Source organism: Vibrio sp. (genome assembly GCF_047973365.1).
Classification (GTDB): domain Bacteria; phylum Pseudomonadota; class Gammaproteobacteria; order Enterobacterales; family Vibrionaceae; genus Vibrio.
Genome location: NZ_JBKEBW010000004.1, coordinates 1 through 57671 on the forward strand (window position 1 = coordinate 1; position 57671 = coordinate 57671).

General features: G+C 42.1%; 58 protein-coding genes and 2 pseudogenes (1 of these 60 running past the window's edge). 25 read left to right on the plus strand and 35 right to left on the minus strand.

The genetic code is table 11. The features are described from left to right. Positions 1-444 (plus strand): annotated as a pseudogene (locus ACK5MF_RS00335) (IS3 family transposase); the annotation flags it as partial. On the opposite strand, the gene ACK5MF_RS00340 reads toward ACK5MF_RS00335, so the two are convergent. The 10 genes from ACK5MF_RS00340 to ACK5MF_RS00385 all read right to left on the minus strand — a co-directional run bounded on the left by ACK5MF_RS00340 (position 438) and on the right by ACK5MF_RS00385 (position 6218). Next, positions 438-860, minus strand: a complete 423-nt coding sequence (locus tag ACK5MF_RS00340; RefSeq protein WP_416918256.1) for a hypothetical protein — start codon at positions 858-860, stop codon at positions 438-440. The pseudogene ACK5MF_RS00335 and the gene ACK5MF_RS00340 overlap by 7 nt on opposite strands. Positions 861-1061: 201 nt before the next feature. Beyond that, on the minus strand, positions 1062-1808 hold the full coding sequence (locus tag ACK5MF_RS00345) for a hypothetical protein (protein WP_416918258.1): 747 nt from the start codon (positions 1806-1808) through the stop codon (positions 1062-1064). Positions 1809-1947: 139 nt separating this feature from the next. Then, positions 1948-2361, minus strand: a complete 414-nt coding sequence (locus tag ACK5MF_RS00350) for a UPF0158 family protein (RefSeq protein ID WP_416918260.1) — start codon at positions 2359-2361, stop codon at positions 1948-1950. Positions 2362-2562: 201 nt separating this feature from the next. Next, positions 2563-3060, minus strand: a complete 498-nt coding sequence (locus ACK5MF_RS00355) for a hypothetical protein (protein ID WP_416918262.1) — start codon at positions 3058-3060, stop codon at positions 2563-2565. Beyond that, positions 3047-3448 (minus strand): recombination protein NinG, encoded by a 402-nt coding sequence (locus tag ACK5MF_RS00360; RefSeq protein ID WP_416918264.1) that lies wholly within the window; start codon positions 3446-3448, stop codon positions 3047-3049. The genes ACK5MF_RS00355 and ACK5MF_RS00360 overlap by 14 nt, the downstream gene beginning before the upstream one ends. Next, positions 3445-4086, minus strand: a complete 642-nt coding sequence (locus ACK5MF_RS00365; RefSeq protein WP_416918266.1) for a DUF1367 family protein — start codon at positions 4084-4086, stop codon at positions 3445-3447. Before ACK5MF_RS00365 ends, ACK5MF_RS00360 begins: the two co-directional genes overlap by 4 nt. Before the next feature lie 4 nt (positions 4087-4090). Beyond that, positions 4091-4444: a hypothetical protein gene (locus tag ACK5MF_RS00370; protein WP_416918268.1), complete on the minus strand. Its 354-nt coding sequence runs from the start codon at positions 4442-4444 to the stop codon at positions 4091-4093. Beyond that, a complete protein-coding gene (locus ACK5MF_RS00375; RefSeq protein ID WP_416918270.1) occupies positions 4445-5446 on the minus strand; it encodes a helix-turn-helix domain-containing protein in 1002 nt (333 codons plus the stop codon). Positions 5447-5482: 36 nt separating this feature from the next. Beyond that, a complete protein-coding gene (locus ACK5MF_RS00380; RefSeq protein WP_416918272.1) occupies positions 5483-5944 on the minus strand; it encodes a YmfL family putative regulatory protein in 462 nt (153 codons plus the stop codon). 19 nt (positions 5945-5963) lie between these two features. After that, the gene (locus ACK5MF_RS00385) at positions 5964-6218 is read right to left on the minus strand and encodes a hypothetical protein (RefSeq protein ID WP_416918274.1); all 255 of its coding nucleotides are present in this window, start codon (positions 6216-6218) and stop codon (positions 5964-5966) included. Positions 6219-6316: 98 nt separating this feature from the next. Between ACK5MF_RS00385 and ACK5MF_RS00390 the strand changes: the two genes are divergently transcribed. Next, positions 6317-6997 carry a LexA family transcriptional regulator gene (locus ACK5MF_RS00390; RefSeq protein WP_416918276.1) on the plus strand — a complete coding sequence of 227 codons (681 nt, stop codon included), beginning with the start codon at positions 6317-6319 and terminating at the stop codon, positions 6995-6997. Positions 6998-7496: 499 nt separating this feature from the next. Here ACK5MF_RS00390 and ACK5MF_RS00395 read toward each other — a convergent pair whose 3' ends face one another. After that, positions 7497-8192, minus strand: a complete 696-nt coding sequence (locus ACK5MF_RS00395) for a hypothetical protein (protein WP_416918278.1) — start codon at positions 8190-8192, stop codon at positions 7497-7499. Positions 8193-8308: 116 nt separating this feature from the next. Between ACK5MF_RS00395 and ACK5MF_RS00400 the strand changes: the two genes are divergently transcribed. Further along, entirely contained in the window at positions 8309-8716 is a 408-nt protein-coding gene (locus ACK5MF_RS00400; protein WP_416918280.1) for a hypothetical protein, read from the plus strand. Here ACK5MF_RS00400 and ACK5MF_RS00405 read toward each other — a convergent pair. Together ACK5MF_RS00405 and ACK5MF_RS00410 are read right to left on the minus strand one after the other, a co-directional pair. Then, positions 8703-8984, minus strand: a complete 282-nt coding sequence (locus ACK5MF_RS00405; protein ID WP_416918282.1) for a hypothetical protein — start codon at positions 8982-8984, stop codon at positions 8703-8705. The two genes, ACK5MF_RS00400 and ACK5MF_RS00405, sit on opposite strands and share 14 nt — an antisense overlap. 251 nt (positions 8985-9235) lie before the next feature. After that, positions 9236-9520, minus strand: coding sequence for a hypothetical protein (locus tag ACK5MF_RS00410; protein WP_416918284.1), 285 nt, complete (start codon positions 9518-9520; stop codon positions 9236-9238). A gap of 250 nt (positions 9521-9770) precedes the next feature. Between ACK5MF_RS00410 and ACK5MF_RS00415 the strand changes: the two genes are divergently transcribed. The 6 genes from ACK5MF_RS00415 (at position 9771) to ACK5MF_RS00440 (ending at position 15728) form a co-directional block, all read left to right on the plus strand. Beyond that, the gene (locus ACK5MF_RS00415; protein WP_416918286.1) at positions 9771-9953 is read left to right on the plus strand and encodes a hypothetical protein; all 183 of its coding nucleotides are present in this window, start codon (positions 9771-9773) and stop codon (positions 9951-9953) included. 11 nt (positions 9954-9964) lie between these two features. Further along, positions 9965-13510 (plus strand): hypothetical protein, encoded by a 3546-nt coding sequence (locus ACK5MF_RS00420; RefSeq protein ID WP_416918288.1) that lies wholly within the window; start codon positions 9965-9967, stop codon positions 13508-13510. Beyond that, positions 13503-14030: a siphovirus Gp157 family protein gene (locus ACK5MF_RS00425; protein WP_416918290.1), complete on the plus strand. Its 528-nt coding sequence runs from the start codon at positions 13503-13505 to the stop codon at positions 14028-14030. Before ACK5MF_RS00420 ends, ACK5MF_RS00425 begins: the two co-directional genes overlap by 8 nt. A 3-nt stretch (positions 14031-14033) precedes the next feature. Next, complete coding sequence (locus ACK5MF_RS00430) at positions 14034-14264, plus strand: hypothetical protein (RefSeq protein WP_416918292.1); 231 nt, start codon at positions 14034-14036, stop codon at positions 14262-14264. Between the two features lie 73 nt (positions 14265-14337). After that, a complete protein-coding gene (locus ACK5MF_RS00435; protein ID WP_416918294.1) occupies positions 14338-14523 on the plus strand; it encodes a hypothetical protein in 186 nt (61 codons plus the stop codon). Next, positions 14502-15728 carry a tyrosine-type recombinase/integrase gene (locus ACK5MF_RS00440; protein ID WP_416918296.1) on the plus strand — a complete coding sequence of 409 codons (1227 nt, stop codon included), beginning with the start codon at positions 14502-14504 and terminating at the stop codon, positions 15726-15728. Before ACK5MF_RS00435 ends, ACK5MF_RS00440 begins: the two co-directional genes overlap by 22 nt. Positions 15729-15749: 21 nt before the next feature. Here ACK5MF_RS00440 and ACK5MF_RS00445 read toward each other — a convergent pair whose 3' ends face one another. From ACK5MF_RS00445 to ACK5MF_RS00470, 6 genes are all read right to left on the minus strand, one after another. After that, the gene (locus ACK5MF_RS00445; RefSeq protein ID WP_416918298.1) at positions 15750-15959 is read right to left on the minus strand and encodes a hypothetical protein; all 210 of its coding nucleotides are present in this window, start codon (positions 15957-15959) and stop codon (positions 15750-15752) included. Between the two features lie 53 nt (positions 15960-16012). Continuing rightward, a complete protein-coding gene (locus ACK5MF_RS00450; RefSeq protein WP_416918300.1) occupies positions 16013-17422 on the minus strand; it encodes a hypothetical protein in 1410 nt (469 codons plus the stop codon). Continuing rightward, positions 17422-18462, minus strand: coding sequence for a hypothetical protein (locus ACK5MF_RS00455; RefSeq protein WP_416918302.1), 1041 nt, complete (start codon positions 18460-18462; stop codon positions 17422-17424). The genes ACK5MF_RS00450 and ACK5MF_RS00455 overlap by 1 nt, the downstream gene beginning before the upstream one ends. 564 nt (positions 18463-19026) lie before the next feature. Then, on the minus strand, positions 19027-20058 hold the full coding sequence (gene tdh, locus ACK5MF_RS00460) for an L-threonine 3-dehydrogenase (protein WP_416918304.1): 1032 nt from the start codon (positions 20056-20058) through the stop codon (positions 19027-19029). A 46-nt stretch (positions 20059-20104) separates the two neighbouring features. Then, positions 20105-21298 carry a glycine C-acetyltransferase gene (locus ACK5MF_RS00465; protein WP_416918306.1) on the minus strand — a complete coding sequence of 398 codons (1194 nt, stop codon included), beginning with the start codon at positions 21296-21298 and terminating at the stop codon, positions 20105-20107. A 343-nt stretch (positions 21299-21641) separates the two neighbouring features. After that, the gene (locus ACK5MF_RS00470) at positions 21642-22418 is read right to left on the minus strand and encodes a hypothetical protein (RefSeq protein WP_416918308.1); all 777 of its coding nucleotides are present in this window, start codon (positions 22416-22418) and stop codon (positions 21642-21644) included. Between ACK5MF_RS00470 and ACK5MF_RS00475 the strand changes: the two genes are divergently transcribed. After that, entirely contained in the window at positions 22417-22554 is a 138-nt protein-coding gene (locus ACK5MF_RS00475; protein WP_416918310.1) for a hypothetical protein, read from the plus strand. The two genes, ACK5MF_RS00470 and ACK5MF_RS00475, sit on opposite strands and share 2 nt — an antisense overlap. 91 nt (positions 22555-22645) lie before the next feature. Here ACK5MF_RS00475 and ACK5MF_RS00480 read toward each other — a convergent pair whose 3' ends face one another. Continuing rightward, positions 22646-24070, minus strand: coding sequence for an MATE family efflux transporter (locus ACK5MF_RS00480; RefSeq protein ID WP_416918312.1), 1425 nt, complete (start codon positions 24068-24070; stop codon positions 22646-22648). 194 nt (positions 24071-24264) lie between these two features. Between ACK5MF_RS00480 and ACK5MF_RS00485 the strand changes: the two genes are divergently transcribed. After that, positions 24265-25422: an iron-containing alcohol dehydrogenase gene (locus ACK5MF_RS00485; protein ID WP_416918314.1), complete on the plus strand. Its 1158-nt coding sequence runs from the start codon at positions 24265-24267 to the stop codon at positions 25420-25422. 121 nt (positions 25423-25543) lie between these two features. Here ACK5MF_RS00485 and murP read toward each other — a convergent pair whose 3' ends face one another. Beyond that, positions 25544-26989 carry a PTS N-acetylmuramic acid transporter subunit IIBC gene (gene murP / locus ACK5MF_RS00490; RefSeq protein WP_416918316.1) on the minus strand — a complete coding sequence of 482 codons (1446 nt, stop codon included), beginning with the start codon at positions 26987-26989 and terminating at the stop codon, positions 25544-25546. A 27-nt stretch (positions 26990-27016) separates the two neighbouring features. After that, positions 27017-27919: an N-acetylmuramic acid 6-phosphate etherase gene (gene murQ, locus ACK5MF_RS00495; protein WP_416918318.1), complete on the minus strand. Its 903-nt coding sequence runs from the start codon at positions 27917-27919 to the stop codon at positions 27017-27019. 238 nt (positions 27920-28157) lie between these two features. On the opposite strand from murQ, the gene ACK5MF_RS00500 reads away from it, so the two are divergent. After that, positions 28158-29021, plus strand: a complete 864-nt coding sequence (locus ACK5MF_RS00500; RefSeq protein WP_416918320.1) for a MurR/RpiR family transcriptional regulator — start codon at positions 28158-28160, stop codon at positions 29019-29021. Positions 29022-29093: 72 nt separating this feature from the next. On the opposite strand, the gene ACK5MF_RS00505 is transcribed toward ACK5MF_RS00500, so the two are convergent. Then, positions 29094-30002 carry an aldo/keto reductase gene (locus tag ACK5MF_RS00505; protein ID WP_416918322.1) on the minus strand — a complete coding sequence of 303 codons (909 nt, stop codon included), beginning with the start codon at positions 30000-30002 and terminating at the stop codon, positions 29094-29096. A 346-nt stretch (positions 30003-30348) separates the two neighbouring features. On the opposite strand from ACK5MF_RS00505, the gene ACK5MF_RS00510 reads away from it, so the two are divergent. Continuing rightward, positions 30349-32427, plus strand: coding sequence for an alpha-amylase (locus ACK5MF_RS00510; protein WP_416918324.1), 2079 nt, complete (start codon positions 30349-30351; stop codon positions 32425-32427). Positions 32428-32581: 154 nt separating this feature from the next. Beyond that, entirely contained in the window at positions 32582-33130 is a 549-nt protein-coding gene (locus ACK5MF_RS00515; RefSeq protein WP_416918326.1) for an Hsp20/alpha crystallin family protein, read from the plus strand. On the opposite strand, the gene ACK5MF_RS00520 is transcribed toward ACK5MF_RS00515, so the two are convergent. From ACK5MF_RS00520 to ACK5MF_RS00540, 5 genes are all read right to left on the minus strand, one after another. Next, positions 33131-34333: a tetratricopeptide repeat protein gene (locus ACK5MF_RS00520; protein WP_416918328.1), complete on the minus strand. Its 1203-nt coding sequence runs from the start codon at positions 34331-34333 to the stop codon at positions 33131-33133. A gap of 88 nt (positions 34334-34421) precedes the next feature. Beyond that, positions 34422-35003: a class I SAM-dependent DNA methyltransferase gene (locus ACK5MF_RS00525; RefSeq protein WP_416918330.1), complete on the minus strand. Its 582-nt coding sequence runs from the start codon at positions 35001-35003 to the stop codon at positions 34422-34424. Positions 35004-35292: 289 nt separating this feature from the next. Beyond that, positions 35293-36228, minus strand: coding sequence for an aromatic amino acid DMT transporter YddG (gene yddG, locus ACK5MF_RS00530; RefSeq protein WP_416918332.1), 936 nt, complete (start codon positions 36226-36228; stop codon positions 35293-35295). A gap of 113 nt (positions 36229-36341) precedes the next feature. After that, entirely contained in the window at positions 36342-36746 is a 405-nt protein-coding gene (locus tag ACK5MF_RS00535; RefSeq protein WP_416918334.1) for an OsmC family protein, read from the minus strand. Between the two features lie 36 nt (positions 36747-36782). Beyond that, entirely contained in the window at positions 36783-37361 is a 579-nt protein-coding gene (locus ACK5MF_RS00540) for an exopolysaccharide biosynthesis protein (protein WP_416918336.1), read from the minus strand. Positions 37362-37908: 547 nt separating this feature from the next. Between ACK5MF_RS00540 and ACK5MF_RS00545 the strand changes: the two genes are divergently transcribed. From ACK5MF_RS00545 to ACK5MF_RS00560, 4 genes are all read left to right on the plus strand, one after another. Continuing rightward, positions 37909-38376, plus strand: a complete 468-nt coding sequence (locus ACK5MF_RS00545; protein WP_416918338.1) for a dCMP deaminase family protein — start codon at positions 37909-37911, stop codon at positions 38374-38376. Positions 38377-38583: 207 nt separating this feature from the next. Further along, a complete protein-coding gene (locus ACK5MF_RS00550; protein ID WP_416918340.1) occupies positions 38584-40407 on the plus strand; it encodes a putative bifunctional diguanylate cyclase/phosphodiesterase in 1824 nt (607 codons plus the stop codon). 567 nt (positions 40408-40974) lie between these two features. Further along, the gene (locus ACK5MF_RS00555; protein ID WP_416918342.1) at positions 40975-42411 is read left to right on the plus strand and encodes a glyceraldehyde-3-phosphate dehydrogenase; all 1437 of its coding nucleotides are present in this window, start codon (positions 40975-40977) and stop codon (positions 42409-42411) included. A 236-nt stretch (positions 42412-42647) separates the two neighbouring features. Continuing rightward, a complete protein-coding gene (locus ACK5MF_RS00560) occupies positions 42648-42872 on the plus strand; it encodes a hypothetical protein (protein ID WP_416918344.1) in 225 nt (74 codons plus the stop codon). A gap of 57 nt (positions 42873-42929) precedes the next feature. Here the strand turns inward: ACK5MF_RS00560 and ACK5MF_RS00565 are convergent, their stop codons facing one another. Both ACK5MF_RS00565 and ACK5MF_RS00570 read right to left on the minus strand, forming a co-directional pair. After that, a complete protein-coding gene (locus ACK5MF_RS00565) occupies positions 42930-43544 on the minus strand; it encodes a LysE family translocator (RefSeq protein WP_416918346.1) in 615 nt (204 codons plus the stop codon). Positions 43545-43557: 13 nt separating this feature from the next. Further along, positions 43558-44025, minus strand: coding sequence for an Lrp/AsnC family transcriptional regulator (locus tag ACK5MF_RS00570; protein WP_416918348.1), 468 nt, complete (start codon positions 44023-44025; stop codon positions 43558-43560). A gap of 282 nt (positions 44026-44307) precedes the next feature. On the opposite strand from ACK5MF_RS00570, the gene yjeH reads away from it, so the two are divergent. After that, positions 44308-45561 (plus strand): L-methionine/branched-chain amino acid transporter, encoded by a 1254-nt coding sequence (yjeH, locus tag ACK5MF_RS00575; RefSeq protein ID WP_416918350.1) that lies wholly within the window; start codon positions 44308-44310, stop codon positions 45559-45561. Positions 45562-45669: 108 nt separating this feature from the next. Here the strand turns inward: yjeH and ACK5MF_RS00580 are convergent. Further along, a pseudogene (locus tag ACK5MF_RS00580) lies at positions 45670-47795 on the minus strand (methyl-accepting chemotaxis protein). Between the two features lie 269 nt (positions 47796-48064). Next, the gene (locus ACK5MF_RS00585) at positions 48065-48526 is read right to left on the minus strand and encodes a TetR family transcriptional regulator (RefSeq protein WP_416918352.1); all 462 of its coding nucleotides are present in this window, start codon (positions 48524-48526) and stop codon (positions 48065-48067) included. Between the two features lie 406 nt (positions 48527-48932). Between ACK5MF_RS00585 and ACK5MF_RS00590 the strand changes: the two genes are divergently transcribed. Next, positions 48933-49235 carry a YfcZ/YiiS family protein gene (locus tag ACK5MF_RS00590; RefSeq protein ID WP_416918354.1) on the plus strand — a complete coding sequence of 101 codons (303 nt, stop codon included), beginning with the start codon at positions 48933-48935 and terminating at the stop codon, positions 49233-49235. 172 nt (positions 49236-49407) lie between these two features. Then, positions 49408-49980: a hypothetical protein gene (locus ACK5MF_RS00595; protein WP_416918356.1), complete on the plus strand. Its 573-nt coding sequence runs from the start codon at positions 49408-49410 to the stop codon at positions 49978-49980. Positions 49981-50236: 256 nt separating this feature from the next. Here the strand turns inward: ACK5MF_RS00595 and ACK5MF_RS00600 are convergent, their stop codons facing one another. Then, positions 50237-51340 (minus strand): 1-acyl-sn-glycerol-3-phosphate acyltransferase, encoded by a 1104-nt coding sequence (locus ACK5MF_RS00600; RefSeq protein WP_416918358.1) that lies wholly within the window; start codon positions 51338-51340, stop codon positions 50237-50239. Positions 51341-51540: 200 nt separating this feature from the next. On the opposite strand from ACK5MF_RS00600, the gene ACK5MF_RS00605 reads away from it, so the two are divergent. After that, complete coding sequence (locus tag ACK5MF_RS00605) at positions 51541-52149, plus strand: AraC family transcriptional regulator (protein WP_416918360.1); 609 nt, start codon at positions 51541-51543, stop codon at positions 52147-52149. 64 nt (positions 52150-52213) lie between these two features. Here the strand turns inward: ACK5MF_RS00605 and ACK5MF_RS00610 are convergent, their stop codons facing one another. Then, positions 52214-54031 carry an MOSC N-terminal beta barrel domain-containing protein gene (locus tag ACK5MF_RS00610; protein WP_416918362.1) on the minus strand — a complete coding sequence of 606 codons (1818 nt, stop codon included), beginning with the start codon at positions 54029-54031 and terminating at the stop codon, positions 52214-52216. Positions 54032-54350: 319 nt separating this feature from the next. Between ACK5MF_RS00610 and pyrC the strand changes: the two genes are divergently transcribed. Then, a complete protein-coding gene (gene pyrC / locus ACK5MF_RS00615) occupies positions 54351-55379 on the plus strand; it encodes a dihydroorotase (protein WP_416918364.1) in 1029 nt (342 codons plus the stop codon). A gap of 93 nt (positions 55380-55472) precedes the next feature. Here the strand turns inward: pyrC and ACK5MF_RS00620 are convergent, their stop codons facing one another. Beyond that, positions 55473-56387, minus strand: a complete 915-nt coding sequence (locus ACK5MF_RS00620; RefSeq protein ID WP_416918366.1) for a L,D-transpeptidase family protein — start codon at positions 56385-56387, stop codon at positions 55473-55475. A 342-nt stretch (positions 56388-56729) separates the two neighbouring features. Between ACK5MF_RS00620 and deoD the strand changes: the two genes are divergently transcribed. Then, positions 56730-57440 (plus strand): purine-nucleoside phosphorylase, encoded by a 711-nt coding sequence (gene deoD, locus ACK5MF_RS00625; protein ID WP_416918368.1) that lies wholly within the window; start codon positions 56730-56732, stop codon positions 57438-57440. 67 nt (positions 57441-57507) lie between these two features. After that, a protein-coding gene (locus tag ACK5MF_RS00630) for a transposase (RefSeq protein WP_416918370.1) crosses the window boundary here: on the plus strand, positions 57508-57671 show its beginning. It continues 1306 nt past the right edge of the window; 164 of the gene's 1470 nt are visible here — the first part of the coding sequence; its start codon is at positions 57508-57510; its stop codon lies off the right edge, out of view.

The following is a 57671-nucleotide window of genomic DNA, read 5'->3' on the forward strand; positions in this document are numbered from 1 at the left end:
TGTGATAGACCTGTTTGCACGTAAGCCAATTGGTTGGGCGATGTCTTTATCACCAGACAGTAAGTTAACGGGCAAAGCATTAACGATGGCTTTTGAATCCAGAAGGTCTCCAAAAAATGTTATGTTCCACAGTGATCAAGGTAGTCATTACACAAGCAGATATTATCGTCAGATGCTGTGGCGTTACCAAATTAAGCAAAGCTTATCGAGACGCGGAAATTGCTGGGACAACGCACCGATGGAACGCTTTTCCGCAGCTTAAAGACCGAGTGGGTATCAACGGCAGGATATCGGAGCTTTTCAGAAGCTCAGCAACAAATCACGAGATATATAGTTGGTTATTACAGCCAACTTAGGCCCCATCAATATAATGGCGGGTTAACACCCAATGAATCAGAACGATTATATTGGGAGAACTCTAAAACTGTGGCCAATTTTTATTGACCACTACAATATTCATTGATTAACCCCCCTACACTACCTAAATTAGATTCAACCTCTGCTTTTCCTAGGTAGATTTGATTTTTTATATCTTTAAGAACCAAAAGCAATGTGTCGTCGTTTCTATAATGCTCACTTTTGTCGTTATTCCATCTATAAAATAGACTCCATTCTTGATGAAATGCGGTACTGAAATGATGCTTAACATCAGTAAGGTCTGCTCCATTCGCAGCTAATGTGATAATTTCCGATTGTAGTTCACTTTTCTTCTTGTAAAGAGAATCATCGCCAGCTATCCAGTTCCATATCGCATACCTAATAGCGATAAAAATAAGAATACCGAGGAAACCTGCAAGCGTGTCGCTTGAGTTTTCTTTATTGGCTGTTGTTTTTGTGGATGAGTCAAATTCTTCAGGCATAGTTTTGGAATATTATAGTTACTGAGTAGCATATGATTATCTTTTATAATGCTTTAAAGGTCCAGCATACTTAATAGAAACCTAACGCCCAATTAAGGGGTGAACAACGCTACCACCCACACCTAACGCATTGTGCCATAAACACTAAATTTGAAGTAGAAGCAAAAATGCCAAGCGTTGTGAATCCCTCTTAAATGCTTGTTATGTACGTTTTTTAAATGCCACATCAAAATCATGCCCATTGCGTTTAAAGCAAACATAATTAGAAAATATTGAAGTATATCCGTAATGCTCAAGCATTTTTTCAATTAGTTCGGGGGTAACTGTAGCTTGACCAAAGCTGTTCGGCGCAAGTCCCCACTCATGCCCAATAAAGCCCCTACTGTCGATATACGCCGTATGTTTTTTACCATCGAGAAAATACACCAAAATATAATTAACGTTCTCGTTGTATAAATGCCCATCAAAGAGCATTCTCGTTTTATGCGCCTGAGGTATTTTTTCAAGAAAGCTATCTTTGAACTTCCTGTCCTTACACTTAACGAATTTATTACCTACATTGATGTAGAAATCTACATTTCGAGTGAAAAAATGCGGTTCAAAATGATCACCACCAATAGAGAGAGATGTATACTTTTCTGGTGCAATTGAAATAGACTCTCCAGACTTCAAAACCACCGGCTCTGCTGGTTTGTAAACCTCTACTTTCACATCATTTTCCAAAACCGCATATATAGACCAAATTGGGACCGTTTTATCTTTGTGATTACTAACCACCAGTTTGGTTATTTGACTATCCGTATATGCATCGCTGCTAACTTCGTAGGTAATACTGAGTCTAAACCCTATTTTCGTATGATAAAAATAAAGAGCATATGCTGACGCAACAAAGTAGATAACTGTTCTACCCTCTTGTGACAAGAAATTAAAAAGCTCTGCAATATCCAATTGACCTCCAAAGTACATAACGCCAAGCTAAGTGGCTGCAAACACCACCAAAACTAAAATAACCGCCGTAAACACACAAAACCGATTTGAACTAAAACCGCCATGCGTTTGCAGTCCAGCTTAAGCGCCTTGTTATGTGCTAAGCCACATACTGAACTGAATTTTCGTCACACCAATCTTTCAAAGCTTGCTTTATCGCTAAGCTTTGATATTGATGCCATTTGTCTAGTGCACCAATTTCCTCTAACCGATTCTTAAACTTAGCAAAAGCACCTTTTCGGCTAAAGTAATCAGATACTAGGCTGTATTCATTTGGGAGCTCTCGGGAAACAAATTCAAGAACAGTTTTCCGACCTAAACCTAAGTCATGTTTACTTGGAATACAAAGGTAATTATCTGAGTCCTCGATATCCTCGGGCACGACCTCTTCAATATCATCGCCAATGTAATAAATTTGTCCAGATTGCATGTTCAAATATGCCTCAGCGCCAAAACTTAGATCCCCTGAAACAAACTCCATCGCCATTTCCAAGTCATCAAGATCTACCTGCATATAGACTCTCCATTATTCAATGAGCACATAACAGTTCTTATACGGAACATGACTCTCCAAACGATTCCATATAACCTAAGCTCACTTTAACGTAACCACATAAAATTAATGAGAAAATAATTCCACTTAATCAATTTTTCGTGACAAATGTAGAAACAATCTACATAACGCATCTACAGGACAACAGCATTTAAAACGATGCTATAAGCCTTCACAACTCGCAAACTTATCTACCACCTTATCACCTATCTGCTTCTCCCAACATCGAACAACTTGCACCACTGTATCAACCGCAGACTGGATCATATTGGATTTACGATAATAAGTATCACGAGAAATGTTCATGGCGGCACAGCGCAAAGTAACCGAACACCCTTTACGGTTTACCTCTCCAGGTGCATACATCAAGCACTCTCGTAAAGTAACTTTGACTAAACCAACTATCGATTTAGGAGGGAACTCTGGATACTTACGAGCAATTATTTTCGCTAAACGAGCCGTCACGAACGACAAAGACTTTTCATCTTCGGTATTTGAATATGCGTACATAGCCCATGCAGTCGCTTCCTTACTTAAACCAGTCAGCGCATGAGCAAAATCCATTTGCGTATATTCAGGAATACCACCGACACCAGTATCAAAGCGCACAGTCTTAAGCCCTGCTCTGCCGATTTTTTCCAGTGCGCTATGCTGATTCATAGTAGTACTCCCAATTAGTACTCATGACATCGGTTTTTGCTTTATATGCTCGTTCAATGTCATGCAAGTCGTATACGGTCCAGTTCTGGCGCTCATTGAAATTTTCCAACACTTCAACTCGAGTTAAGCCAATTTTTTCAATCAAGCTTTCTCGATACTCTTTGACATTCCCTGATTTATTGCCGTTGCACTCATAACACTGACCGTGAGCATTATCTTCATTAAATCGAAGTTCTGGAGCTGCACCAACAGAGCGATAATGACCGCATGAAAGCGGCAGGTAACGACCGCAACTGATACATGGTTTTCCAGAATCTCGGATAACAATAAAACGGTTGAACTGCTCTTGGGCTTTCTGTGCCCTATACCCATATTTTTTATTTCTCATGCGAACTCCATATGTTGATAAACGGCGTTCTGCATTTCCTGCTCATCGTTAAAAACTTGGAAAAGTGATTTATTCCAAATGACGTTAAAACAACCTTTGTAAATCTTTTCGAATTGCTCTTGATCCATATTGTCAAAAGCAATCGACCAAGGTCGCTTAACCGTTCCACCATTAGGTAAAAACTCTAAATCGAAGAATCCCGCTTCAATCATCACTTGATAGCGATAGTTTTCCTCACATTTGTAGGCTTCTGGATCACAGTGTTCTTCTCGTTTTTTCTTCACATCAGCGAGAACTAACTCGGCAATTTCAGTGCCGTGTGACTCATACATATCTAAGCGCCCTGCTAGCTGACAGAAACGTTTTGCAGTTTCATGTGCAATGTAGTGTTCGGGTTCACTAATTAAACTGACATCAGGCGACCAATACTGGAAACCGAGGTTGAGCAAAGCAAAAAACTTACGATGGTGTTCAAGAATTCGCGTCGCTGCTTTCGACTTCGGTTTTATAGCCACCACCCGTCCTTTCATTGCAGAGGCTTTCTCTCGCATCAAAGGAGTGGCGTATTGCAAGAATCCACCAGCAGTAATGACACCGATGATTTCCTCTTTGGGCTTTCTAGCCTTAACACTACGCATAACGTTACTCCCCTAACTTGATTCTCGGCTTAGCCAAGCGTTGAAGCATTTTCAGTTTCTCGATTTCTGATTCAATCCAATCTGCGTCATCGTTCGCTGCCTGAAGTTTTTGGAAGTCCTCCAATGTGATCCCGTATTCGTTCACAAATCTAACCAAAGCTCGATTAGCGTTATCTCTGGCTAAACTGTATTCGCCTCTATTGAAGTGAAATTTATAAATTTCCTCGTACATCCTAGTGGCAATTTTTTGGTTTTCAGGGTTCAAACGCTGCAACTTACGCTCGACAAATATTCGGTCTGATGGGATACGCCATTTCTTTGAACCGGAGTATAGGAATCTGGGGCTAAAATAGATCATCTAGCACCCCACTAGCGCTTGGCGTAACGCGAGTTGCTCTTTGATGAAACTCTGCAACCCAATTATTTCATCTTGGAAGCTTTGAATAGCACTTACTGCTACTGGACTCTGGTAACCCGCCCGTTTTTGAATATCGCTTTTCAAGCCGGAAATCTTGGATTCAGCAAGGCGAATACTGTTGTTTATCGCTTCAACATCACTGACTTTGGAAGCAACAGGAACGAGACTGGCATCACAACGCCCCCGATCTTGCTCTTTCGCGAGCCAAGAGTTTATAAACCTCGCCATTCCGTTTTTCGTTTTGCGTCGAGTCGGATTTGCTCTAAGCCATCCAAGCATATTTCGAAGTTCTTGCATCACGTCTACAGCTGGATACAACGCTCTCAAATCAAAAATATCATTGGTGTATATCGAGTACACTTCACCAATTCGATTTGTTGGTAGTTCAAAATCTGGTTTCGGTTTGTCGGTTTCGAGCAAATCATCATTGCTCGGAACAAGATCTCTTAATGGATCTCTTACTAATGGATCTTTAACTGATGGATCGTAGCCAGATTCTGGCTGTTCAAAATCAGTGATCTGGCTCCTCAAAACTCGCTGTTTTGAACGTTCATAATCTGGACGTTCATAATTTAGACCCTCTTTATCTTTCAATGAGTTAGTTGAGGAGCTAGGTTTTGAACATCCAGAATCTAGCCCCTCATAAGCACCCGAAACTATCTTTCCAATATTTAAGTAATACGCATTGGACGTTGCGACTCTCCGACCACTGTCACCTAGTTTGGATCGCTGCTTTTTTTGCAGAAAGCCATCTTCGACTAGCCGCTTTATCACGCCTTTAGTCGTGCTTTCGGCAATCCCTGATTTTCTAGCGATCGTCTCAATGGATGGGTAGCAATACCCTTCATCGTTAGCAAAGTCAGCCAAGCAAAGCATCACTAACTTGTTATTGCCTTTCAGCTCCATGTTGTCCCACACAAAGCTCATTATTTTTACCGACATAATTCTGGCATCTTTGTTAATAGTGAATGAAAACGCTTAACAGATGGAGCGGTAAACGCTGATCGTTGATAGCTTGCCATTAAGAATCTTAGATACCGCTTTCATCGTGACATCCTTAATTGCCTTTGCTTCCTTTTCATCAATCTCACCGTCTTTAAGAGCTTCGGCTATAGCAATATTCATCTCGCCAATTGCCGCCATTTCAGCAATTTGGATTTCAGAAAGTTCTGCAGAATCGAGCTCTGTTGGAACAGATTTGATTAAGATGCAATGAGCTTTGTTGGCGTAGTACTGTGCGATGTGAGAAGTGCCGGTTATAAACTGAATATCTTCTAGCTGTTGAGCATCAAACGGCTTGTTACCATTTTTTTCCTCTAGCCGGTTGCGGAATTGGTCATAGGTCATTCCCATACGACGAGCTAATTCTGCACGCCCACCAGCGAAGAACTTCTCACTTTTCAAGATGGCTTCTCGTAAGGTCTCAAATTGTTCAACCATTTGTAGTTCTCCGTGGTAGTTACTGATTTATCTCAAATTCGCTACGATTAAATTCATTCGGCCAAATAGCTAAACAATCCGTCATCGATAACAAATCTAACCGAGTAACTTTCTGAGCAGATTGAATTTCTATCTTCATACAAAGTGCGGCACCTAATTTTGATTTCTTACTGATGGCTGTTCTTAAACTTGCAATCGTCGTCCCACAATTGGTTGCAAATTGGCTTTGCTCTGTAGAACTTAAACTATTTAAAAATTCTCTTAGTTTGTTCATCGTCTCCTCCATTTGGATAAAAATATAACCCACAGGTAACCACAAAACAATACCTAAAGGGAATTTACCTACAGGTTAACGATTGCTAGAATTTAGACATGGATATATATGAAGTTAGACGTCAGCGTCTTTTGAAGCTGAAAGATGAGAAATGCGACGGCAAAGTAGTTACTTTGGCCGATAAAATCGATACAGCTCAATCTTATGTATCGAGGATGCTTTACGAGTCAGGAAAAAATGGGAAGAAAAATATTTCTGACGTTATGGTAAAAAAAATCAGCGATGCTTTTAATCTCCCAAACGGTTGGCTTGACGGAATAGATCCTGATGATGATTTTAGCAATATTGCAAAAGTGACAGTTCAACCTGAATACCAAGCTGTTTTTCCTGTTCTTGGCAAAGTATCAGCTGGAAAATTTAGAGATGCAATTCAAACATTCGACCTCGAATACCTATCCACAGCTATCAAATGTAGCTTGAATTCATTCTGGTTGATTGTTGATGGTCACTCAATGACAGCCCCCTTCGGTTCTGGGATTACATTTCCAGAAGGTATGTACATTCTTGTAGATCCTGAGAAAGAGTATATAAATAAAAACTTTGTCGTTGCTTACTGTGCAACCAAAAGCTTGGCTACGTTTAAAAAAATAAGTATCGAACCAGAAGGAACGTTCTTAGTTCCACTTAACCCAGATCCAACATATAAACGAATCAATATTGAAGAAGAATTTTGTGAGATAGCAGGAGTCGTTGTTGATGCTCGTTGGAAGCTGTTTTAAAAACAATTGAAATGACCAATTAGTTACTGATAACAATTTAATTTAACCGCCACTCTGGCGGTTTTTTTATACCCAAAAGAAAATATAACCTACAGGTATTGACAATAAATATAACCTAAGGGTAAGTTAAATATGTCAACTGACAAATGTTAGTTAGCTCTTTAACAATCCGAACCATGAACGACTAACCGCATCAAAATGCGCTAGGTCACTCCGAGTACCAGTGACGGAGGACAGAAATTCACTGAAATAGACCTTACTCATCAAATCGGCGACCGGGTGCTAGGACTTACAGATAATAGAAACAGCATGTACTGGAATGGTTTAACCGAGTGAATGACCCGACAAGATGAATAAGCCCCGCCTAGTTTCGGCGGTGAGGTAGAAACAATTGATAGCTTTCATATGAGAGCCATCTGAAATGCTTTTAATGATCGGACTGGGTAGTTAAGAAATGCCGACAAAGCCTGATGAACAGTATTGAAGGCATTTCAGATTATTAAGAGAAGATTTGCTTTATTGTTTGTAACAAAGATTTCTTGTAAGGCTTTCTTAATTGATTAAGTAGCTTGTGGTTGGCTTGGTTTGTTTCGTATTCAAATGAGCCACATTTACAACCATAAGCAACATTGAACCCATTGAAAACTGCATCTTTCAAAAGCATGCTTTGTCCATAAAGTAATGCATGAGCGGCTCTAGCCTCTTCATCTGTACAAGAAGGTCCCCATGTAATAGTCATGTTGGCATCATTTTTAATCAGCAGGTGAAGAAAAGCATGGGATACGTACGAAATGATAATGTTTCTTAAAAAAAGTTCTCCTCTAGGGTTTATCCGTTCTGCAAGTTCAAGCTCATTGGGCAACATCTCTTTGAGAACTACATAGCACTGCTCGCGAGTCATTTCAGAGCCTTGCAAAGCATCATCGATTTGTTCATATCGTTCAGAATTTGAATCATCAGAGATGAAATCCTCATAAACATCTGAATAGCAGATTTTTTGGCAAGCATCAGCTCCAGCATCTTCAAGCATTGAACTGATAGTTTTATCCGCTTCATGTAACAATTCATAAGACAACATAGGAAAAATTCGTTTAATCAACTCATGATCGAATGCTTCCCCATTGAACAATGTAGCAACGTTAATACAACTAGAATTCAAACGTAATTCAATTAACGTACGAATATCATTTTTCACCAAGAATACCCTTAATTTGTTTGTGGAAATCCGACCTTAAACCACGACTGGCCGTGGTGAAATATCCCAGAACCAATCCTCACCACAATTTTACAATTCAACAAATGGAGAAACCCGTGAAAAATCAAAGCAAAGCTTTTCATATTTGGAAAGCAATTGAAATGGCAGCTAAGGCACGAACCGAAGCTGTGCCGGATAACAAAGTATCAGATGCAGCTACTTTAGGTTATGTAAGCAAGCTGCTTGAAGACTTAGAAAACCACCTTAATGGTGATAATTTAATATTTCAGCTTTTACAACTGTTAGGCAACCAACGCGCCCAGCCCGGACTTCAAGCAGTAGAACTTGAGAAATGGAGAGACGCGGGCAGGAAAATTGCGATGGTTGTTCAATCGGGTCGTCATGAAATATTACCAACATTCGATGCTTCTTTAATGGGTCAGCTAAAATCAGAAGCTATCCAAAGTATGAGAACACTCTGCGAATATGTAGAGCGTTCTCAGTCACAATCTAAAACCTGTTAGTTAAAAACTGTTTAATAATGGCATTTTCATACACATTAACACCATCAAAGTTAGTAATAGTGATTTCTGATACTAACAACACATCATTAGAATCGACCAATCCTAGTACTTGCAATTCGGTTTTGATTACATTTGCAGACTTTAGTGATGGTAATAACCAATGTGTTTCCATTACTCGGACACCTCCTTGGCTAGATAAATAATCGGCTAAACCTCTGTGCTTTTGTCCGGGTGAATTTAAGTCGTAGCTTATTGAATAAACAGCCATTTGATTTTTACCTTTTAAGGTTGGTTGTGGGAACTTAACCTTAAACCACGGCGGGGCGTGGCTAAATCTCCCCGACCAACCTTTAAGCAATATCTGACAGCGTTACCTATTCTGAAATACTTCTAACGTAGAGGCATTTCAAAATGGAAACTGAGTTCGTTTGCTGTAGAACGCAACGACCATCAATTTGCAGAATGACCAAATTTCACTAACCCTGAAAAACTTTCAAACAGATTGGTCATTCTGCATCCTTAAAGCCAATTTCTTCGAGGGTTAGTCAGCCACGTAATGATTTCTGGCGAATATGCTTTACCTAGCCAATCACCATCATATAAGCGAGTAACAAAACAGAAAGGTTTATCGAGTTCGGCGATATAAGCCAAAGTATCGATTACCTCACTTTTAGAAAGCGAGGTCTCTAAAAACCAGCATCCTTCGCTGAGCCTAATCGCTTTAGAACCTTTAAATACCTTTTCAATAGTCGCTTTCGCTTCTGCTGTCGGTTGTATTCCATAACTAATTGAATATACGGACATAGTTGAGCCTACTTTTATATTTATCTCAAAATTGAACAATAGATCATCAACAGAAAAGAAAGAACATCCGCAAGCTCATTTAAGCGCTATCTGATAGCGCCGTAAGTTTCTTAGGTTGTTTGTGGAAATCCAACCTTAAACCACGGCGGGGCGTGGCTAAATACTCCCCGACTAATCCTTACACAATCATCACTTTCTAACTAACCCAACACGGGTATCACCACAATATCCATTCTGCCGGAGCTTCGTTATGGAAAAACTAACTGAAGAAAACTATAAGCAATTCATCAAACGCTTAAAGTCCCTACCACACGATAGAAAAGTCATTTCCAATTACTGTCGAAAACACGGCTTTCATAACGTCTCTCCAGCACTACTAACGCATTTCGAAATTTCATCTTCAATCAAAATCCAAGGCTCACTAGCCGTATGAGGAACCCTACCATGGCAATTAAACACTTTTTGGCGACATGCGAAAAGAAAGTCTCTAAACATCCCGTAAAAGATGGTAAAACGCTCACCGTGCCTACATTGGCCACAACGCAAGCTGATGCAAAAACCCAAGTACGAGTTATCGTAGAAAAACGGGATTTAGAATTAGCCAGTTCTGAGTTTACCTATAACGACTGGTATAAAACGCCCCAACTTGAACCGATTACCGAAGAAGAATACAACGCTGAACTACTGGCTTTTGAAGGCGAATCAACTACTGATTATCCGGTACTGAATGATGCTGGATACTATGATGATCACCACGAAGATGCGGAATTATCTCAATTCATTTTTACCAATAACGGTCAAGAATTTGAAGGAGCAAAAGTCTTCGTCTTGAAAGTAGCCGATAACCAGTGGTCATACGGTTTCAAGTTCGTAAGCTCTCATACTGAAAAATACGAACCGATGACTCAAGACAAACTTGAGGATTCGCGAGATGAAGCGATAGACAAAGGCATTGGTCGTTTAGAACGATTTCTTGATTACCATGATGAATATGGACCGGAAGAAGATAAACGTTTTATCTCAGCACTACTCGATCACGATTTCTACGCAGGGTTCTCAATTGAAGAAAAGACTGAAGAACAACTAGAAATAACGCTTAGCGAAGAAACGAAAGCCAGCAAAAAACGCATAGAAGAAGTTTTCAATAAATCCGCAGCTAATGATTCCGTGTTTAAGCCTATCGTCAAAAAAGCAGTAATGAATATTACCGATGATATCCATGCTGTTATATCAACAATAAACCTCAATGATGAAGGCTATGCCTACGGCTTTGAAGTTAATTCAAAAACCGAACGTTTAGCCGGTAACGTAGATAGTATTAGCGAAGAACGCTTTGCCACTGAACGGGAAGCTGTAAAACATGCTGGTCAGGCAATCTCCGATTGTTTAGCTACCTACGACACTTCACTCACTCTCTATAAAGCTTTCGCCCAAAGTAAGTACATTGACTATTTCGAAGAAAATTCAATGGTTATGGGTGAACAAGAAGATCCTATAAAAACAGCTATTCGCAAACGATTTGAGGCTAGACCAACAGCCCAAACCAACGAATCTGAAGTCTCTCACGCCTTCGAAATCATCTCTCACCTTATTACTGAACACACCGATATCGAAGCACTTATCAAAGCGATTGAAACTACGCAGAAGTGCAATGAAATGTACATGTCACCACAAGTTGACCAACTTGTTGCTCGATGTACGCCAACACCTTCAAAGCTCAATACAACTATCTACAAAGCAGTACAGCAACGATTAAAGAAAGCTGGCATTGCTGATGAAGAGAAGGTAATGACCGCTCACGATTACATAGCACCAAACATTACAGACAAAACGGATATCGACAAACTGTGCGATACCATTGCCAAATTGAAGAATCCCCACAACTTGCTAGTACCGGCTAATGCTTGCTTGTTGGCAATGCAGAGTGAAACTGAAAAACAGGATAAGTCACCAATCCCTTGGGATGGTGGTGATGAATTCCAGGTATTTATCTCAAACTGTCTCGTTACAAACGATGCGCATCTAGACTTTTCGCCTGAACAATATGAAGAAATGAGCGATAAGTTAAAAACTGTCATTGAAGAAAGTTATACCCACAGTGCTCAAAATAATGTGCGATTTGATGAAAAAGCCACGCTAAAAAATATAGAAAATAACGAATGGGTGTCCGGTAGCGAATGCGCTCTTGATTTTCTCAATATTCGTCGTTTAAGAGCTCTATTCCGTGAAAATTTGGAAACTACTCAGCAGAATGAAACGGAAAAAACTACTGCATTCGTGTATCACTCAGACACAATCGATCGACAACTGAACCAAGATTGCTCTAACGATGTGACAATTAGCAACGTGGAACTTGCTAAGGGCGCAATAGCCTCATTTACAATGACAGATAATGAACGTGTATTGCGAGTTAACGGCTTTCAAGATGACGGCTGGCAAGGCGCATTGTGGTTTGAGTTTTCACAACATGACGGTGACATTCCCAATGCTACGTACCAGCTAGCGATTGACTGTTTATGTGAACGGATGGGACTAGATATCACATTGAAAAGTAAGAATGCGATATTTAAAGATTTGTCAGGGCGTTTTCACTCACATAGAAAAATAAAAGAAGGGCAAAAAACACCAAATGTTGGCATGTATGAAGATGAGAAAAAAATCGCACATAAGCTTGTCAAGGAAACAGGATGTAAGCTAAGCCTTCTAGCTGCAATTGATCAGTTCATAAACGGCATTATGAGTGGCGAAATTAAAAAGTTGAGCGGCAACACATTGACTCCCGACGTCATCGGCTCATTGCTAGCATACGGAATTACTGAATCTGGCGATCTCGGTGAAAGTATCGATTTAAGTATCAAAAATAGAGAAAAGTCACTTACTGATTTTTATCTACCCATTTTAGATATGTATGTAAAAGGCGCGCTAACTGAAACAGCAGATCATGAAGGGAATATCTTGGGTGTCATGAAAAAACAGGCGGTAAATAATGAACCAGAACCGGAGAAAAGTTTACCAGAAGACGCTAAAGATTTACCAAATCAGACCAAAGATGACCAAAATCACTCCAAAAGTGAACCAAATGTTGAACGCAATAATGTTGAGCATATTACCACTGCTACTGATGACAATAGCAATTCTGATGTTCCTCAAGAAGTTATAAAACAAGACGCTGCAAATGAACCAATCAATGTGGTCACTATTGCAGACTTGCCGGACGGTTACCAAAACAATCCCAACCTAGCATTATGGATGAAAGGATTCAAAACCAACCTGCAACACGTTAAACCAGACCAGAACGGTCGTCTTTCAATAAAAACTCAATACCGCTTAATGAAAGCGACTGAAATTTGGGGACCTATCGGAGTCGGTTGGGGTTACAGAGTAATCAGAGAATGGATTGATACCGGCGCACCAATCATCATGAACGGTGAGATAAGCCAATTTTTCGAGCAAATCCATAAAGTCGAAATTGAGTTTTGGTACCGACACGAAGGTGAAAAGGTATCGTTCACTCAATACGGTGATACTCGCAAACTGTATCTCGCTCGTGGTGGCTACTTTGTTCACGACGATGAAGTAGAAAAGAAATCGCTGTCTGATGCTTTAGGTAAAGCCATGTCAATGACGGGTATCTGTGCTGATGTTTATCTTGGTACTTATGACGGTGACACCCTAATCAACAAAACCGAGCAAATTCAACTGGCAAATCGCCAACTCAAGCAGCTTGAGTTTGATGCTCAAACCGCAGAACTCGCCATCAACAAAGCGAAGTCTTACACCGACAAGTTCTCAACTGCGCCATCGATGGCTGAAATCAAACGCCTTGAGAAACTAGCAATTACCGCGTTAGCGGCTTACCCCACACCAGATGAAGATAGCAAACGTAAAAAGAGCAAAGCGATTGGTGCAATAGCCATCCAAGCTCAGAGCGCTATCGATGATTTCAATAAAGACCTAAACACCACTCAACAGGAGCAAGCTAATGGCTAATAAAACTGAAAGTATGAATGACATTAACCAGCAGGTCTTTGACCTGTTGGAGCTTGCCAAACAAGAAGAATGGGACGAGCAAACCATTGCCGATAACCTAGCGGGTTTAGAGTGCAGCATCGATGACAAGCTGATGGCGTATCGTCGTTATATGGATAAACTGGAAACCGAAGCGAAAATCGCGGATGCAGAAAAGAAGGTTTATACAGAACAAGCCAAACCTTACGGCGACCGAGCCAAAAGCCTAAAAGACGAACGCAGCCGACTGACCTATCCCCTACTCAACTTATTCCAAATGCTAGAAGTTGAGAAAATGAAAGGCGCATACGGCACGTTTTACATCAAAAACAATCCAGAAAAGCTCCGCTACAAAGAAGCCGAATTACCCAAACGCTTTCTGCAGCGTGAAGTTCGTTTTGTCCCAGATGAAGATGCCATTAAAGCTGCTCTCGATGCGGGTGAAGAACTGGATTTCGCATGGTATGAAACCCAACCTCAGCAAGTAGTTTTGAGAAAGTAATTTATGAAGTTTTCTCAACTGAAAGTGGAGCCCCATTTAACTGGGGCTTTTCTAAAATACATGAAACAACAAGGCTATGAAGCCGTTGTGAGTTGTAATCCTCAACAGCCCTTCTATCTCAATCACCAAAACACACCTGAACTCTCTCACATCATTGAAATCGATCATCTGGGCAAATGGGTTATCCCAGAGCAACTACACCGACTCGCATTGATGTTTTTATCTGAACTCTAATCTGTCAACTACCATCGACCATCGTCTTTGGTAGTTAAATCTATTCACTTAATACGCTATACAGGTCATTGGTATGAGTAATACTCAAATTGCAATTGTTACGCTCAAGAAAGCATCCGAAGTTATCGGTCTGAGCACTAAAACACTGCGAGAAAAAGCTCGTGACGGGCTTTATCCATCCACCGTTATGAGAAAGGTTCAAGGCACTTGGATGGTAGATATTGAGGAATGGAACCGATGGCATCGAATGCAAGCGTAGATAATTTACCATCTGGAGTGGAAGTACATGGAAATACGCTCCGTATTGTTTTTTACATTAATGGTAAACGTTTCAGAGAATCTTTAGGCCTCGCTCCAACTAAGCAAAATATTAATTTTGCCAAGAAAAAGCGTGAAGCCATTCTATATGAAACAAAAATAGGCACCTTCAGCTACTCTGCTCATTTCCCAAACTCAAAGCACTGTTTTGGTAAACCCGCAGCTAGAGAAATCGGCACACTCACAAAGCTTTTCCTGCAATCCAAAGCCTATGATGTTCGTCGTTCAACATTAGAACGTTATGAATGGGTACTCAGAGACTTCGCGCAGCTTTATGGCGAGAACCGTAGCTGCGAAACTCTATCCCCTCGTTCTCTAACTCAGTTCAAACAAGATTTAGTGAGCGGAAAAAGCGGTAGAACCATAAACCGAAACTTAGTCACCATTAATGCCTTCCTTTCTTGGCTCCATAAAATGGAATACATAGAGCGGGATCTTTCTCAAGTTATGAACCGTGTGAAAGAGAGTGAACCAGATATTCAGCCTTTCTCTTTAGATGAGATAAACAAAGCCTTAGCACACTGCCACCAGTTGCAGCACCGCAATATGATTACTCTGTTGGTTTATTCAGGAATTCGTAGTGGTGAACTGTGCGCTTTAGCCTGGGAAGATGTCGATTTCGAGAACCGGACACTCCATGTTCGCCGCTCCACCTACGACAAGCGCGGACTTAAGACAACAAAGACAGACAAAGAACGCTTTGTTGATTTAATGCCACCAGCTATCGAAGCATTGAAAGCGCAGCGTCACTTAACCTATTTATATCCAGCAACTGATCATGAAGTTGAGTTACCGGGTAATGCATTCCGCACAGAGAAGCTACGCTTTGTGTTCAACCCGAAAGCCGTACGCCAACAAAAAAGCAGTGATTTCGATTACTACGGTAAACAAGCATTGGTTCGTATTTGGGCTGATTTGTGTAAGAAAGCAGGCATCACTCACCGCAATCAATATCAACTACGCCATACCTATGCAAGTTGGGCAATCACCCACGCGAACGTAAATGTTAGCTACTTAGCACAACAAATGGGTCACTCTGATATCACGATGGTAGCCAAGGTTTATGGGAAGTGGTTGAAAGAGTCTAACAAGAAGGAGTCTGATAAGATTTGGAGAGCGTTGCAAAAAGTGAGGGACTGTTTATAGTCCCCCAAAATATCAATATATTCACTTTGCTTCTGAAAGACCCACATTAATTTGATCATCAAGTAGTGTTTTTTTTACGTCAACAATTTTTCCATTGTTCTCTACTTGTTGGCTACTTTCTGGTCTCAATTCAGTAGTATTATCAATATGCTGAGGAGCATCCGCCCCCTCAGAAACAATTTCTTTCTTGTTTTCCTGCTCTTCATTTGTAAAAACATTTTTAGACGACAAATAAAGAACGCAAACTGTAGTTGCAATAATTATATTTGTAATAACCCAAACAATTATATATCGATTTCTTTTTTCATTAATATATTTTTTTCTTTATTACTAACTTTAGTTACATTAAGTATTTTATCAAGATCCTTTTCATTTAAAAGATCTTTATATCTATTTCTAATTTCAGAATATTTGCCAAGTAATCTATCTCTATCTGAATTTATTTCTAACACAGAAATTAATAAATAGATAAAAGATATAGAAATGAGAAGCATACTCACTAATAACACTTCAAAACTAAAAGCACCGGAAACAGTTCCTTTATTAACAACTCTCAATAAAAATACGGTTATAAAAAATGTTGTAAATGTCCACAAACCTGTTTTAAACATAGCAAACATGTTTTTAGTCATTTCCAAAGCCTTATCAGATTGACTTAGTATAAATTCAGAGATCTTATTTTTTATTTCTATATATTGTTTAACATTATCTTTAAGATATAAATCATAACCAGACTGAACTGAATCTGAAGAACCAGACTCAATCGACAATAAAGTTTCGTTTTCTAGATGGATAGATATAATATTTCTGGCTAGGCCGATTTTATCTGCATAGTTACCTTCAAGATAAGTCCAATCATAAATATCACTTAATTCTTTCGAGTTATGGTTAACTAAGTTTTCAAAGCTAATACTTTCCGAAAGTAGTTTATAGCCCTTAAGACGATATTTTAATGTGTTATCACTAATTGAAGAGAAATCAGAAATATATACAATTAGAAATGCATTGAACAAACCATTGAAATAAGACTCAAGGCCAAACTTATTATTAGTAACAGACTTAAAGTCATTAGGAATAAAATTAAATTGAGCCGCATTAGCGAAATGGCCACACTTATCTCTTTTTTCTATTCGATTCGATCTTTCTTCATGGCTCATTACATATATTGAATTATTAGGTCCTGCATATTTCGGATATACTGATTTAAACTCAATCGAACCTGTGCAAAAATAATCCGAATTCTCCCACACATTCACCGTTAAAGAATTAGAAAGATCAAATTTACTCCAAGCCTCTAAACTTTCTTGTAAGTTTAAAGATTGGATATACTTAATAAATACCGAAACATCAAAAACATCGAAGTTCTGAGCTTCTTCTTTATCAATCCTCAGCTCTAAATCCACATCATCACTATGTAAAAATGATATTTCTTCGATGATAGAATCAATTTTTTCACTTAAAGATTCTATATTATTAGAGAGAATTCTAACAGGATTAGGAGTATTAACAGTTAACGTTAAATCTACACCTAAATTATGGAGATTTGTTAATAATATTTCTAATTTGTCCCGTAAGTTGTCTAGAGAATATGAAGAATTGAAAGTACACTTAGCTTCGTATAGACTAAAATTCTCTACGATACTAAGCTCTTTCGTTTCACCAAATAGTTCTAGAATATCTCTTACAATCGACATTATTTTTCCTTAGAAGTTTTAAATTCTTCGTATCCTTTATCTGTATAAATCTTTATAAACTTCCCTTTATCATCTTTACTCGCAGAAATTCTCGATTTCAAATCATCGATTTCACCATTAATTCTAAGTTCAAAATTATTATCTAACATGACTTTTCGAACAATACGCGCTTTTATTACACTAGGCTCTAAGTCAAACTGAGTATCAAAAGGTTTTGGTGACGATGTTGGGAGTGCTTCAAATTTTTCAACGAATGAAACAAATTTTTCTTTAAATTCTTCAGTTTCTGGTTTGTGTGCTTTAACTTTATCAACCAGATCATCATACGCTAGTGAATTTTCATTTCTGAAATGATTAATGATATCGTTTCTTAAAAACCAATAATCTACTGGGGATACAGTCTTTACTTCTTTGGTAAGTAAGTTATCAATGGCAGCAAATGCATTTTTTGTATTTGTCTCTGAATCTTGCAATTGCTCCGCAACAAGAAATGACTGATACCAGTATTCTGTAATTGTAGCTTTACTATCAGAAACAATAACCTCATCTACAGTATGTTCAGGGGTAAAAGTGATTACTGCAGCTTTTTGTAATCTATCCTTAGATGTAGGTAAACCAGATTTCAAAGATAAATTAACTTCATCAAGATAGTCACTGTTATCTATCTTTATCAGTACAAATTTCAAACAGCCTTCATGCGTAATTTTAAGCTGTAATAAACCACCAACCTTAACGTTGGTCATTTGCTTGATCTTGTCTTGAACAATAAGTTCTACATCATATAACTTATTTGCTATTTGATTAGATTTTACCTTCCAGTCTTCACCCTTTGATAAAGCCACAAGAGACGAAGCAACAAGCTCATCCATATCCTTAAACTTAAAGAAGCGGCTACGAGGACTCTCTAATACGTCTTTTAACACTAGTTCAGTGTACGTCTTTAGTCCTTCGGCAGTACCATCTAATGCCATCTGTTCAGGTTGGGAAGCTTTGACATTCACCTTGTGCAACGAGTATTCCAGAACTTCTAAATTTTCCATATGGATACAATCTACCTACTGATGACACTGTATAAATATACAGCATTAATATAATGAAACATTGAGGATTTTACAAAAAATCCTCCCCAAATAATACAAGGTGCACTCAATTACGTTATCAATATGGGCTATATTTGTAAACTTTATAAACCTTTTGATTCCCATAAACCAAAGTAACTCTAGTTCAAAAATCTTCAACTACAGTAATAGCAAATCATACCATCGATACAACTGAATAAATTGTATGCAACCCCAAATATCTTGAATAGCTTTAGAAATAACTTTGATGTACTAGCTAGAACGTTTAATTGAAACTGCTATTCGCGAACTTTAATGTACATTAATGAAGAGACAAAACTCATCTTTTTATGAAAGCTGATAATCCAATGAAAATTAAAAAGAAACCGTTGGGGCTTTTTGAGGGTGTTAACTATGAGTAATTTCCCATTTTGGGGCTAAATTGGGGCTTTTTTTAAGGCTAAATGGGGCTATTTCTTCCATTTCATATATTCTAGCCACAAACAAAAAGCGCCCCAACCGGAGCGCTTCAGAATCAATATTCGGTTATTCCCAATCAAGGATAACCTTCCCGGAAGCCCCGCTACGCATAGCATCGAAGCCTTTTTGGAAGTCATCAACCTTGTAGTGGTGAGTGATGATTGGTGACAAATCTAGACCAGATTGGATTAGGCTTGCCATCTTATACCAAGTTTCGAACATTTCACGGCCGTAGATACCTTTGATAACCAGACCTTTGAAGATCACCTTGGTCCAGTCAATTGCCATATCTGATGGCGGAATACCTAACAGTGCAATACGACCACCGTGGTTCATGGTGTTTAGCATAGAGCTAAATGCGCTTGGTACACCAGACATTTCAAGACCAACATCGAAGCCCTCGGTCATGCCCAGTTCAGCCATCACGTCTGCTAACTTCTGCTCAGCAACATTGACTGCACGAGTCACACCCATCTTACGAGCAAGCTCTAGGCGGTATTCGTTCACGTCAGTAATCACCACGTGGCGTGCGCCTACGTGTTTTGCTACTGCCGCAGCCATAATACCGATGGGACCAGCACCAGTGATCAGTACATCTTCACCAACAAGATCAAAAGACAGTGCAGTGTGTACTGCGTTACCGAACGGGTCGAAGATTGATGCTAAATCATCGGAAATACCATCTGGGATTTTAAATGCGTTAAACGCGGGGATCACAAGATATTCAGAGAAAGAACCTGTGCGGTTTACACCTACACCGATGGTGTTACGGCATAGGTGAGTGCGGCCACCACGGCAGTTACGGCAATGGCCACAAGTAATATGACCTTCACCAGAAACTCGATCACCCAGTTCGAAACCACGTACGCCTTCACCGATACCAACGACTTCACCCACATATTCGTGACCAACCACCATAGGTACTGGAATGGTCTTTTGTGACCATTCGTCCCAGTTGTAAATGTGAACGTCAGTACCACAAATAGCTGTTTTCTTAATTCTGATCAAAATGTCGTTATAACCCAATTCAGGCTTTTCGACTTCCGTCATCCAAATGCCTTCTTCAGGCTTAAGCTTAGCTAGTGCTTTAATTTTCATAATGCTCACCAAATGCATCCTCCGAGATTGGAGGAAACAATAATCCTTAGATGATGTTCATCTCTTTACCGACTTCGATAAACGCGTCGATAGCTTGGTCTAATTGTTCACGAGTATGTGCCGCAGACATCTGTGTACGAATACGCGCTTGACCTTTTGGTACAACAGGGAATGAGAAACCAACAACGTAAATGCCTTTTGCCAGAGAACGCTCTGCAAACTCAGCCGCAACTTTCGCATCACCCAACATAATTGGGATGATTGCGTGGTCAGCGCCAGCCATAGTAAAGCCCGCTTCAGTCATACGAGTGCGGAAGTGCGCTGCGTTTTCCCATAGACGGTCACGCAATTCACCACTTTCTGCAAGCAGATCCAGAACACGTAGTGATGCAGAAACAATTGCAGGAGCAACAGAGTTAGAGAATAGGTATGGACGAGAACGCTGACGTAGCCAATCGATCACTTCTTTCTTACCCGACGTGTAACCGCCTGAAGCGCCGCCCATTGCTTTGCCTAGCGTACCTGTGATGATGTCAATACGATCGATAACGTTGTGGTATTCATGTGTACCACGGCCATTTTCCCCCATAAAACCAACCGCATGAGAATCATCAACCATCACTAATGCATTGTATTTATCTGCAAGGTCACAAATCGCGGGCAGGTTTGCCACCACGCCGTCCATTGAGAACACACCATCGGTAACAATCAGCTTGTGACGAGCACCTGCTTTATCAGCTTCGATTAATTGTTCTTCCAACTCTTGCATGTTGTTGTTTGAGTAACGGAAACGCATCGCTTTACAAAGACGAACTCCATCAATGATCGAAGCATGGTTTAGAGCATCAGAAATGACTGCATCTTCTTTGTCGAGTAGTGTTTCAAACAACCCGCCATTGGCATCAAAACAGGAGGTATAAAGAATCGTGTCTTCTTTGCCGAGGAATGTGGATAGCTTCTCTTCCAACGCTTTATGCGAATCTTGCGTACCACAGATAAAGCGAACTGAAGCCATACCAAACCCATGAGAGTCCATACCTTCTTTCGCCGCTTCAATCAATGCTGAGTGGTTCGCTAGACCAAGATAGTTATTAGCACAGAAATTCAAAACATCTTTGCCAGTCGAAATGTGTACAGACGCTTGTTGCTGAGAGGTAATAATTCGTTCTGATTTATAAAGACCTTCAGCTTTTACATCTTCAAGCTGGTCACGAATTTGCTGGTAAAAAGCAGTCGACATTGCATTTTCCTTCTTCGTTTTCTGGAGCATAAATAAACGGGCTATTTACACTGTAAAATAACCGCCAATAGCGATAAACGGATGCGCGTTTTACTAAACGCAACTCGCTATAAATTATCTCCTAAGTGTAATCTACTCGTTGTAAAGCGATTATCCTACTTTGCGGAAAAGCATTCATGAAACTAGAGCACAAATTAAAACGATTATACTCAAACTACTTGAAGTTGCAGGTAGGCGACAAGTGAGCGAATCCCCATGAGCATAGATAAGCTATGTGATTGGGGTGAGCGAGCGCAGCCAACACCGCTGCAGATTCAAGTAGGAAGAGTATAAATGACCCACTTTAATCTTCAAGTGGAGGGTGATTGTTCATCCATTCTTCGATAGTCAGATAGGTTTTGCCGCCGTTTTGTGCATATGGGCTCGATGTATCTATATTGACCAGTGCATCGTCAACAATATTTGCCATCGTGTACCACGTTGGCTCAGTGGTTAAATAAACAAAACGGCTGGTACCTGCGCCCGGAAGATAATTTGCATTCGCAAAGTCGCCTTTGGACACAGAGCTGTCGATAGTCGGATAGTAATCCACACCGACACTGATCAGAAGCTCTGCATCGGAATCATCGCTATCGAACCAAGCTTTGGTACGAACAAAAACCCCTAACACATCGTCTCCATCGAAAGCGACTTTACTGGTTCCGCCATGCAAAATATCGGGATGTTGAAATTCGTAATAGCCAGAGCTGTCATCGGGTCGCGCACTGCCTTGCCAAGTAACGATATCGGCGTCATAGTACGACGCCCAAGTGGTAGGCGTGACAACCAATTGCTCCCACTCTGCGTGGTTGACATCACTGCCCTTTAGCAGCCAAATTTCAAAATTGCTATAGTAGACCTTTACGTTATGGTCGATATTGGTATCCGACTCAAAAACAGTGAACCAGCCGGTTAGTGCGTTCCATGATTCAGAACTTGTCAGTGTCTTATCTAAAATCGAATCGCTCCACCAGATCGGTGCAGCATCACCTCTCGGTATCCCTTGAATCACATGTCCCGATTTTGACCAACTGGAATTTTCTGAAGCGTTTAATAAAGTCGCATCATTAGGTTGTGTCATGCTGTCAACCACCTTTGAAGCAAATGGCGACGTTGTTATGACTGGCTCAGGTGAACCTGAATCTCCACTACCGCAAGCGGAAAGAATCATAGATATGGCAATAGCTGAAATAATTTTATACATGCTAGAACTGTGAATTATAAATATGGGAAACAGATCCAGATTACCATTTATAGAACAGCAACCTCTAATATACACTTATCTCTTAATCCAATACTGACAAACAATTAAGCCCTTCTTTCACCCACTTCGATAAGCGCTTCTTCTGAAGTTGCCAATGTTTCAATATCATCTTGTTCGATAATTCGGGTTTTCTTCCAGCTACCACGGGCATACCAAGCCACAGCCACCAACGCTACCAAAATGTTGGTAACAGTGAACGACCACCAAATACCTTTTTCTGCTAGCACAGTATGTTTAGAGAGAATGTAAGCCAACGGGAACTGGAACACCCATTGAGTAAGCAATGAGAGAATCATACTGTTGGTCATATTGCCTGACGCACGAAACGCCGACATGATAGAGAGCTGCACGCCAATAAAACCCCAAGACAGGCACATCACTTTTAAAAATTCAGCGCCTTGTTCGACAACTTGTGGGTTATCTGGAATGAAAAATTTCACTACGCTTGGTGCCAGTAGATAAGCAAATACTCCGAGAATGGTCAACATCACAAAACTCCACACAGAGCCAATGACAGTAATTTTTGCTGCACGATCAATGCGATTCGCACCCAAATTCTGCCCAACCAGCGTCGATACTGCCATCGCCAAGCCCATTGCAGGAATGGTAATTAGCTGCAATATGTTTGAACCCACACCGTAGGAAGCAATGGTGACCGTGCCGAAACTCGCCACCAGAAACGACATGGTGATCAAACCCAGAGCACGAGCCGAAAGCTCTACCGAGCCTGGTGCTCCTAAAAAGAAAGCGCGTTTGATGTATATCCAGTCAGGCGACAAGTCGCTCCACTTCAGATGAATGCCGTGTTTGCCTTTAGAAAGAATATAGAAACCGGTTAACGCAGCTAATGCTTGAGTGACCAAGGTTGCCAGCGCAGCGCCGGAAACACCAAGACCGTCAAACATACCCATACCAAAGATGAATAACGGATCTAACACAAAGTTAAGTAGTACCGTACCGAACACGATATAAAGTGGCACTTTTACCTGACCAATACCTCTCATCAAAGCCTGGAACATATTGTAGACAAAAACAAAAATCACACTCACAAAGGAGATCCGCATAAAGGAGAGAGCGTTGGTATACACCGCTTCTTCAACACCTAGTAGCTTTAAGAAATAAGGTGAGAGCAGATAGCCAAGAAACCCCAACACCGCCGAGGTAATAAACACCATCAACATAGTTTGACCTGCGACATGATTTACCTTGTCATACTGCCTTGCGCCCATGTATTGCGCAGTCAGAGTGGCTCCCGCCATGGCAAGCCCCGCACCTAACGCTATGACTAAAAATGTCACCGGCATACTGACAGAAACCGCCGCCACTTCATTTGCCCCTAAGCGTCCAACCCAGAAAGCATCGGTAAGCTGATAGGCAGACTGCAAAAGCTGCCCAAAAACGATAGGAATAGCGAGAGACAATAAGGCTTTGTTGATGGGGCCATCGATTAACTGTTGTGTTTTCGCCATGCTGTCACCTCTTTATTCGACCGATTTCACATTCATCATAGACCCACATCTTCACAACAAATACAAATTAATGAAAAAAATCAGAATGTTCAGCGTCAAAATTAAAAACTTCTTAACTATTATAATTCGATCCCGCAGAGGGCGGTTTAATTGGTACAATAACCGCATTATTTGTTTTGAATCCCGAGAAAACTATGAACAATTTTACTTATTTCAACCCGACCAGAGTGCATTTTGGCAAAGGCCAAATCGCAACTCTAAAACAGGAAATAGCACCGAACAGCCGTGTTCTTATTACTTACGGTGGCGGCAGCATTAAGAAAAACGGTGTTTACGACCAAGTCATCGATACACTAAAAGATTGCAGCGTATTCGAATTCAGTGGTATCGAACCAAACCCGCATTATGAAACGTTGATGAAAGCGGTTGAACTTGCCAAGCAAGAGAAGGTTGATCTAATCCTTGCGGTGGGCGGCGGCTCAGTGATTGATGGCAGTAAGTTCATTGCTGCAGGCGCTTGTTATGACGGTGATTGCTGGGACATTATCACAACCGGTGGTAATTGTGTGAGCAAAGCTCTGCCATTGGGCTGCGTTCTAACGCTTCCTGCAACAGGCTCAGAGATGAACCGCAACAGCGTGATAACGCGTGCAGCGACGCAAGACAAGCTCTCTTTCGGCTCGGATCTGGTTCGCCCTGCGTTCTCTATTCTTGACCCAGAAACTACCTATTCTCTTCCAGCCCGGCAAATCGCTAATGGTGCGGTAGACAGTTTTGTGCACATCATGGAACAGTACATGACTTACCCTGTAAATGCGAAAGTCTCTGACCGTTTTGCGGAAAGTTTACTACTGAATATTCTCGAAGATGGTCCGGTAGCACTGGAAAAGCCAAATGATTACCAAGTGCGCGCAAACCTGATGTGGACAGCAACCATGGCTCTGAACGGCACGTTAAGAAATGGCGTACCTACTGACTGGTCGACACACGCAATTGGCCATGAACTCACTGCATTATTCGGTTTAGACCATGCACAAACATTGGCGATTGTGATGCCTTCATTGTGGCGTTATAAAAAAGAGCAGAAGAAAGGCAAACTGCTTCAATATGCAAACCGAGTATTCAATATCACTTCCGGTAGTGAAGACGAGCAAATCGAACTTGCGATTCAAAAAACAGAACAGTTCTTCACCTTAATGGGCAACCCAACCACACTGTCTGCTTACGGATTGGATGAATCGGCTATTCCTGCTGTAAAACAAAAACTCATCGAACACGGCATGCTCGCTATTGGTGAACACAGCGACATTACTCCCGATGACGTGGTAGAGATCCTTAAGCTCGCTCTGTAATACCTTCAACCTTCTTCGGGTTTAATAGAAAGAAGCGGCATAAGCCGCTTCTTTTATGCCAAAAAACGCGCCTTTGATTTCTCAAAGGCACCGCTATTTCATTCCTATAGAGGCGAATAAATCAGCTTAAATCGATGTCTTTGCTACCGAAGAAATATGTACTTAGGAAGCCGACGATGTAAGAGATTACCAAACCAGTGACGAACACCATCATGCCGGTAAAAATGCCGTGGTGAGAGGTCATCAGAGGAATCGCGACAATACCTGATGGACCAAATACCGTGTTCAAGCCCACTGGTAATCCTAGGTAAGAGACCAAACCAATGAAGAAGCCGCCTGCTGCACCACCAATGCACGCTGTCACGAATGGTTTCACGCGAGGCAGTGTCACACCGTAAATCAACGGCTCACCGATACCCAAGATACCTGGAATAATCGCACCTTTAATCTGAGTACGTAGTACCGCTTCTTTCTTCGCTTTCACATAAAGAGCCAATGCCGCACCAACCTGACCGCCACCCGCCATTGCTAGAATCGGGAACAGAGAGTTAAAGCCCTGTGCTTCCATCAATGCGAAATAGACAGGTACAAAGCCTTGGTGAATACCAAACACAACTGATATCAGGAACAGACCCGCTAAGATTGCCGCGCCAATAGGGTTGTCATTCAGATTCAGGAATAACCAAGACATGCCCTTAAACAGCTCGCCACCAATTGGCATGATCACTACATAAGTCACTACACCCATGATCAGCAGTGTGAACACCGAGGTAAGGATCATATCTAAAGAATCCGGCATAAAGCGGCGCACTCTCTTCTCAACCTGAGCACCAATAATCGCAGCAAGTAGAACACCGATGATGTTCCCACGCGGATCAATAGCATAACCGAAGAACTCACTCATTCCCGAATAAATGCCAGAAGTCGCTTCTGGGTTATAACCAAGCACAAACAGTGAAGCGAGGATTGCACCGTTGACGCCTGAACCACCAAATGCCTGCTGAGCGTTATAACCAATCAGAATACTGAGGAAAGCAAACAGACCTTTACCAAACACCTTCATGTAGGCAATCAAGTCGACCATAAACTGGCTAGGCTCTTGACCGATAACGAAGATTTGCTCTAGTAAAGTCGCAAAGCCAAGCAGTAAACCCGCAGCGATAAAACCAGGGATCAGTGGAGTAAAAATAGTCGCAAATTTGCTTAGAAAACGTTGCACTGAACTGGTTTGTTTACTTTTAACCTGCTTCTTCTGCTCTGCCGCAATCGAAGATAAGTCTTGATGTGCTGGCGCTTCACCGCCAGCGGTTAAACTGTCAATCAGCTGATTCATCAAATCCGCCGCTTGCTGTGCTTTCCCAAGGCCAAGGATGATTTGGAACTGCTCATCACTTTCTACTACGCCAAGCACGCCCGGAATTTGTTTTATCGCAGCTTGCTCAGCAACCGCATTGTTTGCCAGAGTCAAACGAAGACGAGTCATACAGTTGCCGCATTTGCTGACATTACTGCTACCACCCACCGCAGAGAGGATCTGCGATATCATTGTTTCGGTAATCTTTGCCATAAAAGAGTCCTTAATTAGCAGAGAAGATTATTTATCGTTAAGTGCAGAGCGAATAAAACCCTTGTGCTGCTGAAGTTTGGCGGCTGCCTTTTCGGCATCCAGCCCTGCAAGAATCATTAGAATGGCGGTTTTACAGTGGCGGCCACATTCGTTGAGTGCTTGTTCCGCTTCTTCACTCGATGCGCCTGTCGCTTCCACCACAATGTTGGTTTGGCGTTGAATCAGTTTGGCGTTGGTTGCTTCAACATCCACCATCAGGTTGCCAAACACTTTACCGCTGCGAATCATCGCGCCGGTTGTCAGCATGTTCAGCACCAGCTTTTGTGCCGTACCCGCTTTCATGCGCGACGAGCCTGTCACCACTTCCGCACCAACAATCGGCAGAATCGCAATTTGCGCCGCGTCAGCCATTGCGCACACAGGATTACACGCCACAGATACTGTGGTTGCCCCTACTTGTATCGCGTACTCTAAACCACCCAATACATAAGGGGTGCGACCACTTGCTGCGATACCCACCACCACATCTTTATTAGTTAAGTTCAGCGCTTTTAAATCGCTTTGTGCCAATTCTCGGTTGTCCTCTGCGTTTTCTACTGCTTTGAGAATCGCTTGATGACCGCCAGCAATCAGACCGACAACCATATCCGAAGAAGTGCCATAAGTTGGAGGACATTCGCTAGCATCTAGAATGCCCAAGCGACCTGAAGTACCCGCACCCATGTAAATCAGTCTGCCACCTTGTGCAAATGCCGCGGTAATCGCATCCACAGCTTGAGCAATCTGCGGAAGTACCGCTTCTACTGCCAACGCAACTTTTTGGTCTTCTTGGTTGATCACTTTCAGCATGTCAGTGGTTGAGAGGGTATCAATCTCAGCACTTGCTGGATTACGGCTTTCAGTAGTCAATCGACTTAAATCAATTTTCATTAGGCATTACTCGATGGAATTATCTGAGGGGGATTCTATGGAATAAAATATTCCTTTAAGGTGACGAAAATCACAGTTAAGGTTATTCTTTAACCAGAAAAACTGTGGAATAATTTATGGCAGAATAGTCATGCACAGTGGAAAACCAAGAAAATAATCACATAAAAACATTAAGATATAATCATTAGTCATTATTTCCAATTTGGAATAATTTATTCAAAATAATTGAGTTTTCGTTATGTCTGTAACCAATAAAATCATCGCTAGACGCAGTCAACTTTCACAAAGTGGTCGTCTTGTCGCCGATTGGGTCATCGAAAATGCAGCAAAAGCGGCATACATGACCAGTCAGGAGCTGGCACAAGAAGCGCAAGTGAGCCAATCGACTATCGTCAAATTCACTCAGAAAATAGGCTTTAAAGGCTATAGCGAATTTAAGCTCGCGTTGTCGGAAGAAATCGGTCGCAAACAGGCGATATCAGCAACACCATTGCACAGCGGGATATTTGCCGACGATCCACTGGCGGTGATTGCCCAGAAACTGATTAAAGCAAAAACCGAAGCAATGATTCAGACCACCAATGCACTCTCTTTTGATGCCTGTAATCAAGCTGCGCAATGGCTGAGTGATGCTCGTACCGTGCAAATTGTGGGGATTGGTGGTTCTGCCCTGACGGCGAAAGATCTCGGCTATAAACTCTTAAAATTGGGCATCACAGCCTTAACCGAACAAGACAGTCATGTGCAGATTGCAGTTGCTCGAACCCTGACAGAAAAAGATGTGCAGATAGCCATCTCCTTTTCTGGAGAGCGCAAAGAAATTCTGGTTGCAGCAGAAGCGGCCAAGGAACAAGGCGCCAAAGTAATTGCACTTAGTTCACCCAACATCGGCTCACCGAACAAAAGCCGCTTACGTCAGATAGCAGATATCACCTTTGACACCATTGCAGATGAAATGGAAAACCGCAGCTCGGCTATTGCATCAAGAAGTGCGCAGAACGTAATTACCGATCTTCTGTTCATCTATCTGGTTCAGCTTCGAGATGAAAGTGCACGACAGATGATCAGTGATATCTCTTCTGATATTCGTCAGATTCTTTGAGTTAGAAGCAGGAAATAAAAAAGCTCCCAACCTATTTCAGACCTGGAGCTTTTTCTAATCTTTAAATACTTTCTATGGCACACCGTGACCTTTAGAAGCCACCCTAACTCGATACCATTGTTCACGAGTCAGTTCTAACTCAAGTGCTGCAACAGCGGCACGTACACGTTCAATCTTACCTGAGCCAATAATTGCAAGTGGCTTAGAAGGTAGACGACGAACCCAAGCGTAGATCACTTGGTCGATGCTCTCTGCACCAATCTCTTCACGCAGTTCTTCTAACACGTTACGAACACGAACCGCTTGCTCTGACTGACCTTTAAAGATTTCACCACCACCTAGACATGACCATGCCATAGGGCGGGTACGCAGCATTTGTAGCTGATCTAAAGTACCATCATCGGCAACATTAAAGTTAAGCGGGTTAATCTCTACCTGATTGGTCACCAGTGGTTTACCCAAACGAGATTGAAGCAGTGAAAACTGAGACGGTGTGAAGTTTGAAACGCCGAAGTGTTTCACCTTACCGACTTTGTGCAGCTCAGTAAACGCTTCAGCCACTTCATCCGCGTCAAGCAACACATCTAAACGGTGGATCAACAAAACGTCAATTTCATTCACACCCAAACGTTCCAGTGAGTTGTTCACCGATTGGTAAATGTGTGCAGAACTGGTGTCATAGTGATTAATTTTGCGTTCTGGGTGCTTATCACTGCAAAGCTTGATATCACACTTAGTGACGATCTGCATTTGCTCACGAAGAGAAGGTTCTAACGCTAATGCTTCACCAAATAATGCTTCACACTCATAGTTACCGTAGATGTCTGCGTGATCGACTGTCGTGATACCTAACTCTAGGTGCTGTTTGATAAACGTTAAACGTTGTTGAGGTGTCATTCCCCAATCAGCTAAACGCCAATACCCTTGAACCAGTTCTGAAAAGTCTGGTCCTTGCGGGGCGATTGTCACTTTTGCAACCATAATATTACTCCTTAATCCGACAGAACATCCTATGCCTGTTTATAGGTGACCTCAATCAATAAAACCTGCAACTCATAATTGAAGCCCGAAGTTGTGAGACTTTCTACAGGTTAGAAATAAAGATTAGACAAATGTATAAACGTGTAAAGATAAGTGAAATATCCTTAGTGTTCGCCCTTTGTCCGCTTTCTACAAGCAGCCGATAAACTACGCCCCCAAATTATTTTTTGTGAAGCACTTCAAGCTCTTAAGGCGTAGAGCGAGGAATGATGTGCCTAATCTTTAATCGATTTATCCTAAAGTCTGTTTACCTAGAGGGACTATAAGATCCCATATGGACGTGACGATGAAACTAAAAACGTTAACCTTTGCCTTATGTGCCATTATTCCAAGTGCTTTTGCAGCACCTAATTTGACAATAGCCACGACAACCAACAGTCGTGACTTTCCGCTCGACAGCCAGAACCCTTTAGTGATTCCACTGACCAAGGATGACTACACACTGACTGTTACAGGTGTGGAAGGTGACTGCCAGTCTGAACAAATATTGAGCATCAAATTCAATACACCTGTTGCACTTAACTGTTCAAAAGCGACCACCTTGCCACTGAAAATTCGCTTTACTGGCGATTACGCGTTTAGCTATGACGACAAAGCACAAACGCTGACGTTTGTTCGTCAGGCGAAGAAAACAGCGAACAGTGAATTCAAACGACCGATTCCAGATGTCACCTGTGAGAAATACTCTGGCGGCGAAGTTACTGTCAAAGTCGGTGATACTTTCACAAACGGAACGCAATTAAGAGATGCTTTCAGTGGCAAAATGGTGACAGTAAAACAAGGTGCCGTATCATTAACCCCACAAGCGAACAGCGGTGGCTTGATCTTACTTGAACCTGTTGCAGCCAAGCCTCAGCCATTCAACTACCGTAATGCCAATATCTATTTCGTCATGGTTGATCGTTTTAACAACGGCGATACCAGTAACGACAACAGTTATGGGCGAAAAAAAGATGCTAAAAATGAAGTCGGCACCTTTCACGGTGGTGATCTCAAAGGCGTAATTGAAAAACTAGACTACATCAAAAAATTAGGCACAGACGCTATCTGGTTGTCGCCAATCGTTGAGCAAATCCACGGTTTCGTTGGTGGTGGGGACAGTGGCTCTTTCCCGTTTTACGGCTACCACGGCTACTGGACTCGTGATTTCACCAAAATTGATGCAAACTTCGGCGTTGATGAAGACTTAAAAATACTGGTTGAAGAAGCCCACAAACGTGACATAAAAATTCTGTTAGATGCCGTTCTCAACCACTCAGGATATGCCACACTAGCCGACTTACAAATCGATCACATTGATGTGGTAAACAACGCTAATTTGCCACAAAAATGGGCCGATTGGTCACCAACCAGTAGTGAGAACTGGCACAGTTTCCACCAGTTCATTGATTACAACAGCAACAACTGGAAAGACTGGTGGGGAGGAGACTGGGTTCGTGCAGGATTACCCGGCTATACCAAACCGGGATCTGGCGATATTACGATGACACTGGCAGGTCTTCCCGATTTTCGCACCGAATCAGCAGACTTTGTGAAGCCGCCAGAATGGTTGCTAAAAAATGAAGGAACCCGTGTGAAGGTGAGGGATAATTTTACCGTTTCAGACTATCTCATCGAATGGCAAAGCGATTGGGTGAAACGTTTTGGTATTGATGGCTACCGTGTAGATACAGTAAAGCATGTTGAAGGTGAAGTGTGGCAACGTCTAAAACAGACAGCCAGCGATAATCTCAATCAGTGGCGCAAAGAACATAACAAACAAGGTGAACCGTTTTGGATGATGGGCGAAGTATGGGGACATGGCGCGTACCGCAGCCCGTATTTTGATGATGGGTTCGATGCGCTGATTAACTTTGATGTGCAGAAAAAAATGGACAAAGGGGCTACCTGTTTAAGTCAGATGGAAAGTGTTTATCAGGAGAATGCGAAAACTTTGCAACAACAGGCGGATTTCAACCCCGTGAGTTATATGTCATCTCACGATACCGAGCTGTTTTTCAGCCGTTTCAAATCCTTTGAGATGCAACGTAACGCGGCCAACGCCCTGTTGCTAAATCCGGGTGCGGTGCAAGTGTATTACGGTGATGAAGTGGCTCGCGACTTAGGTCCATATGCCGACGATTTCCACCAAGGCACACGTTCAGATATGGTGTGGAGGTTGGATGCAGAACGCGAAACGTTACTAAAACACTGGCAAACCGTTGGGCAGTTCAGACAGCGTCATCCTGCGGTGGGAGCAGGGAAACACCAAGTGATTAAGCAGCAATCATCAACGGGGAATACACCATACGTATTTTCTCGCACGCTGGGTGAAGACAAAATCATAGTTGTATTTGTGGGTAAGCGAGTACGCAGCGAGCATTAAAATGAGGGTTACAGAAAAAAGGGGATTTGAGTTCAGTTTTTTGCTACTTGAAATACGCTTGATTTTGATCAATTAGAATTCAATTTTCCCGTCACATAACCAGATAACGACTACAATTAATGAGGTAGTAAAAGATAGGAAATAGGAGGTTATGATGAGCTTAATTCCTCGTGATTCATGGTCTGATTTCTATCGCGTATTTGATCATGCATTCCCATCAATTCGGACCCGATTTGATGCGGAAGCTTTTTCACCCCGCGTTGATGTGATTGAAAAAGAAACCGCATTCGAAATCATTGCTGATTTGCCGGGAGTTGCCAAAGATGATGTTGTCATCACCTATAAAAATGGAGCGCTCACAATAGAAGCCTCCACCAGCAAAACCGAAGAAAAGAAAGATCAAGACAAAGTCATTCACAAAGAACGCTATGAAGGAAAAATGGTACGCAGTTTTTCTTTAAGCGACAACGTAAATCCAAAAGACATTTACGCTGAATTTGAGGATGGCGTGTTGGTTGTGGTGGTCCCTAAGTTAGAAACACAACCAGTGGAAGATCACCGTATCCCATCAGCTAGTCGATTTCTGTCTGGCATGTGCAACATTCAAAACTGGGTGATACGAGAATCTAGAAGATATAGGAAATCATATTTAGAGATAACAAAAAGCCCCAAAAGTTATTTTTCTGGGGCTTTTCTTATTTGATTAAGAATGTTTATCCATAGTGGTATTGGCGTAATCTGGCTTTTGTGGTGACTCCTGAACCTCAAGAAAAGTGTTTTCTTCCATCTGCTCTGGCAGCTCAAATTCCAACTCGTCAAAATCATCCATTGAGGCAAGTTCTTCACGCAATGTTTCACTCGCATTCTCGACAATTTCACTGTCATCTAATACCGCACCTTTATCTGGTACAGGAATTTGGCGTTTATATAATTTGTTCAAGGCGCGAATAATCGCATGTTTGTTCACTTTCCCGGTTGCGATTTTCTTTTGCAATGGCCTTGCCAATGCTTGTAATCCGACAACAGAGTTCACCCCCATGTTACTGCCAACTTTGTCACGCATAGTTCGCGCTGGCTCATAACCAAAGTGGGCAGACAAATATAACCAGATATAGGCAATAGAATTTCCATTTGACCCTCTATCTATCCATGCCTCGGCTGCATGGTACATAGATTCTGCGTGACCTTTCTCAGAAGCGCGCTCCAACCAATAACAACCTCTGTCATGGTTAGCAGTAACACCAACGCCTCGAAGATAATTGATGCCTAATTTCATCATGCCTTCAAGGCTGTTCCTTTTTGCTGCTTTTGAGTACCAATAGGTAGAATCACCCGGCAATGGAGAAACATTATCTTTGGAGATACACCAATCCCCCATGTAGATGATAGCTTCAATATGCTTTCTTTCTGCCGCATCTTGGATCATAGCCAAGCCTTTTACGACATTAACCTCAGTGCCAAGTCCCGAAATAAACGCACAGCCTGTCTCATATTTGGCTTGTAAATCGCCTTCTAGACCATCGATGTACGACTGCCAAAAACGTCCTTTTTCACGCAAGATCATGTCATCACGCATTTTGTTGCAAATACGCACCACTCCGTGCATGCCATTAACATTGTCAAACTGCGCGGCTTTTTCGTACCAAAACAGCGCTTCACGCGAATTCTTTCTTTCCGCTTCTTTCGCTAAATACAATATTGTTGGAATATGACCAGATTCAGCTTGAAATAAACGTTCCTTACGCTCTTCTTCTCGCGTACGTTCCAACGCCTTACGATAGGCTTCTTCACGTTCTCTTTTCTCTTCTTCCAGCCTTTTTTTTCGTACCGAAAGCGAGATCATCCAGACAAAAATCAGGATGAAAGACAGGCCCAATGCGCCGATGACCATACCAATAATATTCATATATTCTCTGTTTTAATTATCCTATTGGATTCTATACACCCCAAAAAGACACTATGGTTCTTTAGCTATATCAGGGCTATATCTGAAATTACTTACGCCCTACACCCATAATGACCGATTTCAGCCCTTGGGCGGTGTTCAATTCGAACGCGATACGAGTTTCAACGTCTGAAAACCCTGCTTTGATCAATGTTCTTTCAATATCGGTTTGGCTTAAACCATATTCGGGATCCGCATCATCCACTAACCAATCCCAATGAACAAACAGTCCGTCTTCATCTAGTAGAGAATGAATAATGACAGCTACTTCCTGAAAATCAGCAACGAATCCGCATACTGAAGAAGCGATTATCAAATCAAACTGTTTACGAAACGCTGGATGCTGAGCGACCAAACCACGAGTTAAATGATCAACGACAGGTTCGACATTTTTCAGTTCTTTTTTGTCTAGCTCTTCAATCATGGCTTCAGAGCAATCTAATGCGACGATATCTTTTGCCAATGGAGAAATCAGTTGAGTCAGTAAACCTGTACCACAACCAAAATCAAGCACATGTTTCCCTGCTACGCTTGTCATTTTTTGAAGTTGTTGGAATACGTTTTGTGCAAAAGTGGTTGTCGTTTCATCTTTTTCCCAAGTGAGTGCGTATTCGTCCCAATCGTGCGCCATCATGGCCTCCGTGTTACTTCGTGTATTCGGCAATTACGTCAAGATTAAACCAAAACGCAGTATTGTTCCTAGCGTTAGAATGCAATCTTATTGAAGAAATAGAGATTCTTCCGCAATTCTTATTCCGCATATCCATTTTTGTCACAATAATGTAGAAAATGATAAATCTATCATGTAAACAAATCGACTCAGCTGTTGATAGGAAGTTGTGTAATTTTTGAAGCAGGCAAAGTAATGCAAGCTAACATTGAATATATAAAACCCTCGCTAAAGGCGAGGGTTTGTTTTCTTATTCACTGCTCAGTTTTTCATTACCAACAGCACTATTGTTTAGATCCGAATCTACTTTGTTGCGTGTAACCCACCAACAAATCAAAGAACCGATGGTTACCATCACTACACCTTGCCAGAAAGATACCCCCAAAGTGACACCTAATATGGCGGAAGAAAACAGAGTAGAAAATACCGGAGTAAAATAAGACAACGTAGCCAGTAGCATCATGTTGCCACGCAAAATGGCCACATTCCAAAGAGCGTAACCGCTGCCCATAACAATGCCCGCGAGTGCTAAGTTTAATGTAGAAGACAATGTAAACTGCACCGCTCCTTCCACACTGACTGCATACTTAATCCAAAGTGACATTGCCGTCATGATAAAGAACAGCGTAATCGCATTTTGCCCGTTGGCTAGAGTTTTGGTCACATTACAGTAAACCGCCCAAATAATCGCGCCGATAAATGCCATGAAATAAGTCACAGGGTTCGTGGCAACGTTTTCGCTAATTGCCGATACAGACAAACCTTGCTCGCCAGTGATAGTCCAAGCAACACCTACGAATGCTAATGCAACACTAGGGTAAACAAGAATATTGGTGGCTTTCTTGCTAGTCAGCACGGCAAGCAAAACAGTTAACGCTGGCCAAAGATAATTGACAACCGCCATTTGCATAGCCTGATGCCTGTCATTTGCCATACCGAGTGCAAGCGCTAAACAAATCTCGTAGCTAACAAATAATCCGCCACCAATCACCAGATACTTTAGCGAGAAACGCTTGAGTTTAGGAAACCCCATCACCAGTATCAAAAACAGTGAAGCGGCTGTATAGATAAGGGCCGCACCGGCAATTGGGCCGAATTGTTCGGTGACAGTGCGAGTTAACCCCATTGAGCACGCCCACAGCAAAATAGCAGCAACACCAAACAAAGTATGTTTATGACCAGACAAAACCTTTCTCCCAATACAACGGAAGGTCGCACTGTAATTTAAATCATGGAAAGAGAGAAGATAACAATTGTTCTTAATAACCACTGTTCTTAATAACCACTGTTGCGTTTCAATTAAGCAGAAGCGATTTCCCAGCTATGGGTCATATCCACAGCCTCACCCAACATCAAGCATACAGAGCAGTATTTTTCCAACGAATCTGTCGTCACACGTTCAACAATTTGGGCATCAATATTTTCACCAGTAACAACAAAATGGATGTTTATCTTAGTAAAAAGACGAGGTGCAGTTTCACGTCGCTCAGCAGACAATTTCGCCACACAAGCCGTTACTTTTTGATCCGCTTTTTTAAGCCCATCCACAACGTCGACCGAACTGCAACCACCCGCGCCAAGTAGCACCATTTCCATTGGGCTAGGTGCAGTGGCTCCACCGTTACCATCCATTACAATAGAATGACCTGAGTTAGATTGACCTAAAAACTTAAACTCTTCGACCCACTTTACTTTTGCTTCCATTTTCTTACTCATTGTTAATTGTTTCAGAAACCGATTTTATAGCGCTAACATCAGAGAATTCCATGCCATTCTAACCATAATATGGCTGATCCACATGGCCACCAACGCGATCCCGCAACCTATGATAAGGCATAAACCATCTCGCTCAATAATACCCAAAGCCAGACAAATAATCGCGAAGTTTGGCAGAAAGTTAATAAATGGTAATGGCAGAATTGCGATAAAGGCTAAAACGCAGATAATTGCACCAATTATTCGTCGCGGGTTTGCTCTGGATAAAGGCTCCCATCTTGGTTTTACGAATTCTTCAACACGTTCCAACCAGGGCATCACTTCTTGAGCGAACTTAAGTGTTTTTTCACGATGAATCCGTTGTTTTTGAATAATATTCGGTAACCTTGGCGCATGAAACCCCAAAGCGATCTGCAACCCTAATAGAAAGTCAGCTACAGCAGCAAAGAAGGAAATGCCAGGGATAATCCCAGCCAAACTTAACATAATAAGTAAAGCACCATATGAGCGACGTCTAAGTAGCTCCAAAAGTTCACCAATAGTCATATATTGCTCAGGATGAGTCTTAAGCGTATTGATGAGAAACTGCGAGGTTTTTTCCAAGGGGTCACCAAAATTTTTAGCCGAGACAAATGCTAGTTATACTCAAACTACTTGAAGTTGCAGGTAGGCGGCAAGTGAGCGAATCCCCATGACCACAGATTACCATGCGTGATTGGGGTGAGTGAGCGCAGTCCCCATACCAGCACATAAAGCGCTGCAGCTTCAAGTAGGAAGAGTATATTCAATATCTAGCACTTAACGAAGTGAACAAACATTATCAGTTTTGTCGTTATAAGACGCAATAGACCCTGACGCCCCAAAAGAAAAATATTCAAAAAACACACAAACAACTAAAACGTTAACCGAGGTAGCGGCTAGAATGGTATCACTCAACAGGCACAAACTTGGCTCAGCTGCTTTTGATTTGATATGTTTTCCTAGAGTGGCTTCTCACCACCCTATCGGGCGAGAGCTTACGGCGAAATTGTTAAATGACTGGAAATCAGGATATTATTAACCACCAATGATTTGAAGTCGAAGTAATGGCTTTAAGTAACAAAGAAATGGTCTAAAACCTAACATAAGACTCAGCAGAGGAAACCTGACTATGATTTCGAAATGGGCGCAACGTTTTTACCAAATGGCAGAACTTGTTGGCTCTTGGAGTAAAGACCCTTCAACTCAAGTAGGGGCTGTTATTACAAAACAAAATCGAATTGTGTCCGTGGGCTTTAATGGTTACCCACATGGTATTTCGGACAGCGCAAACACTGACGATAGAGATATGAAATATCTCAAAACGCTACACGCTGAAGAAAACGCCATTCTGTTTGCTAAACGGGACTTAGACGGTTGTGAGATTTACGTAACTCATTTCCCTTGCCCAAACTGTGCAGCGAAAATCATCCAAACCGGGATATCAGCTGTACATTGTCCAGAGCAAACTGAAGATTTCCTCTCTCGTTGGGGAGATAAAATTAAGGTGAGTCAAGATATGTTCCTGCAAGCTGGAGTGACCATTAACTGGTTGCCAATCAATGAGTTGAAGCCAATTAGCAAGATCCATAAAGAATGATAAAAATAGCCCTCTCGTGTGAGGGTTATTTTTTGCCCCAATTGTGTATCAAAAGTGAAACGACGATGCAACTTCGAACTTTTTGCTACATTTTTCTGCATACTGCTCAATATTTGGCAATAACAAAGTCTACACTGGAATTCAGGTATTCGATTTAATTGCCGAGATTCGTTTATCTAGTGGTTACAGATAGGAAAAGGATGATCCATGGATTCCACTACAATTACGAGCAACAAACCAGACCAAAAACACTTTCTTGTCACGATTCTATTTCTGCTCGCAGTGAGCGCCGTAAGCTATACCTTATTAACAGAACATCAGGCACTCGCTCGTTATTACTTTGTTTATCCACTGTGTATGCTCGCAGCTTATTTCATGGGCAGTATATGGTTTAAAGGTGTGTTATCCATTATAACGCTACTGCTACTGCTCACCGGAAGCTATTTTGAACCACTCAATATTAGCGTGCTTTCTCAGTCCTTTATTTTGATTCCACTCTGTTACATTGCTATTTTCCCCGGTTCACTGTGGCCGATAGTGGTTGCCTTAAGTATTATCGGTGTTTATATCCCCCATATTACTAGCGTCCAGACATTTGAGTTTATACAAGCAGCGATTGAACTTTCTGCTATTGCTATTTTCGCTACCGGCGGAACTTTTTATAAGCAAAAATTAAGCAGAGAAGTCGAACGCTACCGCAAAGACAGCCTTACGGATTTTCTGACTCAAATGTCAAACCGGAAAGCATTCAAACAAGAGCTTGAATCCATAGCCAAAATATCCGGTGAAAACAGCCGGTTTAAATTCGCTCTGTTATTGTTAGATCTTGACGATTTTAAACAAATTAACGACTCATTAGGTCACCAACAAGGTGACCTGCTATTAATCCAATTTGCTAAACGTTTAAGCAGTTTAGATTTCAATCGTATTAATATTTATCGCCTCAGTGGCGATGAGTTCGCAGTATTGCTACAGGATAAATACGACATAAATTTCTATTCTCAGCAAGTGGCAAATTACATATTGGAAGCATGTCGTGCCGAGTATCACCTTGATAAACGTAGTTATACTATGACTATCAGTATTGGTATTGCTTCTTTGGACATTGCAGCGTTCAACACTGATATCTGGTGTCGCAACGTCGATATTGCACTAAAAAGGGCGAAACAATCTGGCAAGAACAGTATCCAATGGTTTGACGAAAACCTAGTCGGAGAAACAATACGTAGCTATCAAATAGAACGCGAACTTAGCGACGCAATCGAAAAAGGACAATTGGCGCTCTATTACCAACCCAAGGTCGATATCAGAACCAATAAAGTTCATGGTGCAGAAGCACTCATTCGCTGGAAACATCCAGATTTAGGTATCATCGCACCGGATGAATTTGTCGGTGTGGCAGAGCGCAGCCAGCAAATTATTCCTATCGGACGTTGGGTTATTGAAACCGCATGTCAACAAGCTAAGATATGGGATCAACTCGGACATCCCATCTGCGTTGCAGTTAACGTTTCAACCGTACAGTTTCTCTACGATGACATATTCCATGTGGTGACAAAAGCTCTGCGAGATTCGCAGCTTAATCCTCAACTATTGCAGCTTGAGATCACCGAAACAACATTGATGCAGCAACCAGAACGCATTGTTGATGCTTGCCACGATTTGCGGACCTTAGGTATTCGTGTCGCTATTGATGATTTTGGTGTTGCTTACTCTTCATTGAACTACTTAAAGCAGTTGCCGATAGATGTGTTAAAAATCGACAAATCATTCATTGACGAATGCTGTTTAAACCACAATGACCACATGCTGGTACGTACCATTATTCAGCTTGGTCACAACATGGGTAAAATCGTCACCGCTGAAGGTGTTGTGAATGATGAACAACTTTATCTACTTGCCACAGAACAGTGTGATGAGCACCAAGGTTATTTGTACTCTCAACCCGTGCCACCTTATGAATTTATGGCATTACTCTCCAGCAGAAAAAACATCGCTATCCCTAGACCTCCAGTGGCAGCGAACCAATAATACCAATTTCACTATTAAACTGTTCAGTCTTAGACAATGAGCACCGAACGCAAACACGCATCAATTCGTCCATGAAGCTCCGCCGAGCCATCCATGGCTCGGAGGGTTTGCTTATCGATACTCAATGTCCACTTGATCAGGTAATTAATATGATTGGTATAAATTGTTATTCAGAGTTTCATCAACGCCATATTTCTCACGCTCATACATTAAAGGGGTTCTAGCGCCCTTTAATGTTTACTTTTTCCGTAGATAGAATGATTTACACCTAATAAATGAGTGAAATATTAGAATGAGTTAAAGCCAAAATAAGACATTTCGCCAGATAGTCGCAAAATAAGTTACCTCACCACCATTCTGTCAATACGTATAAACACTTAAAATAATCCATGAAGACACTGAATAGAATTAATTTATCAGACAAATATTTTGATATTATTTTTTCTAGCAGAATAACATATTAGCCATTACAATCCTGACACATAAAAATAACAATATTTATCCCCAATACCAAACGCAGTAAAAACTGTGGGTATTCGCTCAACATAACGTGAAAGGTTTATAGCAATGAGCCCAGAAAAACATTTACTTGATTGGCAAGTCAGCCAAACTTTAGCAGAATCGATGTTACCGATTATCGGTCAACTCTATCGTCTGAAAGGTGTTGAAATCACTTTGTTTGGTAAAACGCTGATTAATGCCGCAACTATTGACGTCATAAAAACTCATCGAATTGCCCGCCGTTACACTGGAACAGCGCTTTCTCTACAACAAACCATGCCCATTTTGCAACGTTTGGCAAAACTAGACCTTTCACCATGCCGCATTGATATTGGACAACTTGCTCATCAATTTTGGCAGCAGCATACCGATGAACATGGTTTGGATGACTTTATTCATACCGCCCTGCATAGCAACCTTAACGGAAGCGCAATTACACCACCCAAAGACGTGGTTCTCTATGGTTTTGGCCGCATCGGTCGTTTATTGGCTCGCCTACTGATCGAAAAAAGTGGCCCAGGCTACCCACTAAGACTACGAGCAATTGTTGTACGCGGTGGTAAACATGGCGATTTAGAAAAACGAGCAAGTTTGTTGCGACGTGATTCAGTACACGGCCAATTCAACGGCAGCATCATCGTAGACAACGAACATAAAGCCCTCATAGTGAATGGCAATTTCGTCCAAGTGATTTATGCCAACGCTCCTGAAGAGGTTGATTACAACAGTTATGATATCAATAACGCACTCGTGGTAGATAATACGGGTATATGGCGAGACAGCGAAGGTCTAAGTAGACACTTATGCTCAAAAGGCGTAGGCAAAGTGCTACTTACTGCGCCAGGAAAAGGGGATATTAAGAACATCGTATTCGGTGTTAACGAGTCGGTTATTCAACCTGAAGACACCATTATTTCTGCCGCAAGCTGTACTACAAACGCTATCACGCCGATTTTAAAAGCGATGAATAATAAATTCGGCATCGTATCTGGGCACATTGAAACGGTACACTCATTCACCAACGACCAGAACCTGATTGATAACTTCCATAGCGGCGCACGACGTGGTCGTTCAGCATCACTGAACATGGTGCTCACAGAAACTGGCGCAGCAAAAGCGGTTGCGAAAGCTCTACCTGAACTGGCGGGTAAACTGACCGGTAATTCAATCCGAGTGCCAACCCCCAATGTTTCAATGGCAATTGCTAACCTGAACTTAGAACAAGGTACTGATAAAGAAACACTCAATGCATATCTCCGAGAAATGGCTCTAAATTCAGCACTTTCTGCGCAAATTGATTACACAGAATCAACAGAAATTGTCTCCTCAGATCTTGTTGGATCGCGTTACGCCGGTGTAGTCGATGGTGCAGCAACGATTGCTCAAGACAACCGCTGCGTGCTGTACGTTTGGTACGACAATGAGTTTGGATACAGTTGCCAAGTAGTTCATTGTATGGAACAGATGATGGGCGTTCGTTACAAAACGTATCCACAAAAATAGAGAATTAACCTCCACAACATAATAATAACCGATACTGACGAAGTCACTGCTGTACTGTCCAGTCGTCGCTTCTGAAGACATACCCCCCCGATTCGCCGCTCCATCCCTGATAAGAGCGGCTTTTTTTTAGTTAATGTTAACCATTTGGGAATCAAGCCGTTGGTCTTTCATCGATCTGTTCATGTTTAATTCATCTACGCTCGATTAGGATAAAGACAATTAAACAGGAGCAGACAATGAACAGATTTATTATTACCGCACTGACGCTCATTACTGGATTTTTTGCCATTGCATTTAGTTTGTTACTCGCCATTCCGCTGACAATTGCAGCGCTCATCACGGGCAAAAGGTTGCAAAATCAAATGAAACGCCGGCCGTTCTATCAAGCTCAGAACAATAACAACTACGGAAATACTATCGATGGTGAGTTTGAAGAAGTGAATAGCAGACCCAAATATTAAAATAGCGCCTCGAAACAAGGCGCTATTTCATCGTTCATGAAGCAACGACTGATAAGCCTAAACGGTAAATAATACTCGCGCAGCTAACAGCAACAGCACAACGCCAGACAAGCGGTCAATCAAAACAGCTCTTGAACGCAGTTTATTGAGAATCAGTGGGCTGGATAAAAGAAACGTAATAAAGGTATACCATAAACCGTCCACAACAAACGGCGTCACGACGATAATAGCTTTGCTGCTGAGTTCATGTCCTACTGCAACAAACTGACTGAACAGTGCAATAAAGAATAACGCAATTTTGGGGCTCAACAGTGAAATGAGAAAGCCTTCACGAGCAGATTGCCAAGCACTTACTGTTTCTCCTGATTCCAGTTTTGCTGCCACACCACCTTTCGAACGTAAAGCATTAAAGCCTAAATAAGCTAAGTAAGCAGCACCTGCATAACTAATAGTTTTGAACAGTAATGGTGACTGATGAAGTAATACTGCCAAACCAATCAAGGTAATAAAAGCATAGATACCAATGCCAAAAGCGTGCGCCCAAGCCGTTGCTAAACCATTATGGCGTCCACCTGCTAGGCTATGTTTTGCCACCATCGCTAAACTAGGTCCAGGTGACATCGCCCCTAATAGGCAAATAGTGAAAAGTGATAGCCAAACTGTCATTGTCATTTAAATATATTCCTTATTTCTTCGATGCTATGTTTGTTGAAGAAGATGTATCAAATAACTCTTTTAAAACCGTATGCGTCATTAAATGGCGCAGTTGTGGGTAGCTTTGCAGCTCATCTCGAATCGCATTTAACTTTGCCATACTTTCCACTTCGACATACAGCATCATGTCGGTTTCACCACTGATGGCGTGACACCGTTTGACACCCGAGATCAGATAAATTTTCTGCGCGTACATTTCACAGGAATGCAAACTCGCAGAAGTATCGAACTTTAAGGCGAAATAGGCACACACATTATTGGTGTGATCAGATGTCGCAATTTGGGCGTGATAACCCAAAATGACTTTATCTTGTTCTAGCTTCTTAATTCGTGCCGTTACGGCTGATCGAGAAAGATTTACTTCACGGGCAATGTCACTCACTGAAGCTCTTGCATTCCCTTTCAGTATCTCTATGATTTGTCTGTCAAATTTATCCATTGCACATTCCCATTCTTATTGTTTTTCAAGCCTTCCTCCTCAAGAAACCTCGAAAAATAACCAACTTATCCCGTTGATTAATGGTTAATTTGACACAATTTGCATTTCTAGACTACTGGCAATTAACAGCAAGTTTCGCTATGAAAAGAGTTTCAACGTCAAAATGGCGGTATTTAGGGAAAAAAATGTCACTTTGGCGTTCATGCAAACCGTTTTGCAAGATGCATCACAAGCCAGATTTGAGTAAGCTTGGCAACATAATAACAATCAGGGAATGAACTCATGAATCAACTCAAGCAAGAGATCACTTTACTCTCCGGTATTGGTCAACTGTCGACCACTCTAATGGGAACCGGATTGTTTATGATCCCAGCCATTGCGGCTGGTATTGCCGGCCACTTTTCACTTTGGGCTTGGTTAATCTTGTTTGTGGCAGTCTGCCCTGTTGCTTTAACTTTCGCAGCGTTAGGTAAAAAGTACCCTAACGCTGGAGGCACTGCATATTTCGTTCGAAAAGCGTATAACACCCGATTAGAACGTGCCGTGGCCTGGCTATTTGTAAGCGTCATTCCTGTAGGCGTACCCGCGGCTGTCGCCTTAGCTGCGGGCTTTTTACAGCAATTGTTACCTGCTCAGTTCAATAATGCCATCTTAGCTCAAGTGCTCACTTTGACACTGCTTATTGGCGTAAACCTAGCAGGTACAAAATCCTCCGGCCGACTACAAACGGTCATTGCACTAAGCATCTTCGTTCTCGTTGCCTCATTTCTTTGGATTGGCGACGTAACAGCGGCAGATTTAGCTATGCCAGCACTGGATACTAACGCTATTTGGTCCATCGGTGCGGCATTAGGAGTGATGTTCTGGTGTTTCGTCGGTATTGAAGCCTTTGCTCACATGGGGGAAGAATTCAAAAATCCACAACGCGATTTTCCAATTGCCATCTTAGTGGGATGTTTCGTTGCTGGTGCAACTTATTGGGCTTGCTCAGTCGTTATTTTGAAGTTTGGTGCTTTTGGTACCTCAGAGTTCGACAGTACTTCTATTCCTTGGTTGAGTGATAAACTGTTTGGTCCTCGTTTGGCATCAATCATAAGTATCATCGGTTTCTTCGCATGTTTTGCCAGCATTAATTTATATACCCAAAGTCTCTCAAGAATGGTTTGGGCTCAAGCTCGTGAATACCGCCCAGAAAGTTCCTTTGCTCAATTGTCCAAACGAGGCGTACCATCAAAAGCGACAGGACTGGTCTTTGGTGTGTTGTTAGTATCATGTCTGGTTGGTGAATATTCCAACCTAGATTTGGAGTTTTTCCTCAAGCTTGCCAATGGTGTGTTTGTTTTGGTGTATCTGCTTGCCATGTTAGCAGCCTATAAGTTGTTGTCAGGCTTGCAGAAGCTTCTTGCTGCTCTTGCCTTAATTCTTTGCACTGGTGTGTTTATCTGCTTGGGTTGGTCAATGCTGTATGCTGTTGTTATCTTTACTGCGTTTGCATTCCCTTGGCGCCGGGAAGTGAAAACCCGTCATCCAGCTTAAAAGCCATTCACCCAGTTTATGAAACCATTCACCTAACTTATAAAACCAGCCACCTAGCTTAAAAATCCACAAAGACCAAAATGAAGGCGGGATACCCCCGCCCTATTGCTATGACGCTTTACGCACTTCGAAACGACCGACCAATTGATCTAGCCGCTGAAGCGAGTTTTGCATGAGCGTGGTTCTGCGCGATAACTGTGATGACGCCTCCTGAAGCTTGAGAACTGTCGATTGAGCTTCATCTGCAGTTTGTCTGTGCTCCTCACTGTTACGAGCGATACCCTGAATTAGGGTAAACAATCCAGTTACCGATATTTGCAGACGTTCACTGCGCGACGACTCATCAACAACTTGAGTACTGTTCTCCACATTGGTGATACCTTCTTGCATGTAGCTCACCGCTCGCTCAGACTGGGTATGCAGCGCCGTCATCAACTCACCAATGCTATTAGCCGCTTGCGATGTCTTGTTCGCCAATACCCTGACTTCATCCGCAACGACGGAGAATCCTCTGCCATGCTCGCCCGCTCGTGCAGCCTCAATAGCCGCATTAAGTGCAAGTAAATTGATTTGCGCTGTGATCTCTGTAATAACAGAGACAATGTTACCAATTTTCTGCATTTCCTCGTTCACTTCATTCACACTCTGTGCGGACGATTGAACGATATTTTTAATGTCCTGAGCACTTTCAGCCGCCTTTTGATACTCCAGTTGCGCCGCATGAACAGTTTGCTTCATCAGCTCATGCATCTCAGTAGCCGTATCATTCGCACTGTTGATTTCCCGACTCTGTACACCTGCGAGCGAGAGCATGTCGGTTATAGATGTCGCCGTCATATCACTACTGGTAAGAAGTAACTGACTGCGACGGAACATTGATTCAGAAACATTTTTTACTTCTTTGCTGGCAAAAACCAGTTCCTGAATGATGCCCTCGAGGCTATCAATAAAACTGTTGGTCCATCGTCCCAGATCTCCAGTCTCATCAGATTTAAATTGGCTCGCGTCCAAGCGACGAGTTAAATTGCCATCACCTTCAGCAAGAACCTGCATCACTTGAGTCATACTTTCAAGGTTGGTCGCCATAGGTTTGGCTGTTGATTTATGGAATAAACCAATCGCGATCAAACCAAGTACAACCGACAGCGACAGAAACTGCTCAGATGTTAGCGGATAAAACATCTGAACAATAAAAGGGAGAAGCAATGGTCCAAAGACACTTAATGTAAATTGCTGGTCGAGTTTTTGCGAAATTGAACGATGACGATATACTTCTTCGAGATCGGATTCACACATCATTCCCCAGCGATCTTTAGAACCAGGCATAGTAAACGTCACCCCTTTCCCTATCACCGGGATATGGCGGTAGTCAGAGTAACCAGGATAATCGATATACAAATTGTGCCCATTTTTAATGGTTTCCCTTACCCCTGGGTGCAGTTTATTGGTCGCAGGATCATTGAACATAATCTCAAATTCCGTATGACGGCTTACTCGAACCCCCCCCCCCATTTGGTATTCACCCCGTCTTTTAAGTTCTCGCCATGGGAAAAGTGATTGTCTTCGAATCGCGAGCGTGACAGTGCGACACCTTGTTTGATGGAAGGGTCAAAATGGGAGTTGACCATAAACAGATAGTTATCACCTGATTCACTGTAAATGTGCCCTGCCTCGCGTTGGATCAAATCACCAATAACATCATTAGGAATTCGCCCACAAAGGCAGCCTTTAGAGCCGTCACTAAGATCTAAAGGCTGATAAAACATCAGTGTCACTTCGTCATGGAAGTGAGAACTAGAAGGACCAACAGCTAAAGTCACATCATCACGATAGGGTCCATGTAAAAATGGTTTAATTAATCCCTCGTTTAGTGCTTGAATCGAGAATACCTTTTTGGCTTTCTGTGATTGGAAGGTGGATTCTAGAATCTCACCTTGAGCTGACACGATAAATAATTCAGAGAGATCCGCACTACGTTTTAATAGTCGGTTTAAGGTTTCTTTATACTCTTGGGGAGATTTTGTCGACAGAGAAATAGCAGCGTCGTATAGGAATGACCATTGGTTTCCAGCCCAGGTCGTTAAAATTTTTACACGAGTATTGGCAATATTTTCAAAAGTTTGTTCCAGAGATGTTTTGCGTTTACGGTTAAACCAACATGCCTTGCGCATAGCTAGTTTTCCAGTATTGCCAAACCAAGGCAGCCACCCTTTTTCCTCAGGCATTAAGTGCATAAAATTTCCTTATTTTTCTATTGTTATGTGCATCAATGTGCAATCTGCGTTCCAAAAATAAGGCAAAAGTACGTTGTTCTGTATTTACTTCATATAACAAACAGGTTAACTATCTTAATAAAAATCAGGCAGTTAATATCACTACCGACTATAACAGCATTCACTAAACAAGGGAGCTCACCACCCCACACTGCACCATTATGATGAATAAATTTGCTGTAAAAATGAAAAGGGCTTGCAAATGCAAGCCCTTAAAAACAGATAAGCTATTATTTACTCATTTCGATCAATGATTTACCAATTAGCCACTCGACTTGCTTATCACTTCCTTCGCCTAATTTTTCATGGGCAAGCTTGTACATGCGCCCTACCCCTTTATAGGAAAATTCTTCCGCTTTATCTGCTGAGACGATATGGTGAAAAAACAGACGTAAAACAGCTAAGAATTCTGCATTGTTTAGTGCCTTAAGCCATGAATTTGCGAATGATTCCACACCATGGTCAAAATCCAGATGTGCAGCAAATAAGTTAAATATTCGACCATCAAGTGCGAGAACAAAATCTGTCTTTTTCGGAAAGTGGTGACTAATGCCTGTACGAGAGACACCCGTTTGCTGACTTAGTGTGGTATATGACATCTTGTCATAGCCTAATCTTAACAATTGGTCGACAACAGCATCCATAATCGTTTGAATGGTCACTTCTGTATCTTCTTTACTACGCTTCGGCATCTTAATAGCTCTTTTTGTGTACAAATTCATCAAAATTAAAATGAATCCAAAATTGCCGAATCGCTTCAGCAATCAATCCACTTTGTAAGAAAATATTCTTTCATTCACTTTGAATGAATAAAATATCCTTTAAAATTTCATCCAGATAAGGAAATAATCCATAAAACATATTCATTTCCGCTACAGAATAATCTTACAAACCAGTGGGTATGACAATGCATCAACTCATTTAATAACCAAAAAATGTCACCAGAACGTCTAATTTACGACTGTTATCACACTCCTATTTCTGTTAGCTAAGTCAACAATAGTAATCCGCACTCATACATTGTTGCATTATCATTTATCTGGAACACCTGCTGATACAGAGTTAGAATGTTCTTAAATTTTGCAAGAGGATGTTGAAATGAGTGATGAAAGCTGTGAAGTGAACCAAGTTTGTGAGGCTTGTGGTTGTTCTGCTGAAATGGGCTTTTTTATCAAAGAAGGTGATGAAGTTGCTGAAGTGACTATTTTCGCGCCCCATAAAGACCAGCTAAAAAGCGAATTAGATAAGTATGTGGCTCTAGCAAAAGATGTTTGTGCCGCAGTGGAATTCGAATCTACACCTATTGATGACAACACAACTGAATTGAATGCACGCTTCAAATTTGAAGTAAGTGCAGAAAAGCTGATCTTTGAACTTAAGTCCCGTTCACTGATGCGATAATATTCCTTCGAAAGCGAGTGCCTAGCTCGCTTTTGTGATCTTACCCATGTGATTTTGTGCTAATTGAAGACATTCTCACTCCTGCCGATACTATCATTAATACCATATCGTTAAGAGATTTAGTAACAACATGTTTTTCTCAACCTGGCGTTTATCTGCTTGGGCATTGTGTATGGCTTTTTGCACATATCCACTGAATGCAGCACCTCTCGACCAGTACCAAATACTGAATCATTTGGATAATTACGGTAACCTCGACTTGAGAAACAAGCCTTACACCAGTTTGCCTGACGGGTTAGAGATCAAGGGGAATCTCAATATCGCCAAAACATCCATTAAGGCACTGCCAAAAGGCTTGACCGTTATGGGCAGTTTAGATGCATCAAACAGCGAACTTGAGCGCCTACAACGAGGCACAAAAATTCGTGGTTACGCCAACTTTCTCGGTTCCAAAATTAAAAATTGGCCAGCACGAGTTCAAGTGGGCGGCTACCTAAATTTTACGGATACACCACTAGAGAAACTGCCACCGAACATGACAGTGAAAGGCGACTTATGCGTTTCGAGAACACCATTAGCAGAACTGCCAGAAGGTATTGTGATTGAAGGGAGTCTCTATATAGGTGGTTCCAAAATTACCACTTTCCCTGAAACGATGACCGTAAAAGGTAATATTTATCTGGGTGGGAATGTCATTACAAAATGGCCAAGCAACTTAACTTTAGGTGGTGCCGTCGCTCGCTAGTCACGCATCAGAATATCAAAAAGAGAAGCTTATTCGCTTCTCCTTTTGATATACCACCTAATTTATACCGTTCTAAGTAAAAATATGATCAAATTAGGCATTAGTGGAGCAGCGAATGGGCATCGAACACAAACACGCCCTTATTTTTTATAAGAGCGTCCTTCCATGGGGCTCCGCCGAGCCATCCATGGCTCGGAGGGTTTGCTTATCGACACCCATTCACTGATCAGAAAGTTTTCCAGAACGGTATTAATTGCTAACGATTACGTACAGGGTTTGCGTAACTATCAATAAGATATTGATGTGCGTTGAGTGGCAACTGCGCAAGTTTTTGCTCTAACTTCGCTTTGACTGCAGGCGTGATATCTGCATTTTCCTCTCCCGCCGCTAATAAGTTGATAGGAAACAACCTGTAGTTGGCGTGAATTTGGCGGTCTATTTCTTGCGCGAGTTCATCTGGTGTTTCATAAGTGTTAGTGATCACATCACCAAACGCGACATGCACACGACCTTTGTCGCCAATGATACCTTGAATAATACTTTCAATATCTTCAAATTCGCCTTTTTCATACTTGCCATAAGTGGCTTTTTCATACAACTCTCGAGCTTTGGCAATATCGCACGGGTCGTTCTCGTAACAAATTGACACTGGAACAATTTTGAGCGATTTGATGTATTCCGGAAATTCAATTTTCTGTTTACGACCTTCGACGTTAAACATTTTGAGAATAGCAGGGTCAGTAAAATCGTTACCGTCTTTAGCGCGACCTTCTTTTTGAGCAATCCAAATCGAATGGCCAGTATCCAACGAGTGCTTAATGTACGCCGACAGTGTGCCGAGTGCTTTCATCATTTCACGTGGCGCTTTCGCCGAACGTTTAACAATGAAGCTTTTGTTTAAGCGCATCAGTTCAGTCGCACATGGCTTTTTCAGTAAGTTATCACCAATTGCGATGCGAACTGTGCGGTGACCCGACTCATGCAAACCGTAGTTAACTAAAGCAGGATCCATCGCGATATCACGATGGTTAGACACAAATAGATAAGCCGTGTTCTTATCCAACTTGCTTAAGCCACTATATGTCACACCTTTAGTGGTATGTTCTAGTGTCTTCTCTAAATATTTTTTCACTTCAATTTGAATTGCGTCAACGGAAGTAAGTTTTGCCCACTTAAACTTAAGATAAGCTTTTACGAATGGACCCATCATCGCTTTTAGCCATGACGGTTGACGCTCAAAACGATGATCAATGATCGCGGTGATAAATTCTTCATCATTGATTAGACGTTCGATGGCGGCAGGAATTTCGTCATCATTGTAAGGACGAATCTCTTGATACGGGTCAGTGGTTGAAGTCATATTCTCGTACATCAAATAAAAAACGGGGCTATTCTACGCGTACTCGCATTGGCTCGCAGCTAACATAAGCACATAAATTACAAGGTCAGACCAGAAAACAACAAAATAGTTTCTGCCAGATTACCCTCTCTTCTAGACGATATTTGGCTTTTCAGTAGATAAACGTTAATCTTAGCGCCCTTAAATGAGTGAGGCTATGTATGAACTACGCTATTCAATCTGAAATCTGCTTATTTCCATATTTGGAAGTCACGCCACGTAAGCGAGCGACTAAGCATAGTTTAGTCAAAGTTAACCGTGGTCTTGCTTTATTTAAACTGGGTAAACAAGAGTATGCCATTGAAAGCGGTCAGACAATTTGGATACCCATTGAATGTTTATGCTCGCTAACGTTTCTGCCAAATACTCACATCACTCGCATCGATTTTTCAGTTCGCCTGAGAGATGAATTTCCACATCAATCTGGTTTTATAAAACTGACCGAACTGAGCTCTGCTGTGCTGAATAGCATTCAGTCGGCGAAAACGAATGACGAAGTGTACCCGCATTTACTACAAGTGCTAAAAGCTGAAGTTAAAAAACTTGAACCAAAGCTGGTTGAAAATAGTTTAAGCCAACAGTTTGCTCGCTGGCAGCCTGATCAGCAGGGAGTGATCAACAAAGAACATCATGTCTCTTTGCTAGTGAGAGAAGCGATGAAACGCAAGCTCTCTGGCACAAAATTACAGCTGATTATTGATGAGCTTTTCTCTGGCAATACAGCGCAATTTGAACAGCTATGCCAACTTGTGCTTGGCAATACCCTTTAATATGAGAGAGAAAAACAGCCAGCGAATAATCGTTGGCTGTCTTTATAAAGCGGGGAATCACGCCTTAGTTCACCACTTCGATATCCGTTTCGGGTACACAACAGCAAGCCAGAACCATCCCTATATTACGCTCATGGTCTTGCAATGCAGGGACATCTGGCTGATGAACCTTACCTGATTCAACCTTCACTTTACACGCACCACAGAAACCAGCACGGCAGCTGTTGGCAATCGGAACGCCTGCCGCTTCTGCTTGCTCCAACAAAGTCGTTTGATTGTTACCTTCAAACAGATTGCCGTTGACACTCAGTTGCAATGTTTTGAATTCTTTTACGGTTTGTTGAACACCAAATGCCTCTTGATGATAAGCGTGCTCAGCGACACCCTGCTTAAGCAGTAAGTTCTTCGCTTTTTGCATAAATCCATCCGGCCCACACACAAACACCTGGCGTGCAGCGACATCTTTCACCTGTTTGAGGTGTGACAAGGATAAACGCCCTTTCAGACCAAACCAGTCAACGGGTGGCTGAGTCAGCGAAATAAACACTTTCAGCTCAGGATGTTCCAATTCCATTTTTTCTAACTCTTCACGGCATGGAATATCTTCAATGGTACGGCACTGATGGTAGAAGACCACATCACGAATCGGTTTGTTATCAGCTAAGTAACGTAACATCGACAGCATTGGGGTCACGCCACTTCCGGCAGAAAGCAGCAATAAAGGCTGGTTATGGTGCTCTGTCGATAAATGGAAGCTACCATCTGGCGTTTGGGTTGTCAGTGTGTCACCAACGTGTAGGTTATCCAGCAACCAGTTAGATACACGCCCACCATCAATTCGTTTTACTGAGACGGCCAAGCGGCCCGGACGTGAAGGACTGGAGGACAAAGTGTAGAAACGGCCTACATTTTCTCCATCCACCACAATGTCGATAGGTAAATATTGCCCCGGTTGATAATTTGGCGTCACGCCATGTTGCGGTTCAAGCCAAAAGGTCACGAAATCACGAGCAATCTCTTCACGCTCTACGCAGGTCATTAGATAGTGACGCTGACCTAAATCTGGGTAGAGCTCTTTTTCTTTGTATTCGAGAACTTCAACTTTGTCTCCGGCATAAATCATACCTTCATTTCTCGCGACAAGGTTCTGTCCGAAAAACACACCACCTCTCTCATTCGCTCTGAATTGAGACAGGGTGCGTAAAGGTTCCTTGCTTGGACGATACTGGCCTTTTTCAAGATCGACCGTGGTCATAATGCAGCGCTCACAAGGTTTGAGAGCTTCAAATTCCACCTCTCCAATTCGGATGCGTTTCCAGCCATCTTCCGCAAAAGGTTCGCTACCAGATATCACTAGATTGGTTCGAAATTGATCCATGCTATGACGTTCAGTGCTGCGACGATTCAGTTCGTCTAACGAGCCTTGGCTAATGATGAGTAGTGGGTAGCCGTCGGCAAAGCTGACATTGTGACCAAATTTTTCACGTACACGGTTTGATTGCTGACCGGTAAACAACAGTTCAACACGTTGCCCCATAACCTCACTAAACCAATCATCGGCGTCATCCGTTGTGGTATAAGCAATAAAGTTGTCATTCCAAACCGTTGCAGGTGACTCCTGCATTTTGAACTCAGCATATCGGATAGAAAGGGGGGATTTGCCTTGCGCGGTAAATATCAGACCATCAGGCGTCAACGTCGATCGAATCTTAACCATTTGTGGATATTTACGAGCGGTCACCATACTGCCGTCCGCTAACGCTAGCATAAATCGTCGGTCAAACATCAAACCTTGTTTTTCAACCCAGGCAGTAGACAACGAAAGTCCACCCACAGATTTCACTGGATAAACATTGATTTGAGAAAGTACGGCTGACGACATGGCACACATCCTTACCTATCAGTTAGAAAAACCATCAATTTAAAAAATAATCAGTTAGAAAAATAGTGGTTGGGAAAATGATTCCCTCATCCACGCTACGCTTAGCGAACATAGAGGCGCTATGAATGACACAAATGAGCCATCATTTCAATCAATTAGCCGAGAAAAAATGCTCTAAACAATCAGAAGACACAAATTAAAAGATGAAATGACAACCCATTTACTCTATCATCCTGTCGCCTAAACGGAAGCGTTTGCGTGAAGCAAAACTCCGCTTTAGGCTCCAATCATTCATATGACTTCATGGTGGGAGCAATTCATGACAACACTTACGATCACTCGTCCTGACGACTGGCATGTTCATCTTCGCGACGGCGAAGTCCTTGCGGATACCGTGCGTGATATCAGCCGCTATAACGGGCGTGCGCTTATTATGCCAAACACAGTCCCACCAGTAACCAATACAGAGATGGCGCTTGCTTACCGTGAACGCATCATGGCGCAAAATCCAAGTGTGGCTTTCCAACCGCTAATGTCGCTGTATTTAACCGATAACACCTCTGCAGAAGACATTCGTCAAGCTAAAGCTTCTGGTGCAGTTGTTGCTGCAAAACTTTACCCAGCGGGGGCAACCACCAATTCGGATTCGGGCGTGACCAATGCAAAAAATATCTACCCTGTTTTGCAAGCCATGCAAGAAGAAGGCATGTTACTGCTTGTTCACGGCGAAGTGACCACTCACGAAGTTGACATCTTTGACCGTGAAAAAACCTTCTTAGAAACCGTGCTTGCTCCAATCGTCAACGATTTTCCGAACCTTAAAATCGTGTTGGAACACATTACAACAGCAGAAGCGGTTAGCTTTGTGAAAAGCGCTTCAGACAATGTGGCCGCCACCATTACTGCGCACCACCTGTTGTTTAACCGTAACCACATGTTGGTGGGCGGTATTCGCCCTCACTTGTTCTGTCTGCCGATTCTAAAACGCGCCACTCACCAACATGCTCTGGTGGCAGCCGCTACTTCAGGCAGTAAGAAATTCTTCCTAGGTACAGACTCTGCACCTCACGCCAAAGGTAAGAAAGAAGCCGCTTGTGGCTGTGCAGGTTCATATACCGCTCACGCAGCGTTAGAACTTTATGCGGAAGTATTCGAACAAGAAGGTAAACTGGAAAATTTGCAGGCTTTCGCGAGCCACAATGGACCAGATTTCTACGGAGTGCCTCGTAACACAGATACAGTAACGTTGAGCAAAACGTCATGGGATGTTCCGGCGAGCATGCCTTTCGGCGGTGAAACCGTAGTTCCGATTCGTGCTGGTGAAACGATTCAATGGCAGGTGTCTTAATACTGTTCTGCTGATGAAAAGCCGCCTTGTAAAGCGGCTTTTTCGTATATAACTTTGTTTATAGGTAACTTTCGCTATTTCAGTGGACTGAACTTAATCAAATTGTGGTGCGACCACTTCCACTGGCACACCGTTTTGCGCCAATATTACCGCTTTCGCTTTCACTTCAGACTTATCAAACTCGTCTAGCCACCATTTTAGCTCAACAGGCAGAACCAGATCTTTTTTGCTGCCGTCACTACGCGTTAACGGTTCGTGTGCTTCAACAAAGACACTTCGGTCTGGTTCTAATGCAACTTTCACAGGCTCATCGATGATGCGTACCTTTTCGCCTCGCTCAACCTGGCTAAACAGCCATTCGATATCTTTGGGCTCCATACGGATGCAACCAGAACTGACACGTAAACCGATACCAAAATCTTTGTTGGTACCATGGATCAGGTAGTCACCATTGCCAAACGCTAAACGAAGTGCGTATTCACCTAATGGGTTTTCCGGGCCTGAAGGGACGACTTTTGGCAACTCAATGCCTTTTTGCAGATATTCTTTTCGAATAGAGTCCGGTGGCGTCCAAGTTGGATTTGGCCGTTTCTGGCTTATTTTGGTTTCCATTTCAGGCGTATCGCGTCCAATTCGACCAATACCGACAGGGAAAATATGTACCTTTCGCTCTTCTGGCTTGAAGTAGTAAAGACGCAATTCTGCAAGATTCACCACAATACCTTCATAAGGCACCATAGGTAGAATGATTTGTGAAGGAATAGTAAGTACATAGCCTTCTTGTGGCAGGAAAGGGTCAACGCCTTTATTGGCAGCCATCAAGCCTAGAAAGCCGATGTCGTACTGTTTGGCGATTTGCGCTAAGGTCTCACCTTTTTCAATCACATGGTATTGGGCATTTCCCACCATGCTGCTTCCTTCCATCGGAAAGTCATAAGTGGCTGCTAACACTTTTGTCATAAAACTGGACGCCACTATGCAGCCCACTACCAATAACTTACGCAACATGTATTTCTTTATCCCTTGCTTGCTTATACACATCTAAGGTTACTTCTCTTTCCGCTTAATGATCAACTATCGGTGTAGAATATAACAGCGAGTTTACTTCTCAGACTCTGCGAACAAGCTCACCACGAACGGCTTTGCAGATACGATTGCTTTATCAAATTCAACATAATTAGTTATTAAGTAATATCTAAAGGAACGATGCCGCCTTTTTTGTGAGCAAAATCGCAAGAAACCTTAACGTTACTCACTAATATTGCTGCAACAGACAAATCATCAGTCAACAGAAATAGTAATTTAATATGAGACACTGTTTAATTGACTGAACATTTTTGGAGAACAATGATGGCAACCCCACACATTAACGCACAACTAGGTGACTTCGCTGAAACAGTATTGATGCCTGGAGATCCGCTTCGTGCAAAATTCATCGCAGAGACTTACCTTGAAGACGTGAAGCAGGTATGTGACGTACGTAATATGTTCGGTTACACAGGTACTTATAAAGGCAAAAAAGTTTCTGTCATGGGTCACGGTATGGGTATTCCGTCATGCTGTATCTACGTTCACGAGCTGATCGCTGAATACGGCGTGAAGAACATTATTCGTGTAGGTAGTTGTGGTGCCGTACGTGACGATGTAAAACTGATGGACGTGGTTATCGGTATGGGTGCATCAACGGATTCTAAAGTTAACCGCATTCGTTTTAGCAGCCATGATTTCGCGGCAATCGCTGACTTCGAACTACTTGAAACCGCAGTAGCTCAAGCTCGCGCGCAAAAAGTAGATGTCAAAGTAGGTAACATTTTCTCTGCTGATCTGTTCTACACACCAGAACCAGAAATCTTCGAAAAAATGAAGAAACTTGGCATTCTGGGGGTCGACATGGAAGCGGCGGGTATCTATGGTGTTGCAGCAGATTTAGGCGCTCGAGCGCTGACCATTTTAACAGTTTCTGACCACATTCTACGCGGTGAGAAACTCAGTGCTGAAGATCGTCAAAAATCTTTCCATGAAATGATGCAAGTGGCACTTGAAACTGCTATCAAGATGTAATTCGATATTTATTAATAGGTTGCCAAGTAGCGCGTTTGGCAACCCCACTATTCCCGAGGGGGAGATCGTGTCGACCGACCAATTACCTGCGGATGCTGATGGCTTGCAGCTCAACTTTTGTAAAACATTGGCGTGTGACAACTTTGGTTTGAGTGAAGCAGAACGGTATGTTTTGCAACGCGCAAATCCTAAGCGTCCAACGATGGTTTGTCGTGAGTGCGGTGCCTTCCC

Coding starts and splice junctions, on each gene's coding strand:
- ACK5MF_RS00340 (WP_416918256.1), bottom strand. CDS start 860: ATGCCTGAAGAATTTGACTCATCCACAAAAACAACAGCCAATAAAGAA.
- ACK5MF_RS00350 (WP_416918260.1), bottom strand. CDS start 2,361: ATGCAGGTAGATCTTGATGACTTGGAAATGGCGATGGAGTTTGTTTCA.
- ACK5MF_RS00355 (WP_416918262.1), bottom strand. CDS start 3,060: ATGAATCAGCATAGCGCACTGGAAAAAATCGGCAGAGCAGGGCTTAAG.
- ACK5MF_RS00360 (WP_416918264.1), bottom strand. CDS start 3,448: ATGAGAAATAAAAAATATGGGTATAGGGCACAGAAAGCCCAAGAGCAG.
- ACK5MF_RS00365 (WP_416918266.1), bottom strand. CDS start 4,086: ATGCGTAGTGTTAAGGCTAGAAAGCCCAAAGAGGAAATCATCGGTGTC.
- ACK5MF_RS00370 (WP_416918268.1), bottom strand. CDS start 4,444: ATGATCTATTTTAGCCCCAGATTCCTATACTCCGGTTCAAAGAAATGG.
- ACK5MF_RS00375 (WP_416918270.1), bottom strand. CDS start 5,446: ATGTCGGTAAAAATAATGAGCTTTGTGTGGGACAACATGGAGCTGAAA.
- ACK5MF_RS00380 (WP_416918272.1), bottom strand. CDS start 5,944: ATGGTTGAACAATTTGAGACCTTACGAGAAGCCATCTTGAAAAGTGAG.
- ACK5MF_RS00385 (WP_416918274.1), bottom strand. CDS start 6,218: ATGAACAAACTAAGAGAATTTTTAAATAGTTTAAGTTCTACAGAGCAA.
- ACK5MF_RS00390 (WP_416918276.1), top strand. CDS start 6,317: ATGGATATATATGAAGTTAGACGTCAGCGTCTTTTGAAGCTGAAAGAT.
- ACK5MF_RS00405 (WP_416918282.1), bottom strand. CDS start 8,984: ATGGCTGTTTATTCAATAAGCTACGACTTAAATTCACCCGGACAAAAG.
- ACK5MF_RS00410 (WP_416918284.1), bottom strand. CDS start 9,520: ATGTCCGTATATTCAATTAGTTATGGAATACAACCGACAGCAGAAGCG.
- ACK5MF_RS00415 (WP_416918286.1), top strand. CDS start 9,771: ATGGAAAAACTAACTGAAGAAAACTATAAGCAATTCATCAAACGCTTA.
- ACK5MF_RS00420 (WP_416918288.1), top strand. CDS start 9,965: ATGGCAATTAAACACTTTTTGGCGACATGCGAAAAGAAAGTCTCTAAA.
- ACK5MF_RS00425 (WP_416918290.1), top strand. CDS start 13,503: ATGGCTAATAAAACTGAAAGTATGAATGACATTAACCAGCAGGTCTTT.
- ACK5MF_RS00430 (WP_416918292.1), top strand. CDS start 14,034: ATGAAGTTTTCTCAACTGAAAGTGGAGCCCCATTTAACTGGGGCTTTT.
- ACK5MF_RS00435 (WP_416918294.1), top strand. CDS start 14,338: ATGAGTAATACTCAAATTGCAATTGTTACGCTCAAGAAAGCATCCGAA.
- ACK5MF_RS00440 (WP_416918296.1), top strand. CDS start 14,502: ATGGCATCGAATGCAAGCGTAGATAATTTACCATCTGGAGTGGAAGTA.
- ACK5MF_RS00450 (WP_416918300.1), bottom strand. CDS start 17,422: ATGTCGATTGTAAGAGATATTCTAGAACTATTTGGTGAAACGAAAGAG.
- ACK5MF_RS00455 (WP_416918302.1), bottom strand. CDS start 18,462: ATGGAAAATTTAGAAGTTCTGGAATACTCGTTGCACAAGGTGAATGTC.
- tdh (WP_416918304.1), bottom strand. CDS start 20,058: ATGAAAATTAAAGCACTAGCTAAGCTTAAGCCTGAAGAAGGCATTTGG.
- ACK5MF_RS00465 (WP_416918306.1), bottom strand. CDS start 21,298: ATGTCGACTGCTTTTTACCAGCAAATTCGTGACCAGCTTGAAGATGTA.
- ACK5MF_RS00475 (WP_416918310.1), top strand. CDS start 22,417: ATGCTGTCAACCACCTTTGAAGCAAATGGCGACGTTGTTATGACTGGC.
- ACK5MF_RS00470 (WP_416918308.1), bottom strand. CDS start 22,418: ATGACACAACCTAATGATGCGACTTTATTAAACGCTTCAGAAAATTCC.
- ACK5MF_RS00480 (WP_416918312.1), bottom strand. CDS start 24,070: ATGGCGAAAACACAACAGTTAATCGATGGCCCCATCAACAAAGCCTTA.
- ACK5MF_RS00485 (WP_416918314.1), top strand. CDS start 24,265: ATGAACAATTTTACTTATTTCAACCCGACCAGAGTGCATTTTGGCAAA.
- murP (WP_416918316.1), bottom strand. CDS start 26,989: ATGGCAAAGATTACCGAAACAATGATATCGCAGATCCTCTCTGCGGTG.
- murQ (WP_416918318.1), bottom strand. CDS start 27,919: ATGAAAATTGATTTAAGTCGATTGACTACTGAAAGCCGTAATCCAGCA.
- ACK5MF_RS00500 (WP_416918320.1), top strand. CDS start 28,158: ATGTCTGTAACCAATAAAATCATCGCTAGACGCAGTCAACTTTCACAA.
- ACK5MF_RS00505 (WP_416918322.1), bottom strand. CDS start 30,002: ATGGTTGCAAAAGTGACAATCGCCCCGCAAGGACCAGACTTTTCAGAA.
- ACK5MF_RS00510 (WP_416918324.1), top strand. CDS start 30,349: ATGAAACTAAAAACGTTAACCTTTGCCTTATGTGCCATTATTCCAAGT.
- ACK5MF_RS00515 (WP_416918326.1), top strand. CDS start 32,582: ATGAGCTTAATTCCTCGTGATTCATGGTCTGATTTCTATCGCGTATTT.
- ACK5MF_RS00520 (WP_416918328.1), bottom strand. CDS start 34,333: ATGAATATTATTGGTATGGTCATCGGCGCATTGGGCCTGTCTTTCATC.
- ACK5MF_RS00525 (WP_416918330.1), bottom strand. CDS start 35,003: ATGGCGCACGATTGGGACGAATACGCACTCACTTGGGAAAAAGATGAA.
- ACK5MF_RS00535 (WP_416918334.1), bottom strand. CDS start 36,746: ATGGAAGCAAAAGTAAAGTGGGTCGAAGAGTTTAAGTTTTTAGGTCAA.
- ACK5MF_RS00545 (WP_416918338.1), top strand. CDS start 37,909: ATGATTTCGAAATGGGCGCAACGTTTTTACCAAATGGCAGAACTTGTT.
- ACK5MF_RS00550 (WP_416918340.1), top strand. CDS start 38,584: ATGGATTCCACTACAATTACGAGCAACAAACCAGACCAAAAACACTTT.
- ACK5MF_RS00555 (WP_416918342.1), top strand. CDS start 40,975: ATGAGCCCAGAAAAACATTTACTTGATTGGCAAGTCAGCCAAACTTTA.
- ACK5MF_RS00560 (WP_416918344.1), top strand. CDS start 42,648: ATGAACAGATTTATTATTACCGCACTGACGCTCATTACTGGATTTTTT.
- ACK5MF_RS00565 (WP_416918346.1), bottom strand. CDS start 43,544: ATGACAATGACAGTTTGGCTATCACTTTTCACTATTTGCCTATTAGGG.
- ACK5MF_RS00570 (WP_416918348.1), bottom strand. CDS start 44,025: ATGGATAAATTTGACAGACAAATCATAGAGATACTGAAAGGGAATGCA.
- yjeH (WP_416918350.1), top strand. CDS start 44,308: ATGAATCAACTCAAGCAAGAGATCACTTTACTCTCCGGTATTGGTCAA.
- ACK5MF_RS00585 (WP_416918352.1), bottom strand. CDS start 48,526: ATGCCGAAGCGTAGTAAAGAAGATACAGAAGTGACCATTCAAACGATT.
- ACK5MF_RS00590 (WP_416918354.1), top strand. CDS start 48,933: ATGAGTGATGAAAGCTGTGAAGTGAACCAAGTTTGTGAGGCTTGTGGT.
- ACK5MF_RS00595 (WP_416918356.1), top strand. CDS start 49,408: ATGGCTTTTTGCACATATCCACTGAATGCAGCACCTCTCGACCAGTAC.
- ACK5MF_RS00600 (WP_416918358.1), bottom strand. CDS start 51,340: ATGACTTCAACCACTGACCCGTATCAAGAGATTCGTCCTTACAATGAT.
- ACK5MF_RS00605 (WP_416918360.1), top strand. CDS start 51,541: ATGAACTACGCTATTCAATCTGAAATCTGCTTATTTCCATATTTGGAA.
- ACK5MF_RS00610 (WP_416918362.1), bottom strand. CDS start 54,031: ATGTCGTCAGCCGTACTTTCTCAAATCAATGTTTATCCAGTGAAATCT.
- pyrC (WP_416918364.1), top strand. CDS start 54,351: ATGACAACACTTACGATCACTCGTCCTGACGACTGGCATGTTCATCTT.
- ACK5MF_RS00620 (WP_416918366.1), bottom strand. CDS start 56,387: ATGTTGCGTAAGTTATTGGTAGTGGGCTGCATAGTGGCGTCCAGTTTT.
- deoD (WP_416918368.1), top strand. CDS start 56,730: ATGGCAACCCCACACATTAACGCACAACTAGGTGACTTCGCTGAAACA.